The following is a 54426-nucleotide window of genomic DNA, read 5'->3' as shown; positions in this document are numbered from 1 at the left end:
TGGTCAGCTCTGGAAGGTCCGGATGCCACTGCCAGCGCCTGACCCCGATGAAGTGATGCCGGCGGACTTGCAGCAACTGGCTGGGTACATGCGTCAGAGCTACAGCGAGGCCACGCAATGGTGGGAGTTCACCAGTTCCCCAGCCTTGCAGGAGGCTGCCTTGCCCGACGACCTGCTGGATGACGCCGCTCCGGCCGAGCCTGACGCGGTGGCCACCGGCGCCGACGACAGCACCGGCGAGGCCGCACCATGAAGGATGCCGCCTCGACCGCGCAGCGGGAGCAGAACCAGCGCCAGGGGCTGATCGTCGGCACCATCACCTTGCCGTTCAGGCTGCTCGGGGTGCTGATCGGTTCGCTGCTGTTCTCGATCGTGGTGGAGTGCGTCGGCATGCACCTGTTCTGGAAGGACCAGGGCTGGCGCCACTCCCAGCAGATGCTGCAGTACGAACTCGGGCACCTGTCGAACCACTTCACGCGCAGCGTGGTGGTGCAGGAGCCCGGGCGCACGGCGCACGAGCTGGTGGATACCGGGTACGGGTGGGTGTTCGTGCGCTCGGGGTTGCTGGAGCGCATGAGCCAGACCGCCGAGCGCGCCCGTGCGCCCAGCCGCGAGCCGACGCGCAACTTCCGCTATTACATCAGCCAGGCCTATGTCTGGGCCGAGAGCTACCTGATCGCCGCGGCCTTCACGACGCTCACGTTCCTCGTGCGCCTGCTGGTCCTGGTGCTCACGCTGCCGCTGATCCTCACTGCGGCATTCGTCGGCCTGATCGACGGCCTGGTGCGGCGGGACGTGCGGCGGTTCGGCGCGGGCCGGGAATCCGGCTTCATCTACCACCGCGCGAAAGCGAGCCTGATGCCGCTGGCCGTGCTGCCCTGGATCACCTACCTCGCGCTGCCGATCTCGGTGCATCCGCTGCTGATCCTGCTGCCCAGCGCAGCCTTGCTGGGACTGGCCGTGAGCCTGACCGCGGGCAGCTTCAAAAAGTACCTCTAGGCCATCAATCCGGTCGCTTCCGGGTTCCTATTGTTTGCGGCCTGAAACAGCCCTGATCTCCACGATCAACCCATTGCTGATCACACAGGAATGGCGCGATGTTGGCTTCGATCTGGCTGCGCGCCGCGCATCGCGGCGTGCCCACTTTTCTCGTGACGGCCCTCGTGCTGGGCCGGTCCCCGATGGCCTTGGCCGAGTCCCCGGCGCAGCGCCAGGAGTTGGTCGCCGCGCTGCGCCAGCTCGACGCGCTGGAACGCACCGTCGCGGACAGCGCCGCGCATACCCCCATCACACCGGGCGAGCGCTACCACTTCGATTACCCGCGGCTCCAGGCTGACTTGGCGCGCGTGCGCGCCGGCATCCAATTTCACCTGACGCCATCGCGCGCTCAACCGCGCGCCCCCTCCGAACTGGCCGGCGAATACCGCACCGAACGGGCGACCGAGCCGCTGCCGGCGACGACTGCGGAGGGCAAGCAATGAACGGCGCCCAGGTCTCGGCATTTCAAGCCAACAGCGGTATCGCGCCTTCCGCGATGGCGACCGTTCTGGTCGGCGTCGTGTTCGCGGTCCTGCTCGTGTGGGGCGTCTGGGCCATCCGAACGGCCTACGTGGGGTGGTCCGAGAGCCGCCTCAACCAGCGCCAGTTCCTCGGCGTCTGCATCCGCTTCGTCGCGATGTACCTCGTCCTGAGTTTCTTCCTTCTGTCCTGACCTGAAAGGCCCGACCATGCACAACCGCAACCTCACTTCCCGTTTTGCCCAGCGCGCCGCCGTGGCCCTGGGCGCCGCCGCGCTGCCGGCGCTGTCGTTCGCGCAAGGTCTGCCGCAATTGGAGAACCCCACGCGCGGCACCGGCAACGGCATCATGGAGACGATCCGCAACTACGGCTACGACATCATCATGCTCGTGGCCCTGCTGGTGGTGGCGTCGATGTTCATCGGCGTCTGCTACCACGCCTACGGGACCTACGCGGAGATCCACACCGGCCGCAAGACGTGGGGCCAGTTCGGCCTCACGGTCGCTATCGGCGCCGTGCTGCTTGTGATCGGCATCTGGCTGCTCACCGAAGCCACCGGCATCCTGTAAGCGAGGCCGGTATGTCCGAGCAGCAGCACGTCCGTGCGGACGGAACGGTCACCTTCCTTCCGCACCGGCTCAACCGCCATCCCGTTGTGGTGCGCGGCCTCACCGCTGACGAACTCTGGATTTGCTGCGGCCTGTCCGGTGCCGCCGGCCTGCTGGTCGGCGCGCCGCTGTCCTGGGTGTTCCGCACGATCGCGCTGGCGCCGACCTTCGTCGTCCTGGGCGTGGCGCTCGGCGTCTTCATCGGCGGCGGCATCCTGCGCCGCCTCAAGCGTGGGCGTCCCGACACCTGGCTGTATCGGCAACTGCAATGGCGCATCGCCACGCGCCATCCGCTGATGGCCGGCTGGGTGGGTGGCCATGTGCTGATCTCGCGCTCGGGCTTCTGGTCCACCCGCAGGAGCATGCGATGAGCCGCTTCAAAAACGAGATCACCCACCTGCAGGCGCACATCAAGACCTTGCGGCTGGCCGCGGGCGCGCTGGTCGTCGTCGCCCTGGTCATGGGCGGCGGCTGGTGGAGCGCGCCGCGCGACCTGACCATCCACGTCCCGCCCGACCTGCGCTCTGGCAGTACCCGCAAGTGGTGGGAAGTGCCGCCCGAATCGGTCTATGCGTTCACGTTCTACGTGTTCCAGACGCTGAACCGCTGGCCAACCAATGGCGAGGAAGACTACTCGCGCAACCTCCACACGCTCTCGCCGTACCTCACCCCGTCCTGCCAGGCCTTCCTGCGGGCGGACTATGACTACCGCCGCTCCACGGGCGAGCTGCGTCAGCGCGTGCGCGGCATCTACGAGATTCCCGGCCGCGGCTATGGCGACGACCCCACGGCGCGCGTGCGCACCGTGTCCGATCGCGACTGGGTGGTGACGCTGGACATCACGGCGGACGAGTACTACGGCGCCGAGCAGGTCAAGCGCGCCCTGGTGCGCTATCCGATCAAGGTCACGCGGGTGGACGTCGATCCCGCCCGTAACCCGTTCGGCCTGGCGCTGGACTGCTACGACGGCGCGCCCCAGCGCATCAGTGCACCGGAGCCGACGCGCCCGGCGCCGAGTGGCCTGTCTCCGCAAGCGCCTCAAGGAGGAAACACCCCATGAAGCACCCTGTACTCGCGCTGCTGGGGCTACTGGCCGTGGCCGCGGCACCCGTCGCCCATGCAGTGGAAATCCTGCGCTGGGAACGCATGCCACTGGCAGTGCCGCTGAAGGTCGGTCAGGAACGCATCGTGTTCATCGACCGCAACGTGCGCGTGGGCGTGCCCGCGGGCGTGGGCGAACGCCTGCGCGTGCAGAGTGCGGGGGGCGCGGTGTACCTGCGCGCCAGCGAGCCGATCGAGCCCACGCGGTTGCAACTGCAGGACGCCGACACGGGCGCGCTGATCCTGCTGGACATCGCAGCCGAACCACCCAAGGACGGGGAAGCCGAGCTGGAGCCGGTGCGCATCGTCGAGGGTGACAGCGCACCGGGACGCTATGGCGAGCAGGCCGACAGTGCCGAGGCCCCGGCACGCGCCCAGGGCCAAGCAGGTGCGCGGACCGCGCGGCGCGAAACTCCGGTCCCTGTCGTGCTGACGCGCTTCGCCGCGCAGAACCTCTACGCACCGCTGCGCACCGTCGAGCCGCTTCCGGGCGTCATGCGGGTCAACCTGCCCCGCGACCTCGACCTGGACACACTGATGCCAACGCTGCCCGTGCGCGCGGTCGCACTCGCGTCGTGGCGCCTGGAGGACCAGTGGGTCACTGCCGTGCGCCTAACCAACGGCAGCGGCGGCTGGATCACGCTCGACCCGCGCGTGCTGCAAGGCGATTTCCTCACCGCCACCTTCCAGCACGAGGCGCTGGGCCCGCGCGGCACGCCCGAGGACACGACCGTCCTGTACCTGGTCACGCGCGGCCGCGGTCTCGCGCAGTCGCTGCTGCCGGCGATTCACCGCTTCGACCCGGCCGTGCATCTGCCGCAGCCGGACGGCGACGAGAACACCAAGGAGGCCCGCCATGCGCAGTAACGGCCTGCTCAAGTGGCTGATGATCCCTGTTGCCATCCTGGTGCTGTTCGTCGGTATCCGGCTGTTCTCGGGTGGAGGCAGCACGGCGCCACCCGCGGCGGACAACGGCGCCCAGCTCACGCCCGATGAAATGAAGGCGCTGGGCATCGAAGGCGACACCCCGCGCGACACCGTGGCGACGCTCGTTGCCCAAGTGAAGCAGTTGCGCACCGAGCTTCAGACCGCGCTCTCGGACAACAAGTCGCAGCGTGAAGAGAACCAGCGACTGCGCCAGCGCGAGAACTCCATCGACCAGCGCATCAACTCGGCGCTCGAATCCGAGCGGTCCAACCTGCGCCGCGACCAAGAGCAGGCGGCCAGCGCGCGCCAGCAGACCGAAGGGCTGCTCGCCGACCTGCAGCGGCGTCTGGACAGCATCGGCGGGCGCGGCGGCGGCCATGCGGACCTGCCCGTGGGCCTGGGGCTGCAGGGCGGCGACGAGGCAGGCATGGAGGGCGGCGTGCGGTGGGTCGAGCCGGACGACGCAAAGCCCGCCGAGGGGCGCAACGGGGGGCGTGGCGCGAGCGGCGGCATGAGCTTCCCCACGAGCTTCGGCCCGGCGCAGAGCACGCTCGAAACCACTGCGGAAACCGTGGCCAACGCGGGCGCCCGCGCCGCCGGGGTCAAGAGTGCCAAGCCGGTCTACACCGTGCCGACCAACTCCACGCTCATGGGTTCGGTCGCCATGACAGCGCTGATCGGCCGCGTGCCGATCGACGGCACGGTCAACGATCCCTATCCGTTCAAAGTTCTGGTCGGGCCGGACAACCTGACCGCCAATGGCATCGACATTCCCGACGTGGCCGGCGCCGTGTTCAGCGGCACCGCTTCGGGCGACTGGACGCTCTCGTGCGTGCGCGGCCAGGTGCGCAGCATCACGTTCGTCTTCCACGACGGCACGATTCGCACGATCCCCGAAGACCGCGAGGGCAACCAGCAGAACAACCAACAGCGCGATGGCTTGGGCTGGATCAGCGATCCCCACGGCATTCCTTGCGTCAGCGGCGAGCGGCGCAGCAACGCCCAGCAATACCTCGGCTCGCAGGCCCTGATCACCGCGGCCGGCGCCGGTGTGGCCTCACTCATCGAGAGCGACAGCGGCCGCATGTCCTATGTCGGCTCGGACGGCTCCATCGGCACCGTGGGCATCACCGGCCAGGAAGCGGTCGGCCAGATTCTGGCGGGCGGCGTGCGGGACATGTCGGCCTGGGTCAACAAGTTGTACGGCCAGGCGTTCGCCGCCGTCTATGTCCAGCCCGGCGCCAAGGTTGCCGTCCACCTCGAAAAGCCGCTCGCCATCGACTTCGATCCCGAAGGCCGCAAGGTCGATCACCGCGCAGGAGAAAGCCATGCACTCGAACTTGACTAACCTGGCCCGTGGCCTGGCACTGGCCCTCGCCGTCGCGGTGCTTGGCGGCTGCGCCACCAGCAAGGAAAAGCTGCTGACCCACGGTGACCGCACGATGATGGACATCTGGCAGCAGGAGGCCGGCGACGGCGGTGGCGCAGCCGGACGGAACGCCGGCCGCCAGCTGCTCGATGCGCGCCAGAGCCTGCGTCGGCCCCTGACCGACGCCGACGTGCAGGTCGCACCCGTCGAGCAGATGCGCTACACGCGCACCGCGCGCAATGAGGTCCACCGCCAGTTCCAGCGTCTGCCCAATCCCGATCTCGTCATGTACGTGTATCCGCACCTGGCGGGCACGGACCCCGTGCCGGTGCCGGGCTACACGACGGTCTTCCCGCTCAACCAGCGCATCCAGTACGCCATGCCAGGCGAGCGCGTGGAGGCCTACTGATGCGGTGGAAACTTCCCTGGCCTAAGCCGGCCGCGCCGAAGCTGGCCGCATCCGGCGCTGGTGATGATGAGCAGCCGGACGGCTGGCAGCGCCACGTCGAGGCCTTGCGCCAGGCCGGCATCCCCGAACCCGGTTCGGCAGTCCACGGCCGCAAGCCAGCGACCGTGGCCGACGAGCAGGCGCTGTACGACGTTGCGCCGTCCTTCGTGGAACTGCTGCCCTGGGTGGAGTTCTTGCCCGGGTCGAAATCGATGCTCCTGGAGGATGGCCAATCGGTGGCGGCGTTCTACGAACTGGTGCCGCTGGGCACCGAAGGCCGGGAACCCGGCTGGCTCGCGCATGCCCGCGACGCCCTGGAAAACGCGCTTCAGGACAGTTTCGATGAACTGGACGAGAACCCGTGGGTGCTCCAGCTCTATGCCCAGGACGAACCGAGCTTCGACCAGTACATGCAGACCTTGCGCGATTACGTGCAGCCACGTGCGCGCGGCTCGGCGTTCACCGAGTTCTACTTGCGCTTCTTCGGCCACCACCTGCGCGCTGTGGCCAAGCCCGGCGGCCTGTTCGAGGACACGGTGGTTACGCGGCTGCGCTGGCGCGGGCAGACGCGGCGTGTGCGCATGGTGGTGTACCGCCGCGCGAGCGGACAGGGACAGGCAAACCGCCGCGGCCAGACACCCGAGCAGATGCTGGGCATCGTCTGCGACCGCCTGTGCGGCGGCCTGGCGAACGCCGGCATCCAGGCCCGGCGCATGGTTGCAGCGGACGTTCACGACTGGCTGCTGCGATGGTTCAACCCGCGCCCCACGCTGCTCGGCCCTGGGGTGGAGGACCGGGAGCGCTTCTACGCGTTGGCGCGCTATCCGGACAGTACCGAGGAAAGCGAGGCCGGCGAGATCGAGTTGGCGAGCGGGCGGGATTTCAGCCAGCGGCTGTTCTTTGGGCAGCCGCGCTCGGACGTGGCGCAAGGGGCCTGGTACTTCGACGGCATGCCGCACCGCGTGCTGATCACCGACCGGCTGCGCATGCCGCCCGGCACCGGGCACCTGACCGGCGAGACCCGCAAGGGAGACGCGATCAACACGCTATTCGATCAGATGCCCGAGGACACCTTGATGTGTCTCACCATGGTGGCCACGCCGCAGGACGTCCTCGAATCGGACCTCAACCATCTGGCGAAGAAAGCTGTGGGCGAGACGCTGGCGTCGGAGCAGACGCTCAAGGACGTGCACGAGGCGCGCTCGCTGATCGGCAGCGCACACAAGCTCTATCGGGGCACGCTGGCGTTCTATCTGCGCGGGCGCGACGAGGCGGAGCTGGACCGGCGCGGGCTGGATCTCGCGAACGTGATGCTCAACGCCGCCCTGCAGCCGGTGCGCGAGGACGACGAGGTGGCGCCGCTCAACAGCTACCTGCGCTGGTTGCCGTGCTGCTACAACCCCAGCAAGGATCGGAAGAAGTGGTACACGCAACTGATGTTCGCCCAGCACGCGGCGAACCTATCGCCGGTGTGGGGCCGTGCCCAGGGCACGGGGCACCCCGGCATCACGATGTTCAATCGCGGAGGCGGCCCGATTACGTTTGACCCCTTGAACAGGTTGGATCGGCAGATGAATGCCCATCTGTTCCTGTTCGGTCCCACGGGCTCGGGCAAGAGCGCCACGCTCAACAACCTGCTGAACCAGATCACCGCGATCTATCGGCCGCGCCTCTTCATCGTGGAGGCTGGAAATTCCTTCGGGCTTTTCAGCGACTTCGCCAAGCGTCTGGGACTGACCGTGAACCGGGTCAAGCTGGCACCCGGCTCGGGCATCAGCCTGGCGCCGTTCGCCGACGCGCGCCGGCTGATCGAAACGCCCAGCGACGTGCAGACGCTCGATGCCGATGCACTGGACGAAGACCTGCCACCGGACGCCTCGGCCATGGATGCGGACGAGCAGCGCGACGTGCTGGGCGAGCTGGAGATCACGGCACGGCTGATGATTACGGGCGGCGAAGACAAGGAAGAGGCGCGGATGACGCGGGCCGATCGCTCGCTGATCCGCCAGTGCATCCTCGACACCGCCGAACATTGCGTGGCGGAGAAGCGCACCGTACTCACGCGCGATGTGCGCAATGCGCTGCGCACCCGTGGCCAGGACCCGACGCTGCCCGAGATGCGCCGTGTGCGGCTGCTGGAGATGGCGGACGCGATGGACATGTTCTGCCAAGGCACGGACGGCGAGATGTTCGACCGCGACGGCACGCCGTGGCCCGAGGCCGACATCACGCTGGTCGATCTGGCGACCTACGCCCGCGAGGGCTACAACGCGCAGCTCTCGATCGCCTACATCAGCCTGATCAGCACGGTGAACAACATCGCCGAGCGCGACCAGTACCTGGGCCGCCCGATCGTCAACGTGACCGACGAAGGTCACGTGATCACCAAGAACCCGCTGCTCGCGCCGTATACCGTGAAAATTACAAAAATGTGGCGCAAGCTGGGGGCCTGGTACTGGCTAGCTACACAAAATATTGACGACCTACCGCGCGCCGCGGAGCCGATGCTCAACATGATCGAGTGGTGGATCTGCCTGTCGATGCCCCCCGATGAAGTGGAGAAGATCGCGCGGTTCCGCGAACTGAGCCAAGCGCAGAAAGCGCTGATGCTCTCGGCACGCAAGGAAGCGGGCAAGTTCACCGAGGGCGTCATCCTCTCCAAGAGCATGGAGGTGCTCTTCCGCGCCGTGCCGCCGAGCCTGTATCTCGCGCTCGCGCAGACCGAACCCGAAGAGAAGGCCGAGCGCTACCAGCTCATGCAGCAGCACGGCGTCAGCGAGTTGGATGCCGCCTTCAAGGTGGCCGAGAAGATCGACCGGGCACGCGGCATCGAGTCGCCGGCCCTGGACCTGCCCTGAATCTGCCGTACACCGGAGAACGCCATGGAACAGAAACGCCCATCCATTCCGATGCAGGTCCAGGCGTTCCGTCGTCGGCGCTGGCAGTTCCGCTGGCCCTGGGCATTGGCCGCGGTGCTGGTTGCGCTGCTGCTGATCTGGCTCGTGTCACGTTCGCCAGGCGGGTCCACACCTCAGACTTCGGCGCCAGTCAGCGACACGCAGGTGGCTGGGCCTCCGTGGCAGATGGGCAACCCGGCAGGCCGTTTCACGCTGACGCTCTACGCGGACCTCGAATGCCCGTTCTGCCGGTCCTATTTTCCAGTGCTCAAGCGTTGGGTGGCCGGCAATGCGGACGTGGCCTTGCAATGGCATCACCTGCCGTTGGCCGCGCATGAGCCGGCCGCGTCCGCGGAAGCGCGCCTGGCGGAATGCGCGGGCGAAGCCAACGGCCATGCCGCCTTCTGGCAGGTCGTCGAGTGGGTCTATGCCCATACACGCAGCGACGGCCAGGGCGTGCCCGAGGACCTGCGCTACCCCGACCTTACGCCAGCCATCGAGCAGTGCATCGCGAGCGAGCGGCCCGACGCGGCGATTCGCACCCAAACTGCGGAAGCCACGAACAGCGGCGTGACCGCCACGCCGTCGCTGCGGCTGCACGATCGCGAAACCGGCAAGGCGATTCTGCTGCAGGGTCCGATCGAGGGCGATGCCTTGCTGTCGGCCATGGACATGCTCGCGGCCGGCGATCCCGCCGCCACACCCACATCGGAAATGCCTGCCGACGTCGTCGGCGACATGCCCAGGTAGCCCCGGTCTTCAAGGCTACGGCGCAGTCCGCTGCGCTGACCGCACCCCGTTCGCCTCGCATCCTGGTCGCGAACGATCACCGCTGCCGCGGTGATGGATGCAGTTTTTTCGTTCCCCAGGAGGGCTTGCCCTCCCAGGGCGCGCGCCCTCCGATCTCACCGTCTGGAGGTTCGCCATGTCTTTCGTCGTCAATGACTCCTGCCTGGATTCGCTTTCCGCCATCGCTGCCCAACACGAGGACTGGATCATCCAGCACGCCATCGTGCTGCTGGAGAGACGGATCTTCAAAGCTGGACCGTGCCTCAGCCGACCGGCCGCCGTGCGGGAGTACCTGCGCCTGAAACTGGTCGCCGAGCCCAATGAGATATTCGCCGCTGTGTTCCTGGACAGCATGCACCAGGTGCTGGCCTACGAGCCGTTGTTCAGGGGCACGATCAACTCGACTTCGGTCTATCCGCGTGTCGTCGTGCAGCGTGTGCTGGAGTTGAATGCCGCCGCGGTGGTCTTCGCCCACCAGCATCCCTCGGGTGTCTCCGAGCCGTCCAGCGCGGATCGCATGCTGACCCAGCAACTGCAAGCTGCGCTGGCACTCATCGATGTGCGGGTACTGGACCACATCATCGTCGGCCAGGGCGCCCCGTTCTCCTTTGCGGAGTCCGGCCTGCTGTAAGGGTTGCACTGCTTCGTTGATCAGCGCGGAGGCTTCGGCCTCCGATTTTTCTTCGCGGCGACGCAAGCAGGTATGCGGGGAGGCCGCAATGCGCATTGTTTGTTGGGGCCGCATGGGGTTCGGCGTTTGACTATGGCCCTGATCAACTTCCGGGGTGCAAGACATGCCAGGAGCTTTTACCCGGTTCGCACCAGGCTGGCGAACCCTTGGCCTGGCCGTGGCGCTGCCGGCGTCTCTGGCGGTGTTCAGCCCGGCCACCTTCGCTGCCGACGTGGTGGTCGTCACCGACAGTCGCCACCCGGTCAAGACCATGGGCGGCGAACGGCTGATCGAGTTGGACCAGGCATCCCGACTCGAAGCTGAGCTTTCCGCGGATCTGCCAGCCGATTCCGAGCGGGCGGTAGCCGTCGTCCGGCAACGGCTGAACCATGGGGGCACCGACCTTCAGCGCCGCATCGGCACCGCCTACCAAGGCATCACCGACGCATGGAGCCTGGGCGTCGCCACCATCCCGGCCGTCGTGGTGGATCAACGCTATGTGGTCTATGGCGAGCCTGACATGGCCCGGGCCGTGTCCCGCATCGAGCAGCACCGGAGGACGCAGCCGTGACCCATCGCCCATTCGACCTGCTGCGCCGCCTGCGCGTCGCCGTGGCCTCGCTGCTGCTGGTCAGTGCCACGGGCAGCTACGCCCTGAACACCGCCACCATCGTGTCCTCCGTCATGTCGCCGGACTGCCTGGAGTACCGGGTGGTGGGCATCTGCTACTGGCTGTATTGCACCTGGACGGGCTGCACGGTGCGCACATCCACCAAGGTCCGGCACTACGTGCCCGATGCGGTCGTCTCCAGTTACAGCAACACCGGAGAGAACCCCTGGGTCGAAGTGCGGGCGATGAGCATGCCGAACGCCTCGGCCCAGGCGGGCGGCGACGGCACCACCAACGAAGACCACGAAAACAACCTCGCCAAATTCAAAAACAGTGACGTCATCGGACACCCCGGCGGCGAGGTGTTCAACCAGTTCGCCTCGTCCTCCGGCTACTTCTGCCAAGGCGCGGGCACGGCCTTCATGCCGTATCTGCTCAGCACCCTGGATACGCTGGCCTGGCGCTACAACGTGCCCGAGTCCGTCTATCCCGAGGCCCTGATTCCGGGAATGCGTGAGGTGGGCGCTCGTACCACCGTGAACCTCTGGGGCAATGTGTACCCCCGCGGTGGTTTCCTGCACCAGACCGACGACCACAAATCCGGGGCCGTGGTCGCCCAGCGTGCGGGCGATGTCGTCACGCGCCGCGGGCAGTTGCACGTGTACCAGCCGCTGCTCGCCAGCGCGCGCGATGGCTACTGGCCAGCCGGCGCGCTGGTCGAAGGCGATGCCTCCACCGGGAAGTGGCAAGAACTGACGCCTCGGCTGTCGAACACCTGCGTGGTTTTCCCCCACAGCGGCACGCTGACCCAGGCCCAGCAAGGCGATTACGCCTGGGCGCTGTGGCGGCCCTATGCCTGCTGCGAACGCCGTGGCCAGGTGTTTCTGGGCAGCGTCGATTTCCTCTGAGGTGCCACGATGAAGCGTCCTGAACCGATGAACCTCTCCACCAGGGCGTGCCGCCTGTTGCGCCCGACACCGCTGGCTGGCGCGCTCGCCCTGGTCTGCAGCCTGGCGTGGGCGCAGGTTGGATACCAGAACAGCGGCCCCGTCCTCGGCGATGACGTCATGTACTCGATCGGTGGCGGCAGCGCCGTGTCCATGGGCCGCGCGGCCGGCATGCGCTCCATCGGCGTCGGTGTGGGCTGGAACAGCAACCTGATCTGCGGCGACATGAGCATCCAGACCACGCTGCGCAATCAGCTCAATGGGATCACGAATGGATTCCAGCAGATCATGAGCAACGTGATCCAGAGCGCGACCAGCGCGGTCGCATCGCTGCCTGCGCTGATCATCCAGCGGGCCGATCCGGGCTTGTATAACCTGTTGACCAACGGCGTGCTGCAGGCAAGGCTGGATTTCGACCGCTCGAAGCTGACGTGTCGCGCCATGGCCGAGAAGATGGCTGAGACGGCGGGCGGGCAGCTTGGCTGGAGTCAGATGGCCGAAGGCATGGCACTGCGCGATGCCGTGAGCAGCAACGATGCCGTGTCGGCCGTCGAGCAGGCCGAGACGCGCCGCGGCAACGACGGCGTGCCATGGGTGGGTGGCAGCAATGCCGGTGGCGCAGGCCAGTCCGCCATCCGGGTGGTCGGCGACGTCACCCGCGCGGGCTACAACCTGGTCAACGGTCGTGGCGTGACGGACACGTCCTCCATCGCGTCCGCCAGTTGTGCGAGCCTGTCCTGCCAGACCTGGACGTCGCCGCAGCAGGCGACCGAATGGGCCACGCGGGTCCTCGGAGAGCAGGTGCAGCGCACCTGCGACTCCTGCACCAAGACCGAGACGGTGCCCGGCGTCGGGCTGACGCCGCTGATCCAGGAAGAGTACGAGGCGAAGCTGGAGGTCCTTCAGGAGCTGGTTTCCGGCACGCGCAATACCACCTTTGAGAACCTGCGCGAGGCCGGCAGTACGTCGCTGCCAATCACGCGCGGCGTGATCGAGGCGCTGCGCGACGAGCCGGACCAGGACCTTCTGGCGCGGCGCCTCGCGTCGGAGGTGGCGCTGTCGTCGGTGCTGGAAAAAGCGCTGCTGCTCCAGCGCACGCTGCTCACGGGCAAGAAGGAGCCCAACGTCGCAGCCAACGAACTCGCGGTCGAAGCCGTGAACCACGAGAGCGACACGCTCGACCAGGAGATCCGCAACCTGAAGACGGAGCTGGAGCTGCGCCGCGAGCTGGCAAACAACTCACCGATGGCCATCATCCAGCGGCACGGCACGCGCGCGGCAGGCTCGCGCGGCATCTACGAGGGTGATCCGGTACCCGACCGCCTCGACCAGTTGCAGAAGGGCAATCCAGGAGCCAGGCCATGAGCGCGGCGCGCATGACTTGGCCCCCCTTGCGCTGGCTGTTCAGCCGGCGCGCGGCGAAGGCGCTGCTGTGGACGGTGCTGATCGTTGCCGCCGCGGTCGCGGCCAACATCGCCGGCATCTACCTGGTCGGCAGCGTTGCCGGATGGGAGCGGTGGCTCGCCGCCGCTGCGGGTTACTTCTTCGTGTGGCGGCTGTGTCTGTACGGGGCGACGGTGTACGGGTGGATCTGGATGCGCCGCCGGCTGCTGGAACGTGAGGACGACGCCCAGGCGCGGCGCCGCCTGGTGCGCACCGAGATCGCGGGCGTCATCGCCATCGTGGCGCTGGAAGCCAGCCTGCTGATGCAGGCGGGTTGAGGGGAGATGGCGCCATGACCCTGTTCACGACCGACTACCTAGAGTACTACCTGACGCTGGTGTCCTGGATCGTCAACAACGGCATCTGGGCCGTGCTGGTATCCAGCGGCGTCTTCGCGCTGCCTTTCGTGGCGATCATCGTGCAGGAGTGGTTGAAGGCCCGTGCAGAAGGCGCCGACGAGGGCAATAAAGGCGTGCTGAGCGCCGCCCGCATCGAGAACCGGGTCTTCGTCGCCATCGTGGTGGTGATGTTCGCGGGCATCCCGTTCATCGACGTGGACCTGAACACCATCCAGTACGACAGCTCGCGCTCGGCGCAATGTCAGGTCAGTGTGCCGCAGCCCTCGAATACCGGCTGGTCGCAATCTTTCAGCACGCTCAACAACCAGTCGGCGAAGGTGCCGGTGTGGTGGGCGTTCATCCACGCGCTCTCGCGCGCCGTCACCGGCGCTTCGGTGGCGGCAATCCCGTGCGGCACGGACCTGCGGCAGATGCGCATGGAGATCGACGCCACGCGCATCGACGACCCGGTACTGGCTCAGGAAGTGGCGGATTTCTCGCGGGATTGCTATGGGGCTGCACGGGCGAAATTATTCATGCAGCGCCCTCAGCTCGATGAGCAGCAGATGCACGACGTGACCTGGATCGGCTCGCGCTTCTTCACGGACACGAACGGCTATTACGACACGTATCGTTCCAGCACGCCGCGCGATGACTGGCCTTACGACAGCAACCGAGATGCAGGGCTCGCGCAGGTAGCAAGCGGCGGCGGCTACCCGACCTGCAGGCAATGGTGGGCCGACGGCAGCAATGGCCTGCGGGCGCGGCTTCTGGGCCAGGTGGACCCGAGCCTGCTCAATCGCTTGGCGGGCTGGGCTGGCTTCCTGAGCCGGGCCGACGTGGACGATTCGGTGATCCGCGCGATCGCGTCACCGCGGCAGCAGAAGCTGAACCAAGGCAGCGTCTATACGGACTACGGTGGCCAGATCGAAATGACCGACCCGAACATCATCACCCGGGCGGCAGCCGACGTAGGACTGGCGGTGGGCTCGTTGGGCTACTTCCCCTCCATGGATGCAATGCGCCAGGCCCTTCCGATGGTGCTGGCGCTCTTGAAGATGGCGCTGGTTATCTGCATTCCGGTGGTGCTCATGGTTAGCACCTACAACCTGAAAACACTCGTGACGGTCAGCGTGGTGCAGTTTGCGCTGTTCTTCGTGGATTTCTGGTTCCAACTCGCGCGCTGGATCGACAGCACCATTCTGGACGCGCTCTACGGATGGGGCTGGGGATGGAACCGGCCGCATACGAATTTCGATCCGGTCATGGGCCTCAACAATGCCTTCGGAGACATGCTGTTGAATTTCGTCATGGCGACGATGTTCATCGTGCTGCCCTTGTTCTGGGTAACCGCCTTGGGATGGGCGGGCTACGCCGTGGGGGGCATGTTGCAAGGGCTTGCTGCTGGTACGGCAGGCGCCAAAGCGGCCGGCGGCAAAGCCGCCGACATGGCCTTTGGCGGCGCTATGAAGTGGGCATCGACACCCAGCAAGAGGAAGTAGTGCCTTGCTTCTTCGCTAGGTCTCATCAGATGGATCATGTGAATCTATCCGATACTCATCGTGGGTATAGAGGCCAAAACCGGCGTGCCCGTGCCGCCACTCTGGTTCGGGCGGCTCCCATTCGACGGTATCGTGCCCCCGGGCCACAAACACCAGCGCGACCAGCAGCAACGCCAGCCAGAAAGCAACGTAGAGCAGCAGCCCCAGGACAGCCAGTTTGCCGGCCCACAGCAGCGCGGCGGCGGCAGCCAACGGCACACCCTTGGACACCAACCAGTTCGACGCCCGACGTTCGCTGCGCGCATAGGCGCGCCACCCGCGGCCAAGGGCGCGGCCGAGGCGTTCCGCAGTGCTGATGCGGGTCGTGGTGCTCATGGTCGTCTCCTGCTACTGAGGGATGCCTATTCCAATTTGGTCCATTTCATTCTGCTGCGGGCTTCAAAGTGCTTCATGACGCTTCGTCATCCGGTTCCACCGGGCCGGGGTCAGGCTCCACGTCGACGCGATACGTGGCAACGAAGTGCGGCCAGTCCACATGGTCCACCAGGTCGATGTCATCGACAACGCCTACCTTTGCTGCCGCACGCTCGAACAGGGCGATGCTCTTGGCGGGATAGTTGTTGCGCGACGGATAGAGCACCCCGTCGAACAGCGCTTGGCCGTCGTCTCCGAGAATTGCATGCACCTGGGCGGACACTTGCTGCGTGTGCGTGTAGTCGCGGCTGGCCAACTGCTCCAGGTTCAGGCCGAAGTAGCCCGCCATGACGCCCGGCGCCGTGAGGTCGGCCAAGAGCACATCGTCCATCACGCCTACTGCGCGCACCATCCGGGCCTGGACTTCTTTCAGCGCGATCGAGCGCTTCGTGTCCGCAAGCCACTGGTGCTTATGAAACACCGACTCCATCAGCGCCGTGGGCAGGTCGCGCCCCAGGTAGAGCACGCCGTAGGCCCGCGCCGGGTCATCGTAGCGATTGGTGCTGCTGCGGCCATAGTACAGCGGGCTGCCCCGATAGACGACGCGGCTCACATGCTGGAGCAGTTCACCGGCATCGATCAGGAACGAAGGCAGCTCGTGGCTCATGGCGATCTCGCTTCAATGCACCTGAACGCCCAGTACGTTGAACACGGCATCGGCCACGTCATCGATCGTGCTGTGCGTCACCGCATCCACCGGCGAGCGGCCGCCCAAGCCTTCGAGCGGTTCGGACAGCGCGCGGTAGATCGTCCAGGGGTCGATGCCCTCGACCTCCTGAAGCACGGTTTGGGTCAACTGCTGCTTTACCGGGTCGAGCTGCCAGTCGGGCAGCTTCTGACCGCGCGGCCCCACGTTCAGCGCCAACAGCCGACGGGCGAGGATGTCCTTGTAGATCTGCTGGCGCGACTTGTCCGCCAGCTTGGCGTACTCGGGGATCGGCAGGTTATGCGGCTGGTTGAAGGCTTCCAGCAACACGGCGCGGCCTCGCTGGACGTCGGTTTCAGTCGGTGCCCAGCGCGTTTCGGTGCGCAGCGCGGCCGCCTTGCGTGCCAGGGCCTGCCCCACCGTCTCTCCGTCCAAGTTGGCGGGCAGCTTCACCGCCTCCACGCGCTCGTGAATGAAAGCCTGCAACTCGGCCGCGAAAGCCGGCGCATCCCGGATTTCGACGGTATCCGCGAAGCGGCGCACATCCTCCACCGTGACGCGCGGCAGGCGATCGGCAATGAATTCAATGGCATTGGGCATGGTGATCTCCCAGGCAGGTTTGAGACAGGATTCACTCTAGTCTCTATTGTCGCTTTTGTCAACTTTGTCGCCTTTCGAGAACCTGCCCGGCGGAAGCGGCGTCCACTCAGCATAGAGCGCGACCAGCACCGGCTCGCCGTCCAATCCATTCCACCGAGTTCCCCATTGACGCTGGAATCGCATCCCGTGCCCCGCTATACCGAAACGGTGAAAGGCCAGAGGGCCGAAATGGCAAGGGAACGGGGTGCAAGGGGAAAGGCCCTACCTCGAAAAGGCCAAAAGGCCTCCCGATCGGCCCGTCATCAGGACACCCACATGCTTTCCCTGTTCCAGCGAAAACGGCCCGCGGTCGCTACCGCTCCAACGCCACCACCCGCATCCGACCTCCCGAAAGGGTTGATGCGGCCCGAGTCGGCCGCATCGCTGCTGGCCACCCCGCGCCGGCAGAAGTTGCTGGAGCACATCTGGCAACGCACCTCTCTTTCGCGCAGACAGTTCGCCACCTTGTACCGTGCGCCGCTGGAGCGTTACGCCGAGCTGGTCCAGGGCTTTCCGGCCTCCGAGGCACATCACCATGCCTACCTGGGCGGCATGCTCGACCACGGCCTGGAAATCGTCGCCTACGGCCTGAAGCTGCGGCAGTCCCATCTGCTACCCGTCGGTGCCAGCCCCGAGGATCAGGCGGCGCAGGCCGAAGCCTGGACTGCGGCCGTCGCCTACGCGGCACTGTTGCACGACATCGGCAAGGTGGCGGTCGATCTGCACGTCGAGCTGGCCGATGGCAGCACCTGGCACCCATGGCACGGCCCCCTACGTCAGCCGTACCGCTTCCGCTACCGCGACGATCGCGAGTACCGGCTCCACAGCGCCGCGACGGGCTTGCTCTACCGGCAACTGCTCGACCGAGATCTGCTCGACTGGCTCAGCGGCTATCCGTCCCTGTGGGCACCGCTGCTCTACGTGCTGGCTGGGCAATATGAGCATGCCGGGGTGCTGGGCGAGCTGGTCGTGCAAGCCGACCGCGCCTCCGTCGCCCAGGAGCTGGGCGGCGATCCCGCGCGCGCCATGGCCGCACCCAAGCACTCGCTCCAACGCAAGCTGGTCAACGGGCTGCGCTACCTGCTCAAGGAAGAGCTGAAACTGAACCAACCCGAAGCCTCCGATGGCTGGCTCACCGAGGATGCGCTATGGCTGGTGAGCAAGACCGTTTCCGACAAGCTCCGCGCACACCTACTGTCCCAGGGCGTCGATGGCATCCCTGCGAACAACACCGCCGTGTTCAATGTGCTCCAGGACCACGGCATGTTGCAGCCGACGGCCGACGGCAAGGCGATCTGGCGCGCGACCGTGACCAGTTCGACCGGCTGGTCCCACTCGTTCACCCTGTTGCGCCTCGCACCGGCACTGATTTGGGAGCCTGACGAGCGGCCGGCTCCGTTCGCAGGCACGGTAGCGATCGATACGGCACCCGCGGACAAAGAGGCCGAGGCATCGCTTCCCCTTCCTGTGGACGGCAAGACGTCCACCGTGGAAAGCCAAGAGGCTCCGCCGTGGGAAGGCGGCAGCATCGCGCCGTCTCCCCAAGCCAAGGCCCCGGCCATGCCCGACGTGATGGAAGACATGCTGGCGATGGTGGGAATGGGCGATTCGCCCGACGCCACGCAGAACGCGGAAGCCATCTTGGACAAGGCACCTGCCGCACCACCCAATACAGCCGCGCCGGTTCCGGCTCCTGTACCCGTACCCACGTCCTCGGCGACGCAACCGTCTGGCGAGCACTTCATGGCATGGCTGCAACAGGGCATCGCCTCCCACCGGCTCATCATCAACGATGCGAAGGCGCTGGTGCATACCGTGAGCGATACCGGATACCTGGTCAGTCCCGGCGTGTTCCAGCGGTATGCGCAAGAGCACCTGCAGGTAGGCGCGCTGGCCAAGCAGGAGAACCTGCAGGATTGGCAGTGGGTGCAAAAGCGCTTCGAGCGGCTGCAATTGCACCGTAAACATGCCAACGGCCTGAACATCTGGACCTGCGAAGTCACTGGCCCGAGGAAGTCCCGCCGATTGCATGGCTACCTGCTGCAAGACCCTGCGGGACTGTTCGGCGAACTCCCGCCGAACAACCCCTACCTATCCGTGCAGCCGTAGCACCTTGGCTCGGCACCCCGGTCCAGCGATGTTTCTTGAACGGGCCTGCTCAATGCTTGAATCGTCAACCGGAGATCAGCGCCCAGCCCTTCAACTGAAGGGTCGCAAGAGTAGTCATCGCTGCGACGTCGATGGTTACATCCTTGGCAACGGCGCTCCTCTCAATCTTCTGATTGGCGAGTGCGTAGCTGCACACGTGGACGCTGACGCCGGCCTGTTGCAGTGCCGCTACCAGCGCGGCATTCGGATTTTCCGTGTGGAACCGCGCTTGATAAGCGGCATCGGTCAGAATCGACGGTGTGGCCGGGCCGTGAATCACCACCACGATGTCGCCCTGAGCGGGATGGACTCCCGATGCTCCCAGCAAATTCACGAAGCGGGCAACCCGATCAAGCGCAGGGTTGACCTCTTTGTTGTCGCTTGCCGACCGCGTAACCTCGAACGCTACCCGATAGCGCAGCGATGGGTCTGGGGCATTGGCGACATCCTTCGCAGGCATGATCGCGCCATAGCCAGCGATGACGGGATGGCTTGCATCCTGGGCAGCGGCCCCACCTGTCATGGTCAATCCCAGAGCCAGTCCTGCTACAGCCACCCGCCAAGAAAGCGCCAGCCCGCGAATCTTGCTCGATTGCATGAATCCCTCCGTATGCTCTTCTGAACAATTCAGCCTAATACATTGGCACCATCGTCCCACGGCGGGCAGATTCGCGTCAAGCGTTCCATGCCGGGCGATCTGGAACGGGGCAATCGTCCCGAAAACGCGAACATACGAAGGCACCGCCCCGGCGTTCTGGCGGCCCACGCGAAGGGATCGCCTAGATAGCGGATGGCTCGTTCTGCGACGCCGCCTCATCCAACAGCCAGTTCCTGAAAGCCACCAGCCTTGGCAGGCTGGCGCACTCGGGGCGATAAACCACGTAGTAGGCGACCTCCAGAGCAAAGCTGACGTCGGGGAAGAGCCGCACCAGGCGGCCACTTGCCAGGTCGTCGCGCGCCATGACGCTGCGCGCGAGCGCGATGCCGTGTCCCTCGATTGCCGCCTGCAGGACGGCCGCTGAATTGTTGATCTGCAAGCCCCGCCAGATCATCGCGGCATCTGCCACTCCGGCTTTCTCCATCCAGGCCTCCCATGTGGGGAAGCCCGCATGGCCGACCATCGACAGGTCATGGATGAGGGTCTGCCGTGCCAGATCGCCCGGCTTGCGCAGCTTTCCGCGCTGGCGCAGCAGATCCGGGGAGCACACCGGGAATACTTCTTCATCCATGAGCTTGTCGGCCTGCAGGCCCGGCCAGTTCCCCAGGCCGTAGCGCACGCCGATATCGATCCGCTGGGCCACGAAATCCACCGACTTGTGATTGGTGTCCAGGCGCACGTCGGTATCCGGGCACGCGGCCTGGAATCGATCGATGCGCGGCAGCAGCCACTTGGCGGCAAATGCCGGGCTGACGGTCACGGTGAGTACCCCGCTGGTCGAGCCCTCGCGCAATCGCTCCATACCCAGCGTCAACCGACTGAACCCGGCCCGGATATCGGGTAGCGCGCGCTCGGCCGCCTCGGTCGGCACCAGCCGCACCTTCCCACTGCTGCTCCGCTCGAACAGCGGCGCCCCCAGCGCGTCCTCCAGCGTGCGCACAAGCTGACCAACGGCTGCCGGCGTCACGTTCAGTTCGGCCGCTGCCGCGGAAAAGCTCTGGTGGCGAGCGCTGGCCTCAAACGCCCGCAAGGCATTCAGGTGGATGGGTGACTTCATGGCAATAAAGTTTTTCTTCTACACAGAAAAACTTTATCTCATTTGTCTAGGAATGGGAATCGAGGAAAAATTCATATACCCCAGTGGATTGAATATATCCGTTACGAAGGCGGCGGCCGGCACAGGCCAATTGTCCCAACGACGCACGACAGCTTTTCTTGTCGGCAACGCCGCGATCCCCAGCATAGAGAGGATTCACAGTGAGCAATCAATTTAGCGGCAAGAAGCTACTCGTTGTCGGCGGCACCAGCGGCATGGGCAAGGAAACGGCCCGGCTGGTGCTGGCGCAGGGCGGCAACGTGGTGATCGTGGGCAACCGCTCCGAGAAAACCGAGGAAGCGCGCAAGGAGCTGGCCGCGCTGGGCCAGGTGTCGGCGCTGACCGCGAACCTGACCAAGGACGAGGATGTGGCCGCGCTGCTGAAGGCCATCGACGAACAGCACCCCGACATCGACCTGCTGGTGAACGCTGCCGGCGTGTTCTTCCCCAAGCCCTTCCTGGAACACTCGGACGCCGACTATGACCAGTACATGAAGTTGAACAAGGCGTTCTTCTTCATCACCCAGAAGGTCGCCGGCAATCTTGCCGCCAAGGGCAAGCCGGGCGCCATCGTCAACATCGGCTCGATGTGGGCGAAGCAGGCCATCGCCGCCACCCCGTCTTCCGCCTATTCGATGGCCAAGGCAGGCCTGCACTCCCTGACCCAGCACCTGGCGATGGAGCTGGCTCCCAAGCACATCCGCGTCAACGCCGTGTCGCCAGCGGTGGTCGAAACCCCGATCTACGAGGGCTTCATTCCGAAAGCCGAAGTGCATGGCGCGATGCAAGGTTTCAACAGCTTCCATCCCATTGGCCGCGTCGGCACCCCGCAGGATGTCGCAGAGGCCGTGGTCTTCCTGCTCTCCGACAAGGCGGGCTGGGTGACTGGCGCGATCTGGGACGTGGACGGCGGCGTCATGGCTGGCCGCAATTGAGGCACGACGGGTAAGCATCGGCGCTTGCCCCTACCTGCGTTTGTTTCATCACCCTATCTAGGAGAAATGCACATGGTCTATCTGCAAATCACCCTCAAGATCGCCGACGCCAACCGCGCGGCCGCCGCCGGTGTCTACCAGAAGTACAAGGGCCCGTTCCTCGACACCATCGCCGGCGCGAAGTCGAAGGAATTGCTCGTGCGCGACGAAGACGTGCAGGTGCTGCACGGGTTCGACACCAAGGAGAACGCAAGCGCCTACCTGCAAAGCGAGCTGTTCACCGCCGACGTGGTGGCGGGTCTGAAGCCCCTGCTCGAAGCCGATCCCGACGTGCGCATCTACCAGGTTGCGTGATGCTCATCGTTGCCGGGTGTGCCCACCGCCCACCCGGCATTTTTTGACAAAGAAAGGTTGATCTCATGATGCAAGACTGGAACGCATACCGAGGCGCGCTGCAAGAGCGTGTGGGCGATTTCGCTGCGTTGGTCCCCGACGTGATGGAGGGCATGGCCAAGTTCAGTGAATTCGTCGCCAAGCCCGGGCACCTGGACCCCAAGGTTCACGAGCTGATCGCCCTGGCCGTCGCCGTGACCACGCGCTGCGATGGCTGCATCTCCGTGCACACGCAAAAGGCAGCGGAGTACGGTGCCACCAAGGAAGAGATCGCTGAAGCGCTTGGGGTCGCCATTGCCCTGAATGCCGGTGCAGCACTCGTCTATTCGGCGCGGGTACTCGATACCCACGCGCAACTGCCCAGCAAGTAAGCCATGCAGGCAACGACGGGTTGGCCCGCGATCCGGGCCAATTCGCGTTTCTGCTGCGACAGGAAGATTGCCCATGCGCATCAACGCCGATTTCTCGCGCCGAGCCATCGTGACGCCCAGCCAGCATCAGTGGGTCGCTTCCCCCCAAGGAGGGGTCGAGCGCGTAATGCTGGACCGCGTGGGCGCGGAGAAAGCCCGGGCTACCAGCATCGTGCGCTACGCACCGGATTCCTGGTTCCCGCATCACCCGCATCCGGGTGGAGAGGAAATCCTCGTGCTGTCGGGGACCTTCTCCGAAGGTGACGCCCACTTCCCGGCAGGTTGGTACTTGCGCAACCCGCCTGGCTCCAGCCATCAGCCCTCCAGCGGCGAAGGCGCGCTGATCTTCGTCAAGCTCTGGCAGATGCAGCCGGACGACCGGCAGAGCGTGCGCATCGATACGCTGGACCCGGCCGCCTGGTCCCATCAGGATGGCCGCCAGGTCTGCCGGCTGTTCTCCAGTGCCGTGGAGCAGGTCAGCCTGCAGCGGTTGGCAGCGCATGAGGTGCTGCCGGCAGACCCCGACGGCGGCACCGAGCTGTTGGTGCTGTCCGGCGAGATGATGGTGGATGACCAGCGCTGCGACAGCAGAAGCTGGATACGCCTGCCCGTGGGTGATCGTGCGCAGATCAGCGCCGGTGAACACGGTGCCGCGGTCTATCTCAAGACCGGCCATCTGGCCGCGGCGGCGGTGGAGGTATAGCCATGCAGCATGCACGCATCGCCATCGTCGGTGGCGGCCTCAGCGGACTGTACGCGGCTGCGCTGCTTGAGGAGCGCGGCATCCACGACTATGTGGTGCTGGAGGCCCGAGAGACCTGCGGCGGCCGGATCGTTTCCTGGCCGGATGCTTCCAGAAACCATGACGATGGCACGGCCGAGAGGTCGATCATGGGGCGCTTCGACCTGGGTGCGACCTGGTACTGGCCGGCAATGCACCCGGCCCTGCAGCAGCTCGTGCAACAGCTCGGCCTGGAGACCGTCCAGCAGCATGAAGACGGCCAGATGCTGATCGAGCGGTCCAGGGCGCATGCGCCAAGCCGTGTCGATGGCTTTACCTCCGCGCCGCCCGCGCTGCGCCTGGCTGGCGGCATGGGCGCGCTCGTGGACGCCATCCGCGCCCGCCTGCCTGCCGACCGGCTCGTGCACGGTCGCCAGGTGACGGGTCTGCGGCAGCATGACGATCGCATCGAGGTGCAAACCGACAACGCGCTCGGACAAGCCGCCTCCTACCACGTCGCGCATGTCCTGCTGGCGGTCCCGCCCAAGCTCGCCGCCAGCACCATCGAGTTCACGCCGGCCCTGCCGGACGTGCTGCAGCGGCGATGGCAGGCATGTGGAACCTGGATGGCACCCCACGCCAAGTACGTCGCTGTCTATGACGCGCCGTTCTGGCGTGAGCAAGGCCTGTCCGGCGAGGCGCGCAGCGCGGTCGGGCCGATGGGCGAGATCCATGACGCCTCGTCCAACCAGGGCGACGCCGCGCTGTTCGGGTTTCTGGGCGTGCCCGCCCAAGTGCGGCGGCAGACACCGGACGCGGTATTGCTTGCCCACTGTCGCGCCCAGTTCGTCCGGCTGTTCGGAGACAAGGCAGCGCGGCCGAAGGCGGAATTCTTGAAGGACTGGGCCACCGACCCGTACACCGCGGTTGCCGGCGATGACAACCCGGACCTCAACCATCCGATTCCGCCGCCCAGGAGTTCGACCGAGGGCCCTTGGCGAAACCGGATCGTCGGGATCGCCAGCGAATGGTCGCCCAACTTCCCCGGCTACGTGGCCGGAGCTATCGAGGCAGCACGCCTTGGGGTCGAAGCATTGTGCGCCCCCAACACGGCGGCGTCCGTCCTGCATTGACAGAGGAAAGAAACAGCGATGTACGACTTCGACACCCTCATCGACCGGCGCACCACCAACTCCATGAAGTGGGAACATGGGCGAGCGTCCCTGACGCCCGAGCAACAAGCGGCCGATCCGCTGCCGATGTGGGTGGCCGATATGGATTTCCGGGTAGCTCCACCGATCCTCGACGCCCTGCGCAAACAGGTGGAGATGGGCGTGCTCGGTTACGGCGGCACACCGGACAGCTACCGTGAAGCTGCGGTGGACTGGCAAGCGCGCCGCTTCGGCTGGCAGGCCCGGCCCGAATGGCTGGTGCAGTCCCCGGGCGTCATCAGCGCGCTGAACATGGCGGTCCAGGCGTTCTCCCAGCCAGGCGACCACGTGCTGGTGCAGACGCCGGTCTATTTCCATTTCCTGCACGATGTCGTCAACAACGGCCGCCGCCTGGCCCTGGCACCGCTGACGCTGGATGCAGGCCGCTACCGCTTCGATCCCGAGGCGTTCGAGGCCGCCATCCAGCCGGGCACCCGGTTGTTCATCCTCTGCAATCCGCACAACCCGACCGGCAATGTATGGACGGCCGAAGAGCTGCTGGCGATGGCCACAATCTGCGAACGGCACGGCATCCTGATCGTCTCCGACGAGGTGCACCAGGATCTGGTGTTCGGCGAGGGGCGCTGTCATGTTCCGCTGGCGATGCTCGACGAAGAGATCGCATCGAACACCATCGTCTGCACGGCACCGAGCAAGACCTTCAACATCGCCGGGCTTTCCTGCGCCAACATCTTCATCCCCAATGAACGCCATCGGCAGCGGTACTGGACGCAGTGCGAGCGCAACGGCGTGTTCCTCGTCAATACGATGGGCACGGCGGCCTGTGAAGCGGCTTACCGGCACGGCGAACCATGGATGGACGCCATGCTCGACTACGTGCGCGGCAACCAGCGGCACTTCGCCGCGCAGGTCGAGGCCTTGGGGCTACCGCTGACCGTCACGCCCACCGACGCGCTCTACCTGGCCTGGGTGGACTTCCGCGCACTCGGGATGCCGCCGGCCGAGTTGCATGACTTCCTGCTGCGCCGCGCGCGGCTCTGGCTGGACCCGGGGCACAAGTTCGGAGCGGCCGGCGAAGGCTTCATGCGCATCAACCTGGCTTGCCCGCGCAGCGTGGTCGATGAGGCATTGAGCCGCCTTGCCTCAGCCTTGCCCTGACGCCCTTGGCCTATTTCAACGATTTTTGGAGCGACACCATGAAGACTACCTACCGCGCGATGCAAGTAACTCGGCCGGGCTTCCTTGAGCTGGTAGAGCGCCCGGCACCTCTGCCGGGTATCGGCGAGGTGCTGATCGAGGTCGAAGCCTGCGGCATCTGCGGTGCCGATGCCAGCGACATCGAGCGGGCCGATCCCGCACTGCAACCTCCGCGCGTACCGGGACACGAAGTGGTCGGCCGCATTGCCGCGCTCGGCGAACACACCCCCTCGATCTGGAAGGTGGGACAGCGCGTGGGCGTAGGCCGCATGGGAGGGCACTGCAATGAATGCGTGCAGTGCCGGCAGGGACGCTTCCAGCTTTGCCTGAACCAGCCCATCACAGGAGCGAGCCGCGACGGTGGCTACGCCGAAATGATGCTGGCGCGGGCCACCGGGCTGGTATCGATCCCGGACGAACTCGATGCCGAGGAAGCCGCGCCGATTCTGTGCGCCGGTATTGCGACCTTCAACGCGCTCAAGAAATGCGGCGCGCAGGCCGGCGACACGGTGGCCGTCCTGGGCATCGGCGGCCTGGGGCACATGGCATTGCAGTACGCGCGTCGCATGGGATTCAAGGTCATCGCCATTGGCCGGGGCAGCGACATCGCGCAAGATGCACTGAAGCTGGGTGCCCACCTCTACATCGACACCAACGAGGAAGACGCGACCGCCCGGCTCAAGAGCCTGGGCGGCGCACAGGCCATCGTGACCATGATCGACCATGCCGAAACGGTATCAGGGCTACTGGCCGGTCTGGCACCCGAGGGGCGACTGGTGGTGCTCAACCCGAGCAAGCAGCCCCTGCAAGTGCCCGCCGGCCTGCTGGTCGGCGGCCAGCGCAGCATCCTCGGCTCGATCACCGGCACGCCCTACGAGAACGAGAAGACATTGAACTTCAGCGTCCTGGCAGACGTGCGACCCTGGATCGAAACCATGCCTCTGGAAAAGGCCTACGACGCCTACCAGCGGATGAAATCCGGCGACGTGAAGTTCCGCATGGTGTTGACCATGAACCGCCCAGGTTGAACCTGACCAATCCAGCCCTGCGCGCAGGGCTTCCGAGCGAAAGCCAGAACTTATGACAGACAACGGTACAGCCTCCATCGGAGGCGCTTCGGACGAACTGCCCGAGAAAGTGCAGAGCGGAAACATCTGGCGCCTTTCCATCGCGCAGGCGCTGGCGGGGGCCAACTCGACCGTGCTTTACGCCACCGGGGCCATCGTCGGCGACATGCTCGCGCCGGTTCCCGTGTTGGCTACCTTGCCCATCTCGATCTTCGTGGTGGGCATGGCCGCGTGCATCTTGCCTGCGGGAGCGATTGCCCGGCGTCACGGGCGTCGCACAGCTTTCCTCGTGGGAACCGGGGCCGGCGTGCTGACTGGGCTGCTGGGCATGCTCGCGGTCATCATCGGTTCGTTTTGGCTGTTCTGCCTGGCGACCTTCCTGGGTGGCGGCTACGCCGCCGTAGTGCTGACCTTCCGTTTCGCGGCGGCTGACGGCGTGGCACCGGATCGGCGTGCGCGTGCGCTATCGCTCGTCATGGCGGGCGGCGTTGCGGCCGGGGTCGTGGGGCCGCAGCTCGTGAACTACACGATGAACATGTGGCAGCCCTACATGTTCGCGGCCACCTTCCTCGCACAAGGCGCTGTCGCAGCGGTGTCGGCGCTCATCCTGCTGGGGGTTCGGTTGCCGATGCCCACGGCGGCCGAGGTGGCCGGAGGCAGGCCGCTGGCGGTGATTGCGCGACAACCGCGCTTCGTTGCTGCGGCCATCACCGGCGCGGTGACCTACATGCTGATGAACTTCCTGATGACGGCCGCGCCGCTGGCGATGCACATGTGCGGCCATTCACAGGAATCGGCCAACCAAGGAATTCAATGGCATGTCATCGCCATGTACGGGCCGAGCTTCTTTACCGGAAGCCTGATCAAACGCTTCGGCGCGGGCCGCGTGGCAACCGTAGGTCTGCTGCTGACCGGACTCTCCGCTGCCGTGGGTCTTGCAGGTATAGACGTCGCCCATTTCTGGGCAACGCTGATCCTGCTGGGCCTGGGGTGGAACTTCGGCTTTCTGGGAGCATCCGCGATGGTCCTGGAATGCCACCGCCCCGAGGAAAAGACACGGGTTCAATCCCTCAACGATTTCATCGTCTTTGGATTGATGGCCGTAGGCTCCTTCTTGTCAGGTGGATTGCTCAGTACCTATGGCTGGACCACGGTACTCTGGGTGTCTTTCATTCCTCTGGCATTGGCCGTGCTGTCGCTGGCGGTCGCCTTGAGGAGGAAACCCGTATCCCTCGCTGGCTAAGGACGCTCTAGTCGCTCAGCGGCAGGAACATTTCACTGATCCTGATGGAGAGTTCCTGTCCCGCCCGACGTCCTCAGCGTGATCGTGAGCCCTTCTTTGATGCAGGAGTGCGCCGTCGGCGCTGCACTGCCCCCGTGCGCGCCTCGGGTTCTCCATCGTTGTCGTCCGGCTGCTCAAGGGTATGCAGGATCGGGCAGTCAGGTCGGTCATCGCCAGCACAGCAACTGATCAGCGTCTTAAGCGTCCCGGCCATCTGCAACATGCTCTCGATGCGCCGCTCAAGGTCCTCGATGTGCTCTTGGGCCAGGCGCTTGACGTCGCTGCTCTGGCGCGACTTGTTGTTCCAAAGGCCCAGCAGGTCCCTGATCTCGGCGACCGAGAATCCGAGATCACGCGCGCGCCGGATGAAATGCAGCCGGTGCACATCGGACTGCGTGTAGGCGCGGTAGCCCGCGTCGGTTCGGTTCGCCGGCGGGATCAGGCCGATTTCCTCGTAGTAGCGGATCATCTTGGCCGAGACCTTCGATGCCGTGGACGCTTCACCGATGTTCATGGTCGTCCTCCTTTCTCAATGTGAAGCCGCGGAGGCCGTATCCAGCGGCGGCTGGAAGCGGCGCAGGCGCAGTGCGTTGCCGAGCACGAACACGCTCGACATGCCCATGGCCGCAGCGGCGAATACCGGCGACAGCAGCACGCCCCAGGCCGGGTACAACGCCCCGGCGGCCACGGGGATCAGCGCCGTGTTGTAGGCGAAGGCCCAGAACAGGTTCTGGCGGATGTTGCCGATGGTGGCCTTGGACAGCGCGATGGCATTGGGCACGCCCTGCAGGTTGCCGGACATCAGCACCACGTCGGCCGATTCCACTGCCACATCGGTGCCGGTGCCGATCGCCAAACCCACGTCGGCCTCGGCCAGCGCAGGCGCATCGTTGATGCCGTCGCCCACATAGGCGATCTGGCCGTGGGTGGCCTTCAGCCGGCGCACCGCCTCGACCTTGCCCTCGGGCAGCACCTCCGCCACCACCTCGTCGATGCCCAATTGCCTGGCGATGGCCTGCGCCGTGCGCGCGTTGTCGCCGGTGATCATCGCCACCTTCAGGCCGAGCTGGTGCAGGGCCGCGATGGCGGCGGGCGTGCTGGACTTGATCGGATCGGCAACCGCGATGATGGCGGCCAGCCGGCCGTCGATGGCGGCATACAGAGGCGACTTGCCTTCGTTGCCCAGCCGCTCGGCCGTACCGGCGAAGCCGCCGACGTCCAAGCCCAATTCGCGCATGAAGCGATCGGCACCCACTTCGACACGAACCCCATCCACGGTGGCGCGCACCCCCATGCCGGTGACCGAATCGAAATCGGTCATGGCCGGCAGCGCGGCACCCCCTTCCGTCGCAGATTCGACGATGGCCCTGGCGATCGGATGCTCGGAACGCGATTCCACCGCAGCGACCTGCATGAGCACCTGCCTGCGGTCGAAGCCGAGCGCGATCTCCAGGTCGGTGAGCACCGGGCGGCCTTCGGTGAGCGTGCCGGTCTTGTCCACCGCGACCACCTTGGCGTCCCGAAGCAACTGTAGCGCCTCGCCCTTGCGGAACAGCACGCCCATTTCCGCGCCCCGGCCGGTGCCGACCATGATGGACGTGGGCGTGGCCAGCCCCATGGCGCAGGGGCAGGCGATGATCAGCACGGCCACCGCGTTGACCAGTGCGAAGGTCAGCGCCGGGGACGGCCCGAAGATGAGCCAGGCCAAGAAGGTCAGCGTCGCCGCCAGCATCACCGCCGGCACGAACCACAGTGTCACCTTGTCCACCACGGCCTGGATCGGCAGCTTGGAGCTTTGCGCCTGTTCGACCAGGCGGATGATCTGCGCGAGCATCGTCTGACCACCCACGGCGGTGGCGCGCAGCGTCAGTGCCCCCTTCTGGTTGACGGTGCCGCCGACCACCGTGCTGCCGATCGTCTTCTCGACGGGGATCGGCTCGCCGGTGATCATCGACTCGTCCACGAAGCTGCGGCCCTCGGTCACCTCGCCATCGACCGGCACCCGTTCGCCGGGACGCACCTCCACCATGTCGCCCAACGCCACATCTTGGATCGGGATATCCACCGCGCGGCCATCGCGCAGCACGTGCGCTTCCTTGGCCTGCAGCTTGACCAGCCGCTTGATGGCTTCCGAGGTGCGGCCTTTGGCGCGCGCCTCCAGGAACCGCCCGAGCAGGATCAGCGCCACGATGACCGCGGCTGCTTCGTAGTAGACGTTGACCGTTCCCGCCGGCAGCAGGTTGGGGAGGAAGGTGGCCACCACCGAGTAGCCGAACGCCGCGGCCGTGCCGACCGCGACCAGCGAATTCATGTCCGGCCCCAGGCGCATCAGGGCCGGGAAGCCTTTCGTGTAGAAGCGCCGTCCAGGGAAGGCCAGCACCAGCGTCGTCAGCACGAACTGCAGATACCAGCTCTGCTGGATGCCGATGGTGGACTTGATCCAATGGTGCATCCCGGGGACCAGGTGCGAGCCCATTTCGAGCACGAACACCGGCAGCGCCAGCACGGCGGCCAGGATCAGGTCGCGCTTGAGTCCGGCCCGTTCGGCGTCTTTCTTCTCCGCAGCCTCTTCGTCGGCCTGGGCGCTGTTATCGACGGCCCGGGCTTCGTAGCCGGCTTTCTGGACCGCGGCCACCAAGACATCCATCGAGGCCGTTCCGCGCACGGTGGCGCGCTCGGTCGCAAGGTTAACGGCAGCCTCTGCAACGCCGGGCACCGCCTTGAGCGCCTTTTCGACACGGCCCACGCACGAGGCGCAGGTCATGCCCTCGACCGCCAGCTCCACGGCGCTGGCAGGCACCTCGTAGCCCACCTTCTCCACGGCCTGGATCAGCGCCGCGCGATCCACCGGGCCGGCCAGGCGAATCTCCGCTTTCTCGGTGGCAAGGTTGACGGACACGCTGTCCACGCCCTCGACCTTGGTAAGGGCAGCCTCCACGCGGCCGACGCAGCTCGCGCAGGTCATGCCCTCGATGGGCAGACTGATAGGGGCTAACGCGGCCCGGCTATCTGAGATGCTTGGCGTGCTCATGGTTTACTTTCCATAGTTGAAGTCCGACATGGGCATAGCTTGCGGCTTACCATCGTGGGAAGGTAAAGCACTATGTTGCAGATGGCACTGCCCACTGTCGATGGCTGCAACTTTGTCGGTCCCGGGAAGGCAGGGATGGCCTTCCAAGGATAGGAATCAGCACGAGCGCGACGATGGTCACCCGGCGGACGGGGATGACGCCCCCGCCTGTGCTTCAACGGGTTCCTGCTCACCCCGGCCCGCGGGCAATCCCGCTCATCGCTCGAATTGAAGATCGCTCGCTGCTCACCGGCATCTTCTACGTGCTCGCATACAGCGGCTTCTTCTGGCCCATCCTCGTCAACGTCCTTGCGCCAGCGATCCCGAAGACTGCGATGTTCGCTCTCTCGGCAGCCGTTGGCCTTGCCACCGTGATCCCCGTGCGCAAGCAGCGGATCGGATGATCCGAAACCATTGCATATCGTGCCGCAGGTCACTTCTGAACCAGCGACGCGCGGCATCTGGCGGCATGGATTACCGAGAAAAGATACCCCTTGACCTTCCCACCGTGACAAGGCCCACAGTGCCAGTTCCCTACCAGTAACTCCATTGGAGAAATCTCATGATCAGTTTTGAAGTCAAGGACATGACCTGCGGGCACTGCGTCAGCATGATCACGAAGGCGCTGAAGGCAGCGGATCAGGATGCCAAGTTCACCATCGATCAAAGCCAGGGCCTGGTGCAAATCGAATCGAGTAGCGCTGATCCGAAGGAACTCCAGGACGCCATCGCCGATGCGGGCTATACCCCCGTCCTGATCGAACAAAGCCGCGCCGCCGCATCGGCTTCGGCGAAGACCTGCTGCGGCGGCGGCAAGTGACACCGCTTGACCGTCATCAGGCTCGCCGACTCCCCGGCGGCGCTGCGCAGCGGGCCTAGACCACCTGTGAACGATAGGGGTCTGGAGATGGAAGCCCATCGCATCAAGCGGAGGCAAATTCCGGCATCGTATTTTGGGGTCGTCCTTGGAGTCGCCGGCCTGGGACAGGCCTGGCGCTCCGCTGTGCAGCTCTGGCATTTGCCTTCTGCCATTGGCGAAGCCCTGCTCGCGATGGCCGGACTGATCTGGGCTGCGCTCATCATCGGCTACGTCTGGCAGTCGATTCGGAATTTCGAGGCGGCAAAGGCCGAGTTCCTGCATCCGGTCCAGGGTGGAACGCCCGCACTGATCGCGGTTTCCACCTTGCTCATCGCCATCGCGATGATCCCGTATTCCATGGCCCTTGCGTGGCTCCTGACGATCGGCGGCATTGCCTGGAATATCGGCTTTGCGCTTTGGCACACCGGCACGCTCTGGCAAGGCGGGAGGAACTCGGAGGACATGCTTCCGACCTTGTACCTGCCCACGGTCGCAGGAAACCTCACCACGGCGGCCGCACTGGGCGCGCTAGGCAGTGCTGATTGGGGATGGATTTTCTTGGGCGCGGGATTCTTCTCGTGGCTGGCCCTCGAATCCCTGGTCATCCATCGCCTATGGCACTCGACATCGATACCGGCGCCGCAACGTCCGCTGATTGGTATTCAATTCGCGCCACCCGTCGTTTGCGCCATGGCCTGGTTGGCCCTGTCTCCCGGCAGCACGGACCACTGGCTTCTCATGCTGTGGGGCTATGGCCTTTTCCAGCTATTGCTTGGCCTTCGCCTTGGCCTTTGGTTGGGCGTGCAGCCCTTCATCCCCGCCTACTGGGCCTATACCTTCGGTGTGGCCGCTGCAACCGTCAGCGGCCTGAAGCTGGCACAGGCCGGCATCCATTCGGCACAGGTTCTGGCCGTGCCGGTTTTCGTCGGCGCCAACGTGTTCATCGGCTACCTGGTCATACGGACGGTCCACCTGCTCATTACAAGCAAGGACACACCGCAACGGGCTACCGGGGGACAGCGATGAAGATGGCCGGCGGCCCAGCCCCCCAGGCACGGCTTTATTTTCGCTTAATCGGACAAGCCCAGCATCCGGCTTCTAGCCAGTTCTCTTTCACCACGCGAGGAAACGAAAAATGAAAACAACAGTCTTTTCCCTCCTTCTTGCAGTACTGGCTTTTTTCGCCTCCCCAACGAACGGCTTTGCCCAAGGCCCGCAGATGCCCGACATCAACAAGATGCCGGACATCGTAATTCCCTATGAAGGCACCTCCACCAAGTTCGCGCTGATGGTTTCGGACGTGCTGCACTTCAAGGCCGCTGTGTTGACCGCCAAGCAAATGGACGTGAAGAAGAAAGGACTGACCTTTGAAATCGTGGCCGTAGGCGCGGTGGTCAAGGATCTTGCAAACGACCATTCACTGGCCGAGTGGTTTGCAAAAAGCGAGGACTACGGTGCCAAGATCGTTGTCTGCGAGAACGCGATGGCCGTGTTCGGGGTCACGAAGGACCAACTGGACAAGAGACTGAGCACAACCCGAAGCGGAACCATCCATCTGCTTGAGCTTAAGGACAAGGGATATAACACCTTGCACATCTAGTTCCTATTGAACTGGGCACGGATGTTTGCCGGGAAACCGCTTTCGTTCACTTTTTCGGCTTGGTGGGCCCGGCAAATATCCGGGCTCGCGGCTGTGCAATTCACTTCGCCAAGCCATTACTTCAGGAGAACCCTATCCATGTCCATGAAAGAACTGATACGCAAATATGCAAGCCTGCTCATTGCGGGCTTTATCGCCGCAGGAGCTGCTGCCAGCGCGTCCGCCGAATCGGCACCAGCGCCCAGTGCTGGAACGAAATCGTTTGTGCTGCAGCAGATAAGGAACGCGACGATCAAGATCGACTACGGCGACGTCAGGTTTCTGGTCGATCCGATGCTGGCGAAAAAAGGCTCATATCCCGCGGCACCGGGAAGCTTCAACAGCGAAATCCGCAACCCTACCGTAGACCTTCCCATACCCCTTGAAAAAGTGATCGACGTGGATGCGGTAATCGTCACGCATCTGCACTTCGATCACTGGGACAACGAGGCCAAAGAACGCATCCCGAAAGACATGCCGATCTTTGCGCAGAACGATGAGGATGCCAGAACGATCCGAGGCTCAGGCTTCCGGGACGTGCGCGTCTTGAATGAGGCAACCGAATTCAAGGGAGTCCGCCTGATCAAGACAAGCGGCCAGCATGGCAGCGACGCTGCAATGGCCGTCCGCGGGAAACTTCTGGGCACGGTGTCTGGCGTGGTCTTCCAGCGCCCAGGCTTCAAGTCGCTCTACGTGGCTGGCGATACCGTCTGGAATACCCACGTCCAGGACGCTCTCGCCACATACCACCCGGACGTCATCGTCCTGAACGCGGGCTATGTGCGATTCAACGATATCGATGGCGCCATCATCATGGGCAAAGAGGATCTATATCGAGTGAATCAAGCCGCCCCTGGCGCTTATATCGTGGCGGTGCACTTGGAATCCCTGAACCATGCGACGCAAAGCCGGCAGGAACTGAAGGATTACATCAAGGAGAAATCGCTCGACCCTCAGCGAGTCCTCGTTCCCGATGACGGCGAAAGCTACAGCTTCTGAATGGCCCTTTCACCAGACCGACAGTGGTATCGGAGCAGTCCCGACCCTGGAGATACCCCCGCATGAAACGACGTCATTTTCTGATTGCCGCTGCGATGGTGCCCTTGGCGCCGCTGGCCAATAGCGTTTTCGCCCAAGAGGCTTTCAAAGCGGGCAAGGATTTCCTGGAGCTGGACAAACCCGTGCCGGTCGATGCGCCGCCTGGCAAGGTGGAGGTCATTGAGTTCTTCTCGTACAACTGTCCGCACTGCGCTGCCTTCGAGCCGCAGCTCGAAATCTGGACCAGGCAACTTCCCTCCATCGCATCCTTCCGGCGAGTTCCTGTGCCCTTTGTAGGCAGCGACGTGGAAGCCAAACAGCGCATGTACTACGCACTGCAGGCTCTGGGTAAGGAGGACGAATTCCGACCCAGGATCTTCCGGGCCATCCATCAAGAGCACCAACGCCTATTCGGCGACGATGCCATCCTAGCTTGGGCCGACAAGCAACCTGGACTGGACGGCAAGAAGTTCGCCGAGGCGTATCACTCGTTCTCGACCATGACCAGAGCCAAGCGCGCAACGCAGACGACCAGTGATTTCAAGGTGGCGGGCGTGCCGGCGCTAGGCATCGCCGGACGTTGGTACGCGGACGGAGAAACCGCCGGCAGCCCCGAGCGCGCGCTTCAGGTAACCAGTTTCCTGATTCGGGAAGCAAGCCGGGCGTGAGGGTTGCCCGGTACTGCTCAGGAGACCGGGCCGGTGCTGCCTTGCAGCGCAAGGCCCGCCGCTCGCCATTCGGGCACGCCCCCCGCCAGTGGCGTGGCCTGCATCCCGTGAGCCTGCAAGATGCTCACGGCCTGCATGGATAGCACACAGTACGGACCGCGGCAGTAGGCCACGACCTCCGTATCCCGGGACAGTTCACCGATCCTGTCGGCCAGTTGCTCCAGCGGGATATTGATCGCGCCCGGCAAATGAGCCTGCGCGAACTCCTCATCGCCGCGAATGTCCAGCAGCACCACGGCCCCTTCATCCATGCGATCAAGCAGGCCGTCGATCGAGACCGATTCCATCTCCTGGGGCCGTTGACGGCTATCGGCGATGGCCTCGCGGATGCGGGAATGCTGGAACTCCACGTAGTCATGCAGCGCCACGACCACCGAGGCCAACGGTCCCGGCCCGAGGCGATAGAGCATGTGCTTGCCATCGCGCCGCGTCTGCACGCAGCCAGCACGCTTCAGGTGCTGAAGGTGCTGAGAGGCGTTCGCCACCGTGATCCCGGTCAGCTCGGCCAGTTTCTCGACCGACCGCTCCCCACGCACGATCTGCTCCAGCAGCGCCAGGCGATGCGGATGCCCCAAGGTCTTGGCGACTTCGGCCAATGGGTCCAGACGGCTGCTGCCGTCGATGTGGGCGGGCGGGTTCATTGACGCCACGATACCATCGCACTATCATTCAATCAAATAATTGAACGTATATTGCAAAGCATATCCCCGCCCGCGCACGACTGCCGTAACCGGCAGCCATGCCTCCCATCCGCTGCTCAACCAAGCCTCTCTGCTTGCAGCGATCCGCACTGGCTGCGCCAGTGACTCCTTTCCAACTTCAGGAGCCCCCATGCTTCAAGAGCTGAACAACGACAATTTCGATACGACGCTCGGCCAGGTGCCCGGCGTCTATGCCGTCCGCTTCTGGGCCGAATGGTGCGGCCCGTGCAGGGTGATGTCCCCGATCTTCAAGGACGTCGCCCGCGACATGCAGGATCGCGCGCACTTCGGCGAGGTCGATATCGACCAGGCCCCGGAATTGGCTGGCCGCTTCGGCGTGCAGAGCATCCCAACGGTGGTGCTGTTCAAGGATGGCCAGGTGATCGACCGGATGACCGGCGCAGCGCCCAAGCCCAACGTCCTTCGCTTCATCAACAACCACCTCGATTGAACCGGACGGTGCGACCGCTCGGCATCACCGCGTCGGCCGTAGCGCACCTGCAGCCCCCCGACCGCCCATAGAGAACAACACCAATGACCCATGTAAGAGTGAAACCTTGGCAGGACGGCGATAACGCTCCCCCCGAGCTTCTGGAAAACATGCAAGCCCGTCGCCCGAACGGCGAGCTGATCGGTATCGATCGCGTCTTGCTCAAGAGCTTTCCCCTGGCAACCGGCTGGAACGGTTTGCTCGGTCGCGTGCGGGCAGAGTTTGAGCTGCCCCTCGAATACCGAGAACTCATCATGTGCCGCGTTGCCGTGCTCAACCGGGCCGAATTCGAGTGGAATGTCCACAAGCCCGCCTACCTGCAGGCCGGGGGCACGCCAGAGAAATGCGATGCGCTGCGCGCCGACGGTATCGCTTCGCTTTTCGACGGCAAGGAGCGAGCGCTGCTGGAACTGACGGACCAGTCCACCCGCAACGTCGAAGTCGATGCTGCCGTCATCGAGAAGCTCAAGGCCTTCTTCGGAGAGCAGCAGACGGTAGAGGCGGTCGCGACGGTCGCCGCCTACAACATGGTGTCCCGCTTCTTGGTCGCCCTTGCGATCTGAGCATGCCGACCCGCCTTCCAATTGATCAACCGACACTCATCATGACCATGGCAACACACCATCAGCTCATCATTCTCGGCTCCGGGCCGGCCGGCTGGACCGCCGCGGTCTACGCCGCCCGTGCCAACCTCAAGCCACTGGTTCTCACCGGCCTGCAAATGGGCGGCCAGCTCATGACCACCACCGAGGTGGACAACTGGCCGGGCGATGCCCATGGGCTGATGGGGCCGGACCTGATGACGCGCATGCAGGCCCATGCCGAGCGCTTCGAGACCGAGGTGGTATTCGACCACATCCACACCGCCGATCTGTCCAAGCGCCCGTTCACCCTGACCGGCGACAGCGCGCAGTACACCTGCGACGCGCTGATCATCGCCACCGGCGCCACCGCCAAGTACCTGGGCATTCCGTCCGAGGAAGCCTTCAAGGGCCGCGGCGTCTCGGCCTGCGCCACCTGCGACGGCTTCTTCTACAAGGACCAGGATGTGATCGTGGTCGGCGGCGGCAACACCGCGGTGGAAGAGGCGCTGTACCTGTCCAACATCGCCCGCAAGGTCTACCTGGTGCACCGCCGCGACACCCTGCGCGCGGAGAAGATCATGCAGGACAAGCTGTTCGCCAAGGTCGCCGCCGGCAAGATCGAGACCGTCTGGCACCACGAGGTGGACGAGGTGCTGGGCAACGACATGGGCGTGACCGGGGTGCGGGTGAAGTCCACCCTGGACGGCAGCACCCGCGACATCGACGCCCACGGCTTCTTCGTCGCCATCGGCCACAGCCCGAACACCGAGCTGTTCAAGGGCCAGTTGGCGATGAACAACGGCTACCTGGAAATCCGTTCCGGCTTGGGCGGCAACGCCACCCAGACCTCGGTGGAAGGCGTGTTCGCCGCCGGCGACGTGGCCGACCAGCACTACCGTCAGGCCATTACCTCGGCCGGCTTCGGCTGCATGGCGGCACTGGACGCGGAGCGATTCCTCGACTCGGCCGTTGTCCGATAAGGAACGCGCCATGGCCGGATGGAGAGGCAGGCGATCAACCCCTTGCATCGAGGCATCGAGCCTCTATCCAGGGAAAGTGCTGTCCCTCGGTGCGTTTGTTCCCGGCAGGGAAATCTCCGCGATCAGGCCGCCTCCATCCCTTGGCCTCAATTCAAGACTGCCACCGAAACGCTCCGCAATCGCACGCACGATCGAAATGCCCAGGCCTGACCCATCCTTGCTGTTCCGGCCCTGGTCGCCACGCCAAAAGCGCTGGCCGATTTGCGCTGCCTGCTCGGTAGTGAGGCCAGGGCCACGGTCCGATACAGTGATCAAGCACCGCGGCGCATCCTGTTCCAAGAGCACGCTGACATCGATCACGGCATCTTGGGGCGAATAGCGCATCGCATTGTCAACCAGGTTGCGAACCGCCGTTTCCAGCATCGACCTGGGCACTGGAGTTCCGATGCTTTCGCCGTTGACGGTCAGCGACAGGCGCTTGCCTTCGTCGGCGTTCCATTGCCCCAGCACGCCACGGACACAATCGGCCACGCAGGTGCAGCCGTCCGCCTTGTCGGCAGGTGCCTCGGCACGGGCCAGGGTCATCATCTGGTCCAGCGTGCGCCGCAGTCGCTTCACCCCTTCCTCTGCACTGGAAAGCGAGGACGCCACCTCGTCGCCCTCGCTGATCCTGGCTACCTGCAGGTGCGTGTCGATTACGGTCAGCGGCGTGCGCAGTTCGTGCGCCGCGGCATCGGTGAATGCCCGTTGGCTGGAGAGCGCCCGTGCCAAGCGCCTGAGAAGCCCATTCATCGCATCCAGAACCGGACGCAGTTCGGAGGGCGAGTGGTTGACGGCGATCGGGGATGTATCGTCCGCATGCTTGTCGCGCAACTGCTGTGAAAGCGCCTTCAGCGGGGACAGCCCCCGGCCGATGCCGATCCAAAGCGCAGCCAAGCCGCCGAGGAAGGCGATCACGAACGGTACGCCAGCCACGCTCAGCAATTCGTTGATCAGCATGTCCCGCTGATCCACGCGATCGGCCGTAGTGATCTGATAGCCATCGGCACGAAGAACGTAGACCCGCCACTGGTGCCCCAGAACCTCCCGCGTACTGAAGCCTGTCGGCAGCGACTCAAATTCCGAATGAGGTCCAGTGGTCGTGCGTGCCAGGATCTCCCCACGCAGGGATCGGATTTCGCATGCGATGCCTTCCTTGCCGCTGACGCGCACGGCCTCGGTGAAGTCGGTAGCCGCCGAGTTGGGGGCCAGTGCCGCGCGTTCAAGAAGCCCCGACACCATGCGTGCCGACATGGCAAGGCGACCGTCGAGCGTCCGGTCGAGATTGGAATGAACGCCGCGCATCATCCAGCCCGCGGCAGCGCTCCACAGAACCAGCAGCGAAATGCCGGCGATCAGAACGGCGCGAAGGCGCAGGCTCATGACGTAAGCCTCCAGCCCAGCCGATAACCGAGTCCGCGAACCGTCTCGATCGCCTCGGCCCCGAGCTTGCGGCGGATGTTGTGGATATGCACGTTGAGCGCATTGCTGCCGATTTCTTCCCCGAGTCCGTACAGGCGCTCGTTAAGCATGTCGGGGGGCACCCACCGGCCATCGGCGTTGGCGAGATGGGCCAGCAAATCGACTTCGCGGCGCGACAAGGTGACGGCCTCGCCCTGGAACCAGGCCAGCCCGCTCTCCGGCTCCAATCGCAAAGGGCCGGCCGAGATGACCTGGGCAGCGCGACCTTGCGTGCGCCTGACCAGCGCGTGCAACCGGGCCGCGAGTTCCCGCAGGTCGAACGGCTTGACCATGTAGTCGTCGGCACCGTCATGCAGCCCCTTGAGCCTGTGCTCGATGGCGTCGCGTGCGGTGAGGATCAAGACGGGCAACTGCGGTTCGACCGCCCGCATGCTGGCCAGCAATTCCATGCCATCCCGGTCGGGCAGACCGAGATCGAGTACCAAGGCATGAAAGGTTTCTTCTGCGTGCACGGTTTCCGCGTCCTGTGCCGTGAGGACATGCTGGACGGAAATGCCGTGCTTTCGCAAACCGGCGACGATTCCCTTGCCGATCAACTCGTCATCCTCTACCAGCAGTACCCGCATTTCCGCTTCACCTTGCCTCGATCAAATGCTCATGGTAGGACAGAAATCCCTTTCACGTCAGCGAAAAGATAGGCCCTCACGGCACTTTAGTTTCGCTTAATCGAGCGAGCGCATCCTTCAAGCAGCTTTGCTTGGAGGATTCGGATTTGGCTTTTTATCGGCGCATAGTTGCGATCTTTCTACTGTGTTGTTGCATGGTCGGCAGCGCCTGGGCGAATGGCCTTCTTCCCTCCTGGGGCAGTAGCGAACGGCAGTTTTTGGACGTTGCCGAAGTATTCAAGCTGGACCCAGCGCAGCAACAAGGCGACTCGTTCTTAATTGCAGGACATATCGCCGATGGCTACTACGTTTACCGCCATGCCATCAAATTGGTCGATGCGCAGGGCCATGAGATCAGCCTGACCCTTCCAGCAGGAACTGCCAAGCACGACGAGTTCTTTGGCGACACGGAAATCTATAAGGGTGATGCGCTCAATCTGCGCTTTCCCGTCACTGCCGCCGGCCCGCTGACACTCCATTGGCAAGGGTGCGCCGAAGCAGGCATCTGCTATCCGCCGCAGACCATGAATGTGGCATTGCCGGCAGTGGTGGCCGGCACATCCCCGACCGGCAATGACTCCGTACAGCGGAGTTCGGCTTTGACCTCCACCAACACAGTCAGCTTGGGCGGAGCTACCGAGGTGGCAGAGGATCAAGCGGCAGCGCAGCGCCTAGCAGCATTGGGCCCCGTGTGGGGAACACTGCTGTTTTTTGGCTTCGGCTTGCTGCTCGCTTTCACACCATGCTCGCTCCCGATGATCCCCATCGTCTCCACCATGGTCGTCGGCAGCCAGGCCAAGCCGCGGCGGGCTTTCTTCCTCTCTCTGTCCTATGTCCTGGCGATGGCGGGCACCTACGCCGCGGTGGGCGTGGCCGCTGGCTTGGCCGGGGCCAACCTGCAAGCCACACTGCAATCGCCTTGGCTGCTCGGAGCGTTTGCAGCCTTGTTCCTGGTCCTGGCGAGTTCACTGTTCGGCCTGTTCGAGCTGCAGATGCCCTCGGCGCTGATCAATCGGGTCGAATCCGCCGGTAGAGACCGCTCGGGCGGCAGCATCCCCGGCGCCGCAGCACTGGGCTTCCTTTCGGCGCTCCTGGTCGGCCCCTGCATGACCGCGCCATTGGCGGGTGCATTGCTGTACATCGGGCAGACCGGCAGCGCGGTCTATGGCGGAATGGCATTGTTCGCGCTGGGTTTGGGCATGGGATTGCCCCTGTTGGCCATCGCCGTGTTCGGTGCCCGGGTCCTACCTCGCCCCGGCGCGTGGATGGATCGCGTGCGCGTGGCATTCGGCTACGTCATGGTCGGCATGGCCGTGATGATGCTGACGCGCTTCCTGCCCGGCACCGTGGGCCTGGTGCTTTGGGGGGCCTGGGTCTTGTCCGTGGCGATTGGCCTGATCGCCTGGGGTCAGGCCGTGGCGGCGAAGCATCGGCTGGCATGGACGCTGCGGTCCGGTGCTGTCTTCGCCGGCTTGTGGTCCGTCCTGATGCTGGTCGGCGCTGCATCCGGGGGCGAATCCGCTTTGCAGCCGTTGGCGCATCTGCGCGGTGGATCGACTTCGGCCGCATCCGCCGAGGCCGGTGTCGCTTTCGTTCAGGCGAAATCGGTCGAGGACGTGGATGCGCATTTGGCCCAGGCGGCTTCGCGCGACCAATGGACCCTGATCGACTTCTACGCCGACTGGTGCGTCAGTTGTCATGTGATCGAGCGCAACGTATTCGGAGACCCCGCTGTCGCGTCCCGGCTGGCGCGCATGCAGGTGGTGCGGCCGGACGTCACGCGCAATGATGCGACCGACCAGGCTCTGCTCAAGCGCTGGGGCGTCATGGGACCGCCCACACTCATTCTGGTTGGCCCGGACGGCAAGGAACGCCGGGATCTGCGCGTGGTGGGTGAGATCGATGCTCGCACCTTCCTGGATCATCTGGACAAGGCGGGCTCCTGATGATCAGCGTGGGGCCTTTCTCCGTCCAGGTCGTGGCTGTCTTCGCTGCCGTGCTGCTGGCCTGGGCAATAGCTCGCATGGTTGCCAAGCGACTGCCCGACTCGCCGTACAAGGCGGCCGGCGGAATGCTTATGGACGCGGTGTTCGTGGGGTTTGTAGCAGCTCGCCTGGGCTATATCGCGCAGTGGTGGGACGAGTACGCGCAGTCGCCAATGTCCATGTTCTTCATCGGCGACCAAGGCTTCACCTGGTGGATAGGCGTCGCGGCAACGCTGGTGTTCATCTGGTGGCGCACCCGTTCGACCCGGGCATTGCGCCGCCCTGTACTGGTAGGTGTTACAGCCGGACTTTTGGCGTGGTTTGCCGCAGGTGGCGTGCTTGAGCTGTTGCAGCGCTCGGCACCGCCGCTGCCGGCCTTGGCGCTCGCCACGCTCGACGAAAAGCCTGTTGTCCTGAACTCCTATATCGGGCGGCCAGTCGTGCTCAACCTCTGGGCTTCATGGTGTCCGCCATGTCGTCGCGAAATGCCGGTGTTCGAGCAGGCGCAAGCGCAGTATCCCGAGATCGCTTTCGTCATGGTCAACCAGGGTGAAAGCGCCCAGCAGGCGCGTGCCTTTCTCGAAGCCCAAGACCTGCAGCTCAAGGATGTGTTGCTCGACCCTGCTTCCCAAACCATGCAGGCGGTTGCTTCGCGAGGCCTGCCCACCACGTTGTTCTTCAATGAGCACGGACGCCTGGTGGATACACACCTGGGCGAACTCTCGATGGCCAGCCTCAAAAACACGGTGTCGCGCCGTTTCGCGCAATCCCAACAGATCAAGACAGAAAAGGAATAACCATGTTTGCAAAACGCTCTCGCATTTCTCTCTTTTTGGCCGCCAGCCTGCTGTTGGTCACCGGCTGCAGCCAGGCGGAAACCGCCAACCAGCCGCCCGCCCTGAAGGCACTGGAGGATCAGGGCCTGACCGTCATGCAGGAATTCAAGGTCGGAGGCGGACTGCGCGCTTTCGCGGCAGTTGCCGGTGACAGGCCCGTCGCCATTTACATCACGAGCGATGGCAATGCCATCGTGGGAACACGCCTGAATGCCAAGGGAGAGCCGATCGATGAGGCAGCCCTGAACAATCTGGCGGCCAAGCCGCTCAGCGACAAGGAATGGGCGCAGCTCCAATCTGCAACCTCTGTCCGGGACGGGCAAGCGAATGCCCCGCGCATCGTGTATGCCTTCTCCGACGCCAACTGTCCCTATTGCCATCGCTTCTGGGAAGCCGCACGTCCTTGGGTCGATGCTGGCAAGGTCCAGATTCGGCACATCATGGTAGGAATCATCAAGGAAGACAGTCCCGCCAAGGCCGCGGCAATCCTGGGTGCCGCTGATCCCTCGGCAGCATTGCTGGAAAACGAGCGGAAGTATTCCCAGGGCGGGATTACGCCGGCCAAGAGCGTTCCTGCAAATGTACGGAAGACCCTCGATGACAACCAGATGCTGATGTTGAGCATGGGCTTCCGCGGTACTCCTGGCATCGTCGTTCGTGGTCCCGATGGCGTACTCAAGAAATATAACGGCATGCCTCAAGGGCCCCAGTTGGCCGAGGTGCTGGGACCACGTTGAGACCCGCTCTCTGGCGCGCGAATGCGACGTGTACCGCATCGCGCGCCAGAGCTGCACCTACTGGGCTAACCAACTGCAATTCAAGGAGGTGAATCATGTCCACTAACCATCGCCTGATTGCTGGCTTGATTTTTGGCCTGGTGTGCCTGCTTGTCGCCGCTCCATCAGCCGCAGGTGTCGATTGGCCCAAGGATGGCTGGAGAGTGATTGAGACGAGCCAGAGCTATTCGGAATTGCTCGCCAATCTCAAGAAAGCGGTCTCTGCGAATGACCTGAATGTTGTCTTTGATGTTGGCCCGACGGAGGCTGCTGCAAAGCGCGGCATCCACATTCCGGGAAATCGGGTGGTGGGGGTCTTCAACAACAAGTTTGCCGTCGATATTTTGCGCCTCAGCGTGCCGGCGATGATCGAGGCACCAGTCCGGTTTTATGTGACTGAGCGGGATGACGGGCATGCAACGCTGTCGTGGGTCGAACCCAGTCATATTTTCGCGCCATATATCGAGGACGTTGGCAGCAGCGATGACGCAAAAATGCTGCGTCAGGAGGCGGAGGAACTCGATGCTCGCTTCTCTCGGATTGCATCCGAGGCTGCACAAGGAAAATAGCTGAAAGGGGCGTTCACTATGCTCTCACTGACAGGTGGGCTGCTGGGCCTCATCATCGGAGCCGTGCTGGGATTGACCGGCGCCGGCGGCGGCATCTTCGCGGTGCCGGCGTTGGTTTTCGGCTTAGGCATGGACATACGTAGTGCCGCACCCGTGGCGCTGCTTGCGGTGGGTGCGGCGGCGGCATTGGGCGCTGTACAGGGACTGCGCCGGGGTATTGTCCGGTACAAGGCCGCGATGGTGCTGGCAGCCGCCGGCACCGTGACTGCCCCGCTGGGTGTTCAGCTCGCGCACTGGCTTTCGCCGCGGTGGCTGAACCTGGTCTTCGTGGCCATCATGCTCGTCATCGCGTATCGGATGTTCCTGTCCTCGCGCAGCACCCAAGCCGATGGCGACTTGCGCGACGAGCAGGCCAAGGCGTGCAAGGTCTCCAAAGACACGGGGCGCTTTCTCTGGAACCTGCGAACCGCGACCACGCTGGGGAGTATCGGCGTCGTGTCCGGCTTGGCCACGGGCATGCTGGGCGTAGGCGGCGGCTTCATCATCGTCCCAGCCTTGGCGCATTTCAGCGAGCTGCGCATGCACAGCATCGTCGCGACCTCGCTCATGGTGATCGCGCTGCTGTCCGCCGTGACCGTGTTCATCGCATGGAGTCATGGCCTGCTGCTTACCGCGCCTACCTGGGCATTCGTACTCACCGCGCTGGTGGGCATGGCGGGTGGTCGCGCTGTGGCGCTAAGGATTCCTTCCAAGATGCTGCAGCGGGTGTTCTCGATCACCTGCGTGTCCGTGGCGGCTCTCATGCTCATGCGCAACGTGGGCTAGAGATTCGCTATTTGGTTAATTGATTGGACGGAGATTTCCAATGCAGGCAAGGAAAGTAGATATCGCCATCATCGGTGCTGGAACCGCCGGCATCACGGCATTTCATGCACTCAACGCGGCAGGAAAGGATGTCGTCCTGATCGATCGTGGACCGGTGGGAACGACCTGCGCGCGCGTAGGGTGCATGCCGTCGAAGGCCGCTTTGCATGCGGGGATGCGATGGACGACGGCCAAGGAGTTGCCCGCGGGCGTCACGCTCTCCGCACAAGGGCCACAGGCTTTGTGGCTGCATACCCGCCAGACGCGGGATGCGCTGGCCGGTGCCGCCGCGGAGCGCACGCGCAAGGCCGCCGGCGAAAACTTGATCATGGCCGAGGCTCGCTTTGTCGCGCCAGGCACCTTGGAAGTCGGCGACCAGCGTATCGAAGCGAAGGCTTTCATCGTGGCCACGGGTTCGCATCCGGTGGTGCCCAAGTCGCTGGACGGCGCGGCCTCCCACATCCTCACCACCGACACCCTTTTCGAGCAGAAAGAACTGCCGCAGCGCCTGGGGATTCTAGGACTGGGAGCGATCGGCCTGGAACTTGGCCTGGCCATGTCGCGGCTTGACGTGCAGGTGATCGGTGCCGACCAACAGGACACGATCGGCGGTATTCAAGATCCCGGGGTGCAGGATCGGGCGCTTTCGAGGTTCGGCGGCGAGTTTCCCATGTGGCTGGGGGCACCCGTCGAAGTTACCCTGGCAGGCGACAAGGTGCGCATGCGCACCGACAAACATGAAGCGCTCGTGGATCGCTTGCTGGTCGTGACTGGCCGCCAGCCCAATACCGAAGCGCTCAATCTGCAAGCGGCAGGCGTCCTATTGGACAAGGCAGGCCGGCCGAACATCGACGCCTCCACCATGCAGGCATCGGATGCACCGATCTTCTTCGCGGGCGACGTGCAGCCGGATCGTCCGCTGATGCACGAGGCCGCCGACGAAGGCCAGATGGCGGCCCAGGCCGCCTTGACGCGCCTGCGTGGCGAACAATGGCAGGGAGCGCCGCGTCGGGTGCCGATCACCATCCTGTTCACCGATCCCGACGTCTGCGCTGTCGGCATGTCCTACCAGGCCGCAATGAAGAAAGATGCCGTGGTCGGCATCGCGGACGGTAGTGGCAACGGGCGCTCGAAGATCCTCGGTGCCCAGGACAACCTGCTGCGCATCTACGTCGAGCCCGGCACTGGCTTGTTGCTTGGGGCCAGCATGTTGCTGACGCAAGGCGAGCATCTGGCGCATCTGCTCGCCTGGGCGATCCAGGCCAAGCAGACCGTCCATGACCTTCTGGCGATGCCGTTCTACCACCCCTCCATCGAGGAGATGCTGCAGAGCGCCTTGAAGTCGGCATCCCGGCAACTCAACCCGTAAACGAACTCCTTTTTTCCGCCATCACGCCCGAACCATCATGAGCCAAGACATCCAGAACCAAGCATTGAAAGTGATCCTGCATGCGCCGACACCGACAGCACTGGAGCGCGCACGCAAGAATGCGGTCAATCTTCTGCGCGACGCGCCCGATGCCGAGCTGCGCATCGTTCTCAACGCAGAGGCTGTCGAGGCGGCGCTCGATCAGGCGCATGCCGACGCGGACATCCACACCTGGGTATGCCCGACGACGCTGACCCGGATCGGCAGAGAGAACCGGCCGCCGCTCCAAGTGATGGCAGGCCCGGCCGTGATCGAAATCGCGCGCATGCAGCGGACAGGATGGGTCTATATCAGATCATAGCAACCGGCTGCCCAGGCGGCAGAAAGGGCTGGGGACATGGAACTGCGACATCTTCGCTACTTTGTTGTCTTGGCTGACGAGCTGCATTTCACGCACGCCGCGGAGCGTCTGCATATCGAACAACCGCCCTTGTCTCGGGCGATCAAAGAGCTGGAAGACGAACTAGGGGTCGTACTCTTTGATCGTGATCGCAGAGGAACGCGGCTGACCGCCGCAGGAGTTGCCTTCCTGCAAGACTCTCGCAGGCTTTTCACCGTTCTCGAACAAGCACGAGAGAACGTCAAGGCTGTCGCTGCGGGTTTGCGGGGTAGCCTGCGCATCGCGGTGTCTGATGGAGCAATCGACCCTAGGCTTTCATCGTTCCTGGCCCGTTGCCGCGCCGAGGAACCAGAGATCGAAATACGCCTGTCCGAAGTACCCTTGGCCGAACAGATGCGTGGGCTTCGATCCGGCGATTTCATGATCGGCTTCGCGCACACCGCGGATGTCAACGACGGCATCGTTGCCGAACCGATATGGCGAGACCCGCTGGTAATTGCCGTACCGGCACGGCACGCGCTACTCGCTTACAAGGAAGTGCCACTTCATGAACTTGGCGGTCACCCGCTTGTCTTGTGCGATCCGCAAGTCTGCGAGGGTTATTGTCGCGAACTGGCGCGCCTTCTAGGACCTCTGGAACACCAGAAAAACATCGTTGAGCATGTAACCTCTTTGGACATGATGCTCACGCTGGTCGGTGCCGGTTATGGTGTCGGCTTTATGGCCGCGAACAGGATTCCAGTCACACAGCGGACTGATGTCGTAATACGCCCCTTGGCTGTTGAATCCGCAATTCTCACGACCTACTTGCTTCGACCCGACAATAGCGCCTCGTCGGCCTCTCTGGAGCGGCTTATCGCGCGCCTGCGCGAACGGCTGGATAACTAACCAGGCTCAAGATTCGGCAGTGGAATCCATATTGCGCTCTGTGGCGGCCATTAGATCAGTCCCACTCATCTTCAACGCAGTGGCGATTTTCAGTATCAGGGCCAAGGAGGGCGAATGCTCTCCTCGTTCGATCTTGCCCATGTGCGAACGCTCTATGCCAGCCAGCCCGGCCAGTTCCTCCTGAGCGATGCCTTGATCCATGCGGAACGCGCGCACAGCCTTGCCAAAAGCCTGGGCTGGCTCAGCTTCATATCTGGTTGTGCCTGGGGGACGCCCCCGTTGAACAGTACGCCTCTGCATCGGCAGAAGCGTCAAGCAGTCACTAGAATTTAACCACGTTAAATTTAACTCATGGGTATCATGTCGGATTGGTTTCTTGATCAATTCTCTTCTTGGGGCTCTTATGCACGATGCCACCAGCCCGTCCCCCCGTCTTAGGCTTGCGGTAGCACCGGGCGTACCGTCATCTCAACTCTCGGCGCTTCTCGCGCGTCAACGCGCAGAGGAGCCGGGCGTCACCCTCACGGTTTTCGAGGTTGCAGGTGACGTCCTGCTTGAGGGGCTTCTTGAAGGCCGCTATGACGTCGGGATGTCGCTTCAGGGGCATAGCGGCCCGGTGCTCAAAACGCAGCCCTTGTGGACGGAGACCATGGCTGTCGCCATGCCGACACGGTTCCACTTATTCGACCAGGAGAAGCTCGCCATCGCCGACCTTCGGGACTGTCCCGTCTATCGCTGGCAGGCAGAGGCCTGCCCTCTGCTGGATGAGAGGCTGGCTTCCCTCATGCCAGTGGGCCAGGAGAACCTCCAACGGGTGGCTTCCTTCGAGATGATGGCGCTATGGGTTGCAGCGGGCTATGGCGTCGGAGTGTCCGCGCAATCGCGCATCGCGCATGCCCATAGATGGGGGATCACGATGCGGCCGCTCATTGATGGCCCCTACGAGATCGTGACGCATTTGCAGCGCCCCCAGGAAGAAACCAGTTCAGTTGTGGACCGGTTCGAGCATAGAGCGCTGCAAGTTGTCAGGACGGGGCTGCATAGTGGGCACCCCCCATGGCCGGGGTAACAACCCCGGCCATAGGTTCCAGCGCGAAGTTAGGCCCCCTCTAACACCGCTGCGCTATCCACTAGGGCCTGTTAACACAAACCGCGCAGGCCATCGACGACCAGCACGAAGCAAAGAAACGCCAAGAACATCATGTCGAGCTTCTCGAATCGAGAGAAGATGCGGCGGAAGCCTTTCAGGCGACGGAACAGGCGCTCGACCTCGTTGCGGTGCTTGCACATCTCACGGTCATACTCCCATGGATCGACCCGTCTCTCGCTGGGCGGCACGACAGGGATGAACCCGAGATCCAGCGCCAGTTGCCGCGTCTCGTTGCCTTCGTAGGCCATATACATCAGAAGATGAACCGGCCGGCTGGTCGGCCCCAGGCTTTCAAGCAGGCGCCTGCCTTGCGGGCCATCGTGAGCTTGACCCGGTGACAGGCAGAACGTGACGGCCGTTCGAGCATCCGCGGCAACCATATGAATCTTGGTGTTCCATCCGCCGGGGGACTTGCCGATGGACTGCGGTCCGTTTTTTTAGCGCACCGGTGCCATCGGGATGCACCTTCACGCTGGTGCTGTCCAGCGAGACAGCTTCGATCTTGACTCGCATAATCTGCTCGCGCTGCAGTTCCTCGAACATCTTGTCCAGCACGCCGGCCTTGGCCCAGCGGCGCATGCGCGTATAGATTGTGTGCCAGTTGCCGAAGCGCTTGGGTAGACCGCGCCACTTGCAGCCGTGCTCTGCGACGTACAGCATCGCATTGATCACTTGCAAGTTGGTCATGCCGACGTTGCCGCGCTGCAGGGGCAGGCAGCGTTCGATACGGCGAATTGCTCGGGCGTGATCTGCATGCGCAGCGGTGTCGCCGTATTGAGGCATGAATTCAATTAGTGTTAACACGCCCTAGATTTAACCTGTCAAACCCAGCACGGAGATCAGGCAGCGCCTGCTGCGCACGAGCGGTCGCGACAAGCCGCGATCGCCCCCCGTACTTCGATGAAACAACTGGTAGCCGAGCCAGTCTTCAAGGCTGCGCACGAGTTGCCCGACTGCGGCAGGCGTCACATTCAGCTCCGACGCAGCTACAGAGAAGCTGTGGTGTCTTGCGCTGGCTTCGAAAGCGCGCAAGGCATTTAAATAGGCAGGACGTTTCATGCGATAAAGTTTTTCTTTCAATGGAAAGAAGATTAACTCAGTTGCAGCTATCGCGAAATCCTTCAATAATTATCTTTGGAAAAGATCGCCTCATTGCGCGAAGAGTGGCCATTTAATCAGTCCCTATCTATGCACACACCGGGGATGAACGAAATAGTTTTTATTCTTATGGGGATTGCTATGACCAAAAATTCAAAGTTGTCTATTACCGCTGCTATAGCATTGATTTTGAGCTTCGCAATCATGGTCCTGCTTCACAACTATGGATCGCAGTCCTCTTCGATGCTGCAGTTCGTTACCAGCGGCAGACCCTCCATGGCCGCGATGTGGCATGAGATGGGATGGATGATGATGCTAGGGCCGATGTCAATGTTTCTGTTTTTCGGGGGTATCCTGACTTTCATCGTTCTGTTTATCCAGTTTCTCCTCAAAGGGCAAGAGAATTGACAGAGGCGATTGCCGCGAACCTTTTCGTGGGCTGGCTTAACTGTTCGATAAGAATACAGGAGCGGTTTGGCCTGATGGCGACGACCGTCGCTCCCATCGGGTGGTTTGGCGGTAGAGGCATAGGCATGGGGAGTCATTGCAAGTCGAGGAAATACAGCTGATGAAATTTACACGCCGCTCTTTCTTGATTGGCGCTGCCCTGGCGGGAGGTTCGCTCTCAGCTGCTACGGTGTTATGGCGATCAGCATCGGCCGCGGAGTCGAGAGACTTACAGATTCCCGAATTGATCGATGCTCGTAGTCATGGGCAGTCACTTGCACTGAAAGCACAGGTTGGCCGAACCTCCTTTTTCCCAGAGCGCCAAAGTGTCACGCTCGGCTACAACGGCAGCTATCTTGGTCCGACATTGCGTGTTCATCGCGGCGACGACGTAGAGATCGCTGTCACCAATTCGCTTGGGGAAGATACGAGTGTCCACTGGCACGGTCTGCTTATACCTGGAGAGCTTGATGGTGGTCCTCATCAGATCATACGCCCGACGGCCACATGGCGACCGGTGCTCCCCATCCGTCAACCGGCTGCGACGCTTTGGTACCACTCGCACATTCATGGCCACACAGCAGAGCAGGTGTATGCTGGGCTGGCAGGCCTTCTGATCGTCACCGATGACGAGGAAAAGGCGCTCGGGCTACCGTCAGAGTACGGTGTCGACGACCTGCCTTTGATACTGCAGGACCGTCAGTTCCAAGACGGTTCGCTCGTCCTACCTCAAGGGATGATGTCGATTATGCATGGGCGACGAGGCGACACCCTAACGGTCAACGGAACTGTCAATCCGGTGGCCAGGGTGCCTCGCGGACTGGTTCGTCTACGCCTAGTGAACGGTGCCAACGCCAGGAACTTCGATCTTGCGTTTGCCGATGATCGATCCTTTCACTGGATCGCTTCGGAAGGGGGCTTACTTGAAAGCCCAGTCGAGCGCCGCTCCTTGACTCTTGCGCCGGGCGAACGGGCTGAAATTCTCGTCGATTTTTCGGATGGTCGGCCCGTCACCCTGGAAACAGGGCCGGATAGCAGTCTCCCGATGATGATGGGAATGATGGCGCGCGCCTCCAACCAAGTGGGTGCCGGGCGGGATCTTCTCGTCAGGTTCGAGCCCCACGGCGCGGATATGCCCGTCGCCAGGGTGCCAGACAAGCTCGTGGCTCATGAGCGTCTGGATGTGTCGATGGCTGTTCGACGACGGCGCTTTGTAATGACCATGGGCATGGGCATGGGAGGCATGATGATGGGCCGCGGCACTGGAATGTTAGGCATCAATGGCCATTCGTTCAACATGGGTCGAATTGATGAGAATGTCAGTCTTGGAGATACAGAGATTTGGGAGGTCTCCGGAGAGATGATGGCACATCCGTTCCACATCCATGGTGTCCACTTTGAGGTTCTGAGTCGAAATGGCTCAGCCCCAGGTATTCGAGATCAAGGCCTTAGGGACACGGTCGTAGTTCAGGAGCCTGTCGAGCTTCTTGTGCGGTTTTCACAGCCCGCGGTGACAGCACCTTTTATGTACCACTGCCATATCCTTGAACATGAGGACAACGGAATGATGGGCCAGTTCGCTGTCCGTTGATACTTTCCACCTAGCGGATTCCTACACAGACGGGATTCCGAAGGTGCGGTCCAATTTAGGGTTAACAACGTATTAGGAATAGCTTATGCATCGAAATCATCCTTTGACTCCTGCCACGCTGCCGCGTCGGGGCTTTCTCTCTAACTTGGGCGCGACCATGGCGGGCGTGCTCACTATCGGTGTGGCCACCAGGGCCACTACAGCGTCCGCCAAGAGCCGACCTGCTCAAGTGAGTAACGCGCTTTCTCAGGACACTTGGCTGGATGGTTTGGATGGGCAGCATGGCCAGATCTTCGAAGCGCCCGCGCTCCACGGTGGGGCAGCGTTGAAGCAAGCGCGGAATTTCCTTGATGTATACCGGGATGTCTACGACTTGGAGAGCAGCGAGGTCGACGTGGCCATTGCCGCCCACGGCAGTGCTCTCTCTTTATTTTTCCAGGACCGAGTATGGGAAAAATTCGGCCTGGGAGAGCGCTTCGATGTTAAGGACCCTCGCACCGGAACGGCAGCTCGCCGCAACGTCTTCGCTTCCCGCGAGGAGGGCGGTATAGTGCCCGCGGACGCCTCGGTCGAGGCATTGCAGGAGCGCGGCGTGATATTCCTGCTCTGCAACAACTCCCTAAACGGTCTGGTCGGCAAGCTGGCGCACGCAGGGTTCGGCACCCCGGAGGCAGTTCGGGCGGACATTCTAGCTGCGCTGCTCCCGGGCGCGCAGGTGGTGCCGGCGGCGGTGGTGGCGCTGAGTCGCGCGCAGGAAAAGGGTCTCTCCTACGTCTACTCCGGCGGCTGAGTCAATGTTCAACGGGTGAGATGATGGAACATCGGTTCCACATCCATGGTGTCCACTTGAGTTAAGGTCGAAAGTGGTGTTCGGGGTGAGGCAGGGATTTGAAGGCGGTGGCGGTTTAGCTGAGAATGTTGCTTGTCTAGAGTAACAACCAGCCAAACCGAGATCCACCACCAATGAAGAAGGTTACAGAAGAAACGAGCGCAGGTAAATCGGAAGCACGGCCCAGCGGGCTTGACGATTTGATCCAACAGGGCGCGCGGCAGATTGTCCAGCAAGCGATTGAGGCAGAACTGGCGGCATTGCTGGAAAGATACGACAACGTGAAGACCCTTGATGGAAGACGAACTGTGATTCGCAATGGCTACCTGCCAGAGCGCGAGGTCGTGACAGCGATCGGTCCGGTCACCGTGAAGGTGCCGAAGGTTCGCGATCGCTCAGGCTCGGGCGTGAAGTTCAATTCGAACATCGTGCCGCCCTATATTCGGAAATCCCCCCGCGTGTCGGCGGCGTTGCCCTGGCTGTATCTACGTGGCGTCTCGACCGGCGACATGAGCGAGGCGCTGAGCGTGCTGCTGGGTGAAGAGGCCAAAGGCCTTTCGCCGAACGTGGTCAGCCGTCTGAAGGCTCAGTGGGCCGATGAGCACGCCTTGTGGAATCAACGTGATCTGTCAACCGCTCGCTGGGTCTACTGGTGGGCCGACGGCATCCACACAGGGCTGCGCAGCGACGATTCGGATGGTCAGTGCCTGTTGGTCATCATCGGCGTGAAGCCGGACGGAACAAAAGAACGCGTGGCGATCGGCGACGGGTTCCGCGAGTCGAAAGACGCCTGGTGCGAGCTCTTGCTGGATCTTAAAGCGCGAGGCCTACAAAGTGGTCCGCTTCTCGCGAGCGGCGACGGGGCGATGGGTCTGTGGGCGGCATTGGCCGAAGTGTTTCCAAAGACCCGGCACCAGCGCTGCTGGTTCCATAAGACCGGAAACATTCTCAACGCCTTGCCCAAATCACAGCACGGGCGGGCTAAAGCCGGCTTGCAGGAGATCTGGCAAGCCGCCACGCGCGAAGAGGCGCTCGCGGCCTTTAATCGCTTTACTGACACTTATTCGGCCAGGTATCCAAAGGCGACGGAAAAACTCACGAAAGACTGCGATGAACTGCTTGCCTTCTATGACTTCCCTGCCGAACACTGGCAGCATTTGCGAACGACCAATCCCATTGAGTCGACCTTTGCCACCGTTAGACATCGAACAACCCGCACGCGCAATTGCGTCTCGCGTCCGACCTTCCTTGGTCTTGCATTCAAGCTGATCGAGTCGGCGGAACAATCATGGCGGCGCATTCGTGCACCAGTGAACCGCCCCGGGTTTCGCGGAGGCTCCAACTCTTGAGAGAATGGAGCCATGAGCAAGAACAACGCGAACAAATTTTCCCCGGAAGTGCGTG

60 protein-coding genes and 2 pseudogenes (1 of these 62 only partly in view) are annotated in these 54426 nt (G+C 63.6%); 49 read left to right on the top strand and 13 right to left on the bottom strand.

Annotation, left to right across the window (positions count from 1 at the left end; all coding sequences use genetic code 11):
- The 18 genes from traD to DES41_RS25460 all read left to right on the top strand — a co-directional run.
- On the top strand, window positions 1-253 hold the 3' portion of the coding sequence (gene traD / locus DES41_RS25545; RefSeq protein ID WP_013391804.1) for a type IV conjugative transfer system coupling protein TraD. Its footprint begins 1937 nt before the window's first position; the window shows 253 of its 2190 coding nt (coding positions 1938-2190); the start codon falls outside the window, past its left edge; the stop codon is at window positions 251-253.
- Window positions 250-999, top strand: a complete 750-nt coding sequence (locus DES41_RS25540) for a TIGR03747 family integrating conjugative element membrane protein (RefSeq protein ID WP_013391805.1) — start codon at window positions 250-252, stop codon at window positions 997-999. The genes traD and DES41_RS25540 overlap by 4 nt, the downstream gene beginning before the upstream one ends.
- Before the next feature lie 98 nt (window positions 1000-1097).
- Complete coding sequence (locus DES41_RS25535; protein ID WP_013391806.1) at window positions 1098-1481, top strand: integrative conjugative element protein, RAQPRD family; 384 nt, start codon at window positions 1098-1100, stop codon at window positions 1479-1481.
- Window positions 1478-1711: a TIGR03758 family integrating conjugative element protein gene (locus tag DES41_RS25530; protein ID WP_003050225.1), complete on the top strand. Its 234-nt coding sequence runs from the start codon at window positions 1478-1480 to the stop codon at window positions 1709-1711. The genes DES41_RS25535 and DES41_RS25530 overlap by 4 nt, the downstream gene beginning before the upstream one ends.
- A gap of 16 nt (window positions 1712-1727) precedes the next feature.
- Complete coding sequence (locus tag DES41_RS25525) at window positions 1728-2087, top strand: TIGR03745 family integrating conjugative element membrane protein (protein WP_003090173.1); 360 nt, start codon at window positions 1728-1730, stop codon at window positions 2085-2087.
- Between the two features lie 11 nt (window positions 2088-2098).
- Window positions 2099-2497: a TIGR03750 family conjugal transfer protein gene (locus DES41_RS25520; protein WP_003050133.1), complete on the top strand. Its 399-nt coding sequence runs from the start codon at window positions 2099-2101 to the stop codon at window positions 2495-2497.
- Window positions 2494-3186, top strand: coding sequence for a PFL_4703 family integrating conjugative element protein (locus DES41_RS25515; protein WP_003116810.1), 693 nt, complete (start codon window positions 2494-2496; stop codon window positions 3184-3186). The genes DES41_RS25520 and DES41_RS25515 overlap by 4 nt, the downstream gene beginning before the upstream one ends.
- The gene (locus tag DES41_RS25510) at window positions 3183-4094 is read left to right on the top strand and encodes a TIGR03749 family integrating conjugative element protein (protein WP_003116809.1); all 912 of its coding nucleotides are present in this window, start codon (window positions 3183-3185) and stop codon (window positions 4092-4094) included. Before DES41_RS25515 ends, DES41_RS25510 begins: the two co-directional genes overlap by 4 nt.
- The gene (locus tag DES41_RS25505; RefSeq protein WP_003116808.1) at window positions 4084-5502 is read left to right on the top strand and encodes a TIGR03752 family integrating conjugative element protein; all 1419 of its coding nucleotides are present in this window, start codon (window positions 4084-4086) and stop codon (window positions 5500-5502) included. The genes DES41_RS25510 and DES41_RS25505 overlap by 11 nt, the downstream gene beginning before the upstream one ends.
- Window positions 5483-5932, top strand: a complete 450-nt coding sequence (locus DES41_RS25500; RefSeq protein WP_003116807.1) for a TIGR03751 family conjugal transfer lipoprotein — start codon at window positions 5483-5485, stop codon at window positions 5930-5932. The genes DES41_RS25505 and DES41_RS25500 overlap by 20 nt, the downstream gene beginning before the upstream one ends.
- The gene (locus tag DES41_RS25495) at window positions 5932-8829 is read left to right on the top strand and encodes a conjugative transfer ATPase (RefSeq protein WP_114470481.1); all 2898 of its coding nucleotides are present in this window, start codon (window positions 5932-5934) and stop codon (window positions 8827-8829) included. Before DES41_RS25500 ends, DES41_RS25495 begins: the two co-directional genes overlap by 1 nt.
- A gap of 24 nt (window positions 8830-8853) precedes the next feature.
- Complete coding sequence (locus DES41_RS25490) at window positions 8854-9618, top strand: DsbA family protein (protein WP_114470480.1); 765 nt, start codon at window positions 8854-8856, stop codon at window positions 9616-9618.
- A 175-nt stretch (window positions 9619-9793) separates the two neighbouring features.
- Window positions 9794-10288, top strand: a complete 495-nt coding sequence (locus tag DES41_RS25485; protein WP_020204513.1) for a JAB domain-containing protein — start codon at window positions 9794-9796, stop codon at window positions 10286-10288.
- Between the two features lie 163 nt (window positions 10289-10451).
- Entirely contained in the window at window positions 10452-10898 is a 447-nt protein-coding gene (locus DES41_RS25480) for a TIGR03757 family integrating conjugative element protein (protein ID WP_029043922.1), read from the top strand.
- Window positions 10895-11845 (top strand): TIGR03756 family integrating conjugative element protein, encoded by a 951-nt coding sequence (locus DES41_RS25475; RefSeq protein ID WP_020204511.1) that lies wholly within the window; start codon window positions 10895-10897, stop codon window positions 11843-11845. Before DES41_RS25480 ends, DES41_RS25475 begins: the two co-directional genes overlap by 4 nt.
- Before the next feature lie 9 nt (window positions 11846-11854).
- On the top strand, window positions 11855-13249 hold the full coding sequence (locus DES41_RS25470; protein WP_114470479.1) for an integrating conjugative element protein: 1395 nt from the start codon (window positions 11855-11857) through the stop codon (window positions 13247-13249).
- Entirely contained in the window at window positions 13246-13605 is a 360-nt protein-coding gene (locus tag DES41_RS25465) for a hypothetical protein (protein ID WP_020204509.1), read from the top strand. Before DES41_RS25470 ends, DES41_RS25465 begins: the two co-directional genes overlap by 4 nt.
- Window positions 13606-13619: 14 nt before the next feature.
- Window positions 13620-15167 carry a conjugal transfer protein TraG N-terminal domain-containing protein gene (locus DES41_RS25460; RefSeq protein ID WP_114470478.1) on the top strand — a complete coding sequence of 516 codons (1548 nt, stop codon included), beginning with the start codon at window positions 13620-13622 and terminating at the stop codon, window positions 15165-15167.
- 15 nt (window positions 15168-15182) lie between these two features.
- Here DES41_RS25460 and DES41_RS25455 read toward each other — a convergent pair whose 3' ends face one another.
- The 3 genes from DES41_RS25455 to DES41_RS25445 all read right to left on the bottom strand — a co-directional run bounded on the left by DES41_RS25455 (window position 15183) and on the right by DES41_RS25445 (window position 16887).
- Window positions 15183-15542, bottom strand: a complete 360-nt coding sequence (locus tag DES41_RS25455) for a DUF3742 family protein (protein ID WP_003149770.1) — start codon at window positions 15540-15542, stop codon at window positions 15183-15185.
- Window positions 15543-15615: 73 nt separating this feature from the next.
- Complete coding sequence (locus DES41_RS25450; RefSeq protein ID WP_003149772.1) at window positions 15616-16248, bottom strand: RES family NAD+ phosphorylase; 633 nt, start codon at window positions 16246-16248, stop codon at window positions 15616-15618.
- Window positions 16249-16260: 12 nt separating this feature from the next.
- Entirely contained in the window at window positions 16261-16887 is a 627-nt protein-coding gene (locus tag DES41_RS25445; protein WP_003149774.1) for a hypothetical protein, read from the bottom strand.
- 315 nt (window positions 16888-17202) lie between these two features.
- Between DES41_RS25445 and mobH the strand changes: the two genes are divergently transcribed.
- Complete coding sequence (gene mobH, locus DES41_RS25440) at window positions 17203-19035, top strand: MobH family relaxase (RefSeq protein WP_114470477.1); 1833 nt, start codon at window positions 17203-17205, stop codon at window positions 19033-19035.
- 64 nt (window positions 19036-19099) lie between these two features.
- Here mobH and DES41_RS25435 read toward each other — a convergent pair whose 3' ends face one another.
- Both DES41_RS25435 and gcvA read right to left on the bottom strand, forming a co-directional pair.
- Window positions 19100-19672 carry a DsrE family protein gene (locus DES41_RS25435; protein WP_228903378.1) on the bottom strand — a complete coding sequence of 191 codons (573 nt, stop codon included), beginning with the start codon at window positions 19670-19672 and terminating at the stop codon, window positions 19100-19102.
- Between the two features lie 181 nt (window positions 19673-19853).
- The gene (gcvA, locus tag DES41_RS25430; RefSeq protein WP_114470476.1) at window positions 19854-20789 is read right to left on the bottom strand and encodes a transcriptional regulator GcvA; all 936 of its coding nucleotides are present in this window, start codon (window positions 20787-20789) and stop codon (window positions 19854-19856) included.
- Window positions 20790-20989: 200 nt separating this feature from the next.
- On the opposite strand from gcvA, the gene DES41_RS25425 reads away from it, so the two are divergent.
- From DES41_RS25425 to DES41_RS25390, 8 genes are all read left to right on the top strand, one after another.
- Window positions 20990-21763 (top strand): SDR family NAD(P)-dependent oxidoreductase, encoded by a 774-nt coding sequence (locus tag DES41_RS25425; protein ID WP_114470475.1) that lies wholly within the window; start codon window positions 20990-20992, stop codon window positions 21761-21763.
- 72 nt (window positions 21764-21835) lie between these two features.
- Entirely contained in the window at window positions 21836-22117 is a 282-nt protein-coding gene (locus DES41_RS25420) for a hypothetical protein (protein ID WP_041836231.1), read from the top strand.
- A 65-nt stretch (window positions 22118-22182) separates the two neighbouring features.
- Window positions 22183-22527, top strand: a complete 345-nt coding sequence (locus tag DES41_RS25415) for a carboxymuconolactone decarboxylase family protein (RefSeq protein ID WP_011804725.1) — start codon at window positions 22183-22185, stop codon at window positions 22525-22527.
- Window positions 22528-22600: 73 nt separating this feature from the next.
- Window positions 22601-23269 (top strand): cupin domain-containing protein, encoded by a 669-nt coding sequence (locus DES41_RS25410; protein ID WP_114470474.1) that lies wholly within the window; start codon window positions 22601-22603, stop codon window positions 23267-23269.
- A gap of 2 nt (window positions 23270-23271) precedes the next feature.
- Window positions 23272-24420, top strand: coding sequence for a flavin monoamine oxidase family protein (locus tag DES41_RS25405; RefSeq protein ID WP_114470473.1), 1149 nt, complete (start codon window positions 23272-23274; stop codon window positions 24418-24420).
- Window positions 24421-24438: 18 nt separating this feature from the next.
- Window positions 24439-25617 carry a MalY/PatB family protein gene (locus DES41_RS25400; RefSeq protein ID WP_114470472.1) on the top strand — a complete coding sequence of 393 codons (1179 nt, stop codon included), beginning with the start codon at window positions 24439-24441 and terminating at the stop codon, window positions 25615-25617.
- Window positions 25618-25655: 38 nt separating this feature from the next.
- Window positions 25656-26684, top strand: coding sequence for an alcohol dehydrogenase (locus tag DES41_RS25395; RefSeq protein ID WP_114470773.1), 1029 nt, complete (start codon window positions 25656-25658; stop codon window positions 26682-26684).
- 52 nt (window positions 26685-26736) lie between these two features.
- The gene (locus DES41_RS25390) at window positions 26737-27966 is read left to right on the top strand and encodes an MFS transporter (RefSeq protein WP_114470471.1); all 1230 of its coding nucleotides are present in this window, start codon (window positions 26737-26739) and stop codon (window positions 27964-27966) included.
- A 73-nt stretch (window positions 27967-28039) separates the two neighbouring features.
- Here DES41_RS25390 and cueR read toward each other — a convergent pair whose 3' ends face one another.
- Together cueR and DES41_RS25380 are read right to left on the bottom strand one after the other, a co-directional pair.
- Entirely contained in the window at window positions 28040-28519 is a 480-nt protein-coding gene (gene cueR / locus DES41_RS25385) for a Cu(I)-responsive transcriptional regulator (protein ID WP_114470470.1), read from the bottom strand.
- Window positions 28520-28534: 15 nt separating this feature from the next.
- Window positions 28535-31036: a heavy metal translocating P-type ATPase gene (locus DES41_RS25380; protein WP_114470469.1), complete on the bottom strand. Its 2502-nt coding sequence runs from the start codon at window positions 31034-31036 to the stop codon at window positions 28535-28537.
- Window positions 31037-31230: 194 nt separating this feature from the next.
- Here DES41_RS25380 and DES41_RS25375 point away from each other — a divergent pair, with 194 nt between their 5' ends.
- From DES41_RS25375 to DES41_RS25350, 6 genes are all read left to right on the top strand, one after another.
- Complete coding sequence (locus DES41_RS25375; RefSeq protein ID WP_222938778.1) at window positions 31231-31479, top strand: hypothetical protein; 249 nt, start codon at window positions 31231-31233, stop codon at window positions 31477-31479.
- Window positions 31480-31637: 158 nt separating this feature from the next.
- Window positions 31638-31895 carry a heavy-metal-associated domain-containing protein gene (locus DES41_RS25370; RefSeq protein ID WP_114470468.1) on the top strand — a complete coding sequence of 86 codons (258 nt, stop codon included), beginning with the start codon at window positions 31638-31640 and terminating at the stop codon, window positions 31893-31895.
- An 87-nt stretch (window positions 31896-31982) separates the two neighbouring features.
- A complete protein-coding gene (tehA, locus tag DES41_RS25365) occupies window positions 31983-32960 on the top strand; it encodes a dicarboxylate transporter/tellurite-resistance protein TehA (protein ID WP_114470772.1) in 978 nt (325 codons plus the stop codon).
- A 109-nt stretch (window positions 32961-33069) separates the two neighbouring features.
- Window positions 33070-33534, top strand: coding sequence for a DsrE family protein (locus DES41_RS25360; RefSeq protein WP_011347514.1), 465 nt, complete (start codon window positions 33070-33072; stop codon window positions 33532-33534).
- Between the two features lie 138 nt (window positions 33535-33672).
- Complete coding sequence (locus tag DES41_RS25355) at window positions 33673-34572, top strand: MBL fold metallo-hydrolase (RefSeq protein WP_114470467.1); 900 nt, start codon at window positions 33673-33675, stop codon at window positions 34570-34572.
- Window positions 34573-34634: 62 nt separating this feature from the next.
- On the top strand, window positions 34635-35279 hold the full coding sequence (locus tag DES41_RS25350) for a thiol:disulfide interchange protein DsbA/DsbL (protein ID WP_114470466.1): 645 nt from the start codon (window positions 34635-34637) through the stop codon (window positions 35277-35279).
- 17 nt (window positions 35280-35296) lie between these two features.
- Here the strand turns inward: DES41_RS25350 and DES41_RS25345 are convergent, their stop codons facing one another.
- On the bottom strand, window positions 35297-35980 hold the full coding sequence (locus DES41_RS25345; RefSeq protein WP_011347511.1) for an ArsR/SmtB family transcription factor: 684 nt from the start codon (window positions 35978-35980) through the stop codon (window positions 35297-35299).
- Window positions 35981-36170: 190 nt separating this feature from the next.
- Here DES41_RS25345 and trxA point away from each other — a divergent pair, with 190 nt between their 5' ends.
- The 3 genes from trxA to trxB all read left to right on the top strand — a co-directional run bounded on the left by trxA (window position 36171) and on the right by trxB (window position 38094).
- Window positions 36171-36491: a thioredoxin gene (gene trxA / locus DES41_RS25340; RefSeq protein ID WP_011347510.1), complete on the top strand. Its 321-nt coding sequence runs from the start codon at window positions 36171-36173 to the stop codon at window positions 36489-36491.
- Between the two features lie 83 nt (window positions 36492-36574).
- Window positions 36575-37093 (top strand): carboxymuconolactone decarboxylase family protein, encoded by a 519-nt coding sequence (locus tag DES41_RS25335; RefSeq protein ID WP_114470465.1) that lies wholly within the window; start codon window positions 36575-36577, stop codon window positions 37091-37093.
- 47 nt (window positions 37094-37140) lie between these two features.
- Window positions 37141-38094, top strand: coding sequence for a thioredoxin-disulfide reductase (trxB, locus tag DES41_RS25330; RefSeq protein WP_425466395.1), 954 nt, complete (start codon window positions 37141-37143; stop codon window positions 38092-38094).
- Between the two features lie 63 nt (window positions 38095-38157).
- On the opposite strand, the gene DES41_RS25325 is transcribed toward trxB, so the two are convergent.
- Both DES41_RS25325 and DES41_RS25320 read right to left on the bottom strand, forming a co-directional pair.
- Entirely contained in the window at window positions 38158-39516 is a 1359-nt protein-coding gene (locus tag DES41_RS25325) for an ATP-binding protein (protein ID WP_114470463.1), read from the bottom strand.
- On the bottom strand, window positions 39513-40181 hold the full coding sequence (locus DES41_RS25320) for a response regulator (RefSeq protein WP_011347506.1): 669 nt from the start codon (window positions 40179-40181) through the stop codon (window positions 39513-39515). Before DES41_RS25320 ends, DES41_RS25325 begins: the two co-directional genes overlap by 4 nt.
- 194 nt (window positions 40182-40375) lie before the next feature.
- Here DES41_RS25320 and dsbD point away from each other — a divergent pair, with 194 nt between their 5' ends.
- The 8 genes from dsbD to DES41_RS25280 all read left to right on the top strand — a co-directional run bounded on the left by dsbD (window position 40376) and on the right by DES41_RS25280 (window position 47907).
- Window positions 40376-42166, top strand: coding sequence for a protein-disulfide reductase DsbD (gene dsbD, locus DES41_RS25315; RefSeq protein ID WP_245965871.1), 1791 nt, complete (start codon window positions 40376-40378; stop codon window positions 42164-42166).
- Complete coding sequence (locus tag DES41_RS25310) at window positions 42166-43002, top strand: TlpA disulfide reductase family protein (RefSeq protein WP_114470462.1); 837 nt, start codon at window positions 42166-42168, stop codon at window positions 43000-43002. The genes dsbD and DES41_RS25310 overlap by 1 nt, the downstream gene beginning before the upstream one ends.
- A gap of 2 nt (window positions 43003-43004) precedes the next feature.
- The gene (gene dsbG / locus DES41_RS25305) at window positions 43005-43778 is read left to right on the top strand and encodes a thiol:disulfide interchange protein DsbG (protein ID WP_114470461.1); all 774 of its coding nucleotides are present in this window, start codon (window positions 43005-43007) and stop codon (window positions 43776-43778) included.
- A gap of 95 nt (window positions 43779-43873) precedes the next feature.
- Entirely contained in the window at window positions 43874-44386 is a 513-nt protein-coding gene (locus tag DES41_RS25300) for a DUF302 domain-containing protein (protein WP_114470460.1), read from the top strand.
- Between the two features lie 18 nt (window positions 44387-44404).
- Window positions 44405-45211 (top strand): sulfite exporter TauE/SafE family protein, encoded by an 807-nt coding sequence (locus tag DES41_RS25295; protein WP_114470459.1) that lies wholly within the window; start codon window positions 44405-44407, stop codon window positions 45209-45211.
- Between the two features lie 40 nt (window positions 45212-45251).
- Window positions 45252-46619: a dihydrolipoyl dehydrogenase gene (locus tag DES41_RS25290; RefSeq protein WP_114470458.1), complete on the top strand. Its 1368-nt coding sequence runs from the start codon at window positions 45252-45254 to the stop codon at window positions 46617-46619.
- 37 nt (window positions 46620-46656) lie between these two features.
- Window positions 46657-46980, top strand: a complete 324-nt coding sequence (locus DES41_RS25285; RefSeq protein WP_114470457.1) for a DsrE family protein — start codon at window positions 46657-46659, stop codon at window positions 46978-46980.
- A 36-nt stretch (window positions 46981-47016) separates the two neighbouring features.
- Window positions 47017-47907, top strand: a complete 891-nt coding sequence (locus DES41_RS25280) for a LysR family transcriptional regulator (RefSeq protein ID WP_114470456.1) — start codon at window positions 47017-47019, stop codon at window positions 47905-47907.
- Window positions 47908-47913: 6 nt separating this feature from the next.
- Here DES41_RS25280 and DES41_RS25275 read toward each other — a convergent pair whose 3' ends face one another.
- Window positions 47914-48207, bottom strand: a complete 294-nt coding sequence (locus tag DES41_RS25275; protein WP_114470770.1) for a helix-turn-helix domain-containing protein — start codon at window positions 48205-48207, stop codon at window positions 47914-47916.
- Window positions 48208-48310: 103 nt separating this feature from the next.
- On the opposite strand from DES41_RS25275, the gene DES41_RS25270 reads away from it, so the two are divergent.
- Complete coding sequence (locus tag DES41_RS25270; RefSeq protein WP_114470455.1) at window positions 48311-48976, top strand: LysR family substrate-binding domain-containing protein; 666 nt, start codon at window positions 48311-48313, stop codon at window positions 48974-48976.
- A 71-nt stretch (window positions 48977-49047) separates the two neighbouring features.
- On the opposite strand, the pseudogene DES41_RS25265 reads toward DES41_RS25270, so the two are convergent.
- Together DES41_RS25265 and DES41_RS39625 are read right to left on the bottom strand one after the other, a co-directional pair.
- A pseudogene (locus DES41_RS25265) lies at window positions 49048-49812 on the bottom strand (IS5 family transposase).
- A 50-nt stretch (window positions 49813-49862) separates the two neighbouring features.
- A pseudogene (locus DES41_RS39625) lies at window positions 49863-50116 on the bottom strand (LysR family transcriptional regulator); the annotation flags it as partial.
- A gap of 75 nt (window positions 50117-50191) precedes the next feature.
- Here DES41_RS39625 and DES41_RS37980 point away from each other — a divergent pair.
- The 4 genes from DES41_RS37980 (at window position 50192) to DES41_RS25240 (ending at window position 54371) form a co-directional block, all read left to right on the top strand.
- Window positions 50192-50563, top strand: a complete 372-nt coding sequence (locus tag DES41_RS37980; protein ID WP_147282959.1) for a hypothetical protein — start codon at window positions 50192-50194, stop codon at window positions 50561-50563.
- A 160-nt stretch (window positions 50564-50723) separates the two neighbouring features.
- Window positions 50724-52193: a multicopper oxidase family protein gene (locus tag DES41_RS25250; RefSeq protein WP_114470453.1), complete on the top strand. Its 1470-nt coding sequence runs from the start codon at window positions 50724-50726 to the stop codon at window positions 52191-52193.
- An 85-nt stretch (window positions 52194-52278) separates the two neighbouring features.
- Window positions 52279-52983: a hypothetical protein gene (locus DES41_RS25245; protein ID WP_147282958.1), complete on the top strand. Its 705-nt coding sequence runs from the start codon at window positions 52279-52281 to the stop codon at window positions 52981-52983.
- A 173-nt stretch (window positions 52984-53156) separates the two neighbouring features.
- A complete protein-coding gene (locus DES41_RS25240) occupies window positions 53157-54371 on the top strand; it encodes an IS256 family transposase (RefSeq protein WP_114470451.1) in 1215 nt (404 codons plus the stop codon).
- Window positions 54372-54426 lie beyond the last annotated feature (55 nt).

The organism is Pseudorhodoferax soli, assembly GCF_003337555.1.
Lineage (GTDB): Bacteria > Pseudomonadota > Gammaproteobacteria > Burkholderiales > Burkholderiaceae_C > Pseudorhodoferax > Pseudorhodoferax soli.
Note: the sequence above shows the minus strand (reverse complement) of the source record. Positions and strands in the feature narration are given on the sequence as shown.

What these genes read in the sequence shown, in the direction of transcription:
- DES41_RS25510 (WP_003116809.1), top strand. Translation starts at nt 3,183, where the DNA reads ATGAAGCACCCTGTACTCGCGCTGCTGGGGCTACTGGCCGTGGCCGCG.
- mobH (WP_114470477.1), top strand. Translation starts at nt 17,203, where the DNA reads ATGCTTTCCCTGTTCCAGCGAAAACGGCCCGCGGTCGCTACCGCTCCA.
- DES41_RS25245 (WP_147282958.1), top strand. Translation starts at nt 52,279, where the DNA reads ATGCATCGAAATCATCCTTTGACTCCTGCCACGCTGCCGCGTCGGGGC.
- DES41_RS25445 (WP_003149774.1), bottom strand. Translation starts at nt 16,887, where the DNA reads ATGCCCAATGCCATTGAATTCATTGCCGATCGCCTGCCGCGCGTCACG.
- DES41_RS25275 (WP_114470770.1), bottom strand. Translation starts at nt 48,207, where the DNA reads ATGCAGAGGCGTACTGTTCAACGGGGGCGTCCCCCAGGCACAACCAGA.
- DES41_RS25460 (WP_114470478.1), top strand. Translation starts at nt 13,620, where the DNA reads ATGACCCTGTTCACGACCGACTACCTAGAGTACTACCTGACGCTGGTG.
- DES41_RS25360 (WP_011347514.1), top strand. Translation starts at nt 33,070, where the DNA reads ATGAAAACAACAGTCTTTTCCCTCCTTCTTGCAGTACTGGCTTTTTTC.
- DES41_RS25380 (WP_114470469.1), bottom strand. Translation starts at nt 31,036, where the DNA reads ATGAGCACGCCAAGCATCTCAGATAGCCGGGCCGCGTTAGCCCCTATC.
- DES41_RS25290 (WP_114470458.1), top strand. Translation starts at nt 45,252, where the DNA reads ATGCAGGCAAGGAAAGTAGATATCGCCATCATCGGTGCTGGAACCGCC.
- DES41_RS25370 (WP_114470468.1), top strand. Translation starts at nt 31,638, where the DNA reads ATGATCAGTTTTGAAGTCAAGGACATGACCTGCGGGCACTGCGTCAGC.
- trxB (WP_425466395.1), top strand. Translation starts at nt 37,141, where the DNA reads ATGGCAACACACCATCAGCTCATCATTCTCGGCTCCGGGCCGGCCGGC.
- DES41_RS25400 (WP_114470472.1), top strand. Translation starts at nt 24,439, where the DNA reads ATGTACGACTTCGACACCCTCATCGACCGGCGCACCACCAACTCCATG.
- DES41_RS25270 (WP_114470455.1), top strand. Translation starts at nt 48,311, where the DNA reads ATGCACGATGCCACCAGCCCGTCCCCCCGTCTTAGGCTTGCGGTAGCA.
- DES41_RS25450 (WP_003149772.1), bottom strand. Translation starts at nt 16,248, where the DNA reads ATGAGCCACGAGCTGCCTTCGTTCCTGATCGATGCCGGTGAACTGCTC.
- DES41_RS25410 (WP_114470474.1), top strand. Translation starts at nt 22,601, where the DNA reads ATGCGCATCAACGCCGATTTCTCGCGCCGAGCCATCGTGACGCCCAGC.
- DES41_RS25505 (WP_003116808.1), top strand. Translation starts at nt 4,084, where the DNA reads ATGCGCAGTAACGGCCTGCTCAAGTGGCTGATGATCCCTGTTGCCATC.
- DES41_RS25535 (WP_013391806.1), top strand. Translation starts at nt 1,098, where the DNA reads ATGTTGGCTTCGATCTGGCTGCGCGCCGCGCATCGCGGCGTGCCCACT.
- gcvA (WP_114470476.1), bottom strand. Translation starts at nt 20,789, where the DNA reads ATGAAGTCACCCATCCACCTGAATGCCTTGCGGGCGTTTGAGGCCAGC.
- dsbG (WP_114470461.1), top strand. Translation starts at nt 43,005, where the DNA reads ATGTTTGCAAAACGCTCTCGCATTTCTCTCTTTTTGGCCGCCAGCCTG.
- DES41_RS25295 (WP_114470459.1), top strand. Translation starts at nt 44,405, where the DNA reads ATGCTCTCACTGACAGGTGGGCTGCTGGGCCTCATCATCGGAGCCGTG.
- DES41_RS25240 (WP_114470451.1), top strand. Translation starts at nt 53,157, where the DNA reads ATGAAGAAGGTTACAGAAGAAACGAGCGCAGGTAAATCGGAAGCACGG.
- DES41_RS25250 (WP_114470453.1), top strand. Translation starts at nt 50,724, where the DNA reads ATGAAATTTACACGCCGCTCTTTCTTGATTGGCGCTGCCCTGGCGGGA.
- DES41_RS25390 (WP_114470471.1), top strand. Translation starts at nt 26,737, where the DNA reads ATGACAGACAACGGTACAGCCTCCATCGGAGGCGCTTCGGACGAACTG.
- DES41_RS25395 (WP_114470773.1), top strand. Translation starts at nt 25,656, where the DNA reads ATGAAGACTACCTACCGCGCGATGCAAGTAACTCGGCCGGGCTTCCTT.
- DES41_RS25520 (WP_003050133.1), top strand. Translation starts at nt 2,099, where the DNA reads ATGTCCGAGCAGCAGCACGTCCGTGCGGACGGAACGGTCACCTTCCTT.
- DES41_RS25470 (WP_114470479.1), top strand. Translation starts at nt 11,855, where the DNA reads ATGAAGCGTCCTGAACCGATGAACCTCTCCACCAGGGCGTGCCGCCTG.
- DES41_RS25355 (WP_114470467.1), top strand. Translation starts at nt 33,673, where the DNA reads ATGTCCATGAAAGAACTGATACGCAAATATGCAAGCCTGCTCATTGCG.
- DES41_RS25485 (WP_020204513.1), top strand. Translation starts at nt 9,794, where the DNA reads ATGTCTTTCGTCGTCAATGACTCCTGCCTGGATTCGCTTTCCGCCATC.
- DES41_RS25280 (WP_114470456.1), top strand. Translation starts at nt 47,017, where the DNA reads ATGGAACTGCGACATCTTCGCTACTTTGTTGTCTTGGCTGACGAGCTG.
- DES41_RS25495 (WP_114470481.1), top strand. Translation starts at nt 5,932, where the DNA reads ATGCGGTGGAAACTTCCCTGGCCTAAGCCGGCCGCGCCGAAGCTGGCC.
- DES41_RS25480 (WP_029043922.1), top strand. Translation starts at nt 10,452, where the DNA reads ATGCCAGGAGCTTTTACCCGGTTCGCACCAGGCTGGCGAACCCTTGGC.
- DES41_RS25490 (WP_114470480.1), top strand. Translation starts at nt 8,854, where the DNA reads ATGGAACAGAAACGCCCATCCATTCCGATGCAGGTCCAGGCGTTCCGT.
- DES41_RS25345 (WP_011347511.1), bottom strand. Translation starts at nt 35,980, where the DNA reads ATGAACCCGCCCGCCCACATCGACGGCAGCAGCCGTCTGGACCCATTG.
- DES41_RS25350 (WP_114470466.1), top strand. Translation starts at nt 34,635, where the DNA reads ATGAAACGACGTCATTTTCTGATTGCCGCTGCGATGGTGCCCTTGGCG.
- DES41_RS25335 (WP_114470465.1), top strand. Translation starts at nt 36,575, where the DNA reads ATGACCCATGTAAGAGTGAAACCTTGGCAGGACGGCGATAACGCTCCC.
- DES41_RS25515 (WP_003116810.1), top strand. Translation starts at nt 2,494, where the DNA reads ATGAGCCGCTTCAAAAACGAGATCACCCACCTGCAGGCGCACATCAAG.
- DES41_RS25420 (WP_041836231.1), top strand. Translation starts at nt 21,836, where the DNA reads ATGGTCTATCTGCAAATCACCCTCAAGATCGCCGACGCCAACCGCGCG.
- dsbD (WP_245965871.1), top strand. Translation starts at nt 40,376, where the DNA reads ATGGTCGGCAGCGCCTGGGCGAATGGCCTTCTTCCCTCCTGGGGCAGT.
- DES41_RS25300 (WP_114470460.1), top strand. Translation starts at nt 43,874, where the DNA reads ATGTCCACTAACCATCGCCTGATTGCTGGCTTGATTTTTGGCCTGGTG.
- DES41_RS25405 (WP_114470473.1), top strand. Translation starts at nt 23,272, where the DNA reads ATGCAGCATGCACGCATCGCCATCGTCGGTGGCGGCCTCAGCGGACTG.
- DES41_RS25325 (WP_114470463.1), bottom strand. Translation starts at nt 39,516, where the DNA reads ATGAGCCTGCGCCTTCGCGCCGTTCTGATCGCCGGCATTTCGCTGCTG.
- DES41_RS25320 (WP_011347506.1), bottom strand. Translation starts at nt 40,181, where the DNA reads ATGCGGGTACTGCTGGTAGAGGATGACGAGTTGATCGGCAAGGGAATC.
- DES41_RS25415 (WP_011804725.1), top strand. Translation starts at nt 22,183, where the DNA reads ATGATGCAAGACTGGAACGCATACCGAGGCGCGCTGCAAGAGCGTGTG.
- DES41_RS25455 (WP_003149770.1), bottom strand. Translation starts at nt 15,542, where the DNA reads ATGAGCACCACGACCCGCATCAGCACTGCGGAACGCCTCGGCCGCGCC.
- DES41_RS25530 (WP_003050225.1), top strand. Translation starts at nt 1,478, where the DNA reads ATGAACGGCGCCCAGGTCTCGGCATTTCAAGCCAACAGCGGTATCGCG.
- DES41_RS25375 (WP_222938778.1), top strand. Translation starts at nt 31,231, where the DNA reads ATGACGCCCCCGCCTGTGCTTCAACGGGTTCCTGCTCACCCCGGCCCG.
- cueR (WP_114470470.1), bottom strand. Translation starts at nt 28,519, where the DNA reads ATGAACATCGGTGAAGCGTCCACGGCATCGAAGGTCTCGGCCAAGATG.
- DES41_RS25435 (WP_228903378.1), bottom strand. Translation starts at nt 19,672, where the DNA reads ATGCAATCGAGCAAGATTCGCGGGCTGGCGCTTTCTTGGCGGGTGGCT.
- DES41_RS25465 (WP_020204509.1), top strand. Translation starts at nt 13,246, where the DNA reads ATGAGCGCGGCGCGCATGACTTGGCCCCCCTTGCGCTGGCTGTTCAGC.
- DES41_RS25525 (WP_003090173.1), top strand. Translation starts at nt 1,728, where the DNA reads ATGCACAACCGCAACCTCACTTCCCGTTTTGCCCAGCGCGCCGCCGTG.
- DES41_RS25285 (WP_114470457.1), top strand. Translation starts at nt 46,657, where the DNA reads ATGAGCCAAGACATCCAGAACCAAGCATTGAAAGTGATCCTGCATGCG.
- tehA (WP_114470772.1), top strand. Translation starts at nt 31,983, where the DNA reads ATGGAAGCCCATCGCATCAAGCGGAGGCAAATTCCGGCATCGTATTTT.
- DES41_RS25310 (WP_114470462.1), top strand. Translation starts at nt 42,166, where the DNA reads ATGATCAGCGTGGGGCCTTTCTCCGTCCAGGTCGTGGCTGTCTTCGCT.
- DES41_RS25500 (WP_003116807.1), top strand. Translation starts at nt 5,483, where the DNA reads ATGCACTCGAACTTGACTAACCTGGCCCGTGGCCTGGCACTGGCCCTC.
- DES41_RS25540 (WP_013391805.1), top strand. Translation starts at nt 250, where the DNA reads ATGAAGGATGCCGCCTCGACCGCGCAGCGGGAGCAGAACCAGCGCCAG.
- trxA (WP_011347510.1), top strand. Translation starts at nt 36,171, where the DNA reads ATGCTTCAAGAGCTGAACAACGACAATTTCGATACGACGCTCGGCCAG.